At 48.4% G+C, this 54,230-nt stretch carries 47 protein-coding genes and 1 pseudogene; 23 read left to right on the top strand and 25 right to left on the bottom strand.

What is annotated here, in order from left to right; translation table 11 throughout:
- Nucleotides 1–85: 85 nt before the first annotated feature.
- From ACPLJI_RS04670 to ACPLJI_RS04660, 3 genes are read left to right on the top strand one after another with little or no spacing between them, the layout of a single operon-like run.
- Nucleotides 86–646, top strand: coding sequence for a DUF2953 domain-containing protein (locus tag ACPLJI_RS04670; RefSeq protein WP_424730666.1), 561 nt, complete (start codon nucleotides 86–88; stop codon nucleotides 644–646).
- A 58-nt stretch (nucleotides 647–704) separates the two neighbouring features.
- On the top strand, nucleotides 705–923 hold the full coding sequence (locus ACPLJI_RS04665) for a hypothetical protein (RefSeq protein WP_424730667.1): 219 nt from the start codon (nucleotides 705–707) through the stop codon (nucleotides 921–923).
- Nucleotides 913–1,710: a CPBP family intramembrane glutamic endopeptidase gene (locus tag ACPLJI_RS04660; protein ID WP_424730668.1), complete on the top strand. Its 798-nt coding sequence runs from the start codon at nucleotides 913–915 to the stop codon at nucleotides 1,708–1,710. Before ACPLJI_RS04665 ends, ACPLJI_RS04660 begins: the two co-directional genes overlap by 11 nt.
- 26 nt (nucleotides 1,711–1,736) lie before the next feature.
- On the opposite strand, the gene ACPLJI_RS04655 is transcribed toward ACPLJI_RS04660, so the two are convergent.
- The 4 genes from ACPLJI_RS04655 to ACPLJI_RS04640 all read right to left on the bottom strand — a co-directional run bounded on the left by ACPLJI_RS04655 (nucleotide 1,737) and on the right by ACPLJI_RS04640 (nucleotide 6,459).
- Entirely contained in the window at nucleotides 1,737–2,597 is an 861-nt protein-coding gene (locus ACPLJI_RS04655) for a sulfurtransferase (RefSeq protein ID WP_424730669.1), read from the bottom strand.
- Nucleotides 2,598–2,788: 191 nt separating this feature from the next.
- Nucleotides 2,789–3,175, bottom strand: a complete 387-nt coding sequence (locus tag ACPLJI_RS04650; RefSeq protein ID WP_424730670.1) for a hypothetical protein — start codon at nucleotides 3,173–3,175, stop codon at nucleotides 2,789–2,791.
- A 13-nt stretch (nucleotides 3,176–3,188) separates the two neighbouring features.
- Nucleotides 3,189–4,118, bottom strand: coding sequence for a magnesium transporter (locus ACPLJI_RS04645; RefSeq protein ID WP_424730671.1), 930 nt, complete (start codon nucleotides 4,116–4,118; stop codon nucleotides 3,189–3,191).
- A 91-nt stretch (nucleotides 4,119–4,209) separates the two neighbouring features.
- Nucleotides 4,210–6,459 (bottom strand): PAS domain-containing sensor histidine kinase, encoded by a 2,250-nt coding sequence (locus ACPLJI_RS04640; protein WP_424730672.1) that lies wholly within the window; start codon nucleotides 6,457–6,459, stop codon nucleotides 4,210–4,212.
- A gap of 51 nt (nucleotides 6,460–6,510) precedes the next feature.
- Between ACPLJI_RS04640 and ACPLJI_RS04635 the strand changes: the two genes are divergently transcribed.
- Nucleotides 6,511–6,990, top strand: a complete 480-nt coding sequence (locus ACPLJI_RS04635) for a methylated-DNA--[protein]-cysteine S-methyltransferase (protein ID WP_424730673.1) — start codon at nucleotides 6,511–6,513, stop codon at nucleotides 6,988–6,990.
- An 84-nt stretch (nucleotides 6,991–7,074) separates the two neighbouring features.
- Here ACPLJI_RS04635 and ACPLJI_RS04630 read toward each other — a convergent pair whose 3' ends face one another.
- Nucleotides 7,075–7,365: a zinc ribbon domain-containing protein gene (locus ACPLJI_RS04630; RefSeq protein WP_424730674.1), complete on the bottom strand. Its 291-nt coding sequence runs from the start codon at nucleotides 7,363–7,365 to the stop codon at nucleotides 7,075–7,077.
- 734 nt (nucleotides 7,366–8,099) lie between these two features.
- Between ACPLJI_RS04630 and ACPLJI_RS04625 the strand changes: the two genes are divergently transcribed.
- On the top strand, nucleotides 8,100–10,175 hold the full coding sequence (locus ACPLJI_RS04625) for a pseudomurein-binding repeat-containing protein (RefSeq protein WP_424730675.1): 2,076 nt from the start codon (nucleotides 8,100–8,102) through the stop codon (nucleotides 10,173–10,175).
- Between the two features lie 874 nt (nucleotides 10,176–11,049).
- Complete coding sequence (locus ACPLJI_RS04620) at nucleotides 11,050–11,373, top strand: hypothetical protein (RefSeq protein WP_424741150.1); 324 nt, start codon at nucleotides 11,050–11,052, stop codon at nucleotides 11,371–11,373.
- A gap of 48 nt (nucleotides 11,374–11,421) precedes the next feature.
- On the opposite strand, the gene ACPLJI_RS04615 is transcribed toward ACPLJI_RS04620, so the two are convergent.
- The gene (locus tag ACPLJI_RS04615; protein ID WP_424730507.1) at nucleotides 11,422–11,646 is read right to left on the bottom strand and encodes a type II toxin-antitoxin system HicB family antitoxin; all 225 of its coding nucleotides are present in this window, start codon (nucleotides 11,644–11,646) and stop codon (nucleotides 11,422–11,424) included.
- 141 nt (nucleotides 11,647–11,787) lie between these two features.
- On the opposite strand from ACPLJI_RS04615, the gene ACPLJI_RS04610 reads away from it, so the two are divergent.
- Nucleotides 11,788–12,234: a MarR family transcriptional regulator gene (locus ACPLJI_RS04610; RefSeq protein ID WP_424730506.1), complete on the top strand. Its 447-nt coding sequence runs from the start codon at nucleotides 11,788–11,790 to the stop codon at nucleotides 12,232–12,234.
- Nucleotides 12,227–13,579, top strand: coding sequence for an MATE family efflux transporter (locus ACPLJI_RS04605; protein WP_424730505.1), 1,353 nt, complete (start codon nucleotides 12,227–12,229; stop codon nucleotides 13,577–13,579). Before ACPLJI_RS04610 ends, ACPLJI_RS04605 begins: the two co-directional genes overlap by 8 nt.
- A gap of 90 nt (nucleotides 13,580–13,669) precedes the next feature.
- Here the strand turns inward: ACPLJI_RS04605 and ACPLJI_RS04600 are convergent, their stop codons facing one another.
- Nucleotides 13,670–14,191 carry a hypothetical protein gene (locus tag ACPLJI_RS04600; RefSeq protein ID WP_424730504.1) on the bottom strand — a complete coding sequence of 174 codons (522 nt, stop codon included), beginning with the start codon at nucleotides 14,189–14,191 and terminating at the stop codon, nucleotides 13,670–13,672.
- A gap of 163 nt (nucleotides 14,192–14,354) precedes the next feature.
- Here ACPLJI_RS04600 and arsB point away from each other — a divergent pair.
- The 3 genes and pseudogenes from arsB (at nucleotide 14,355) to ACPLJI_RS04585 (ending at nucleotide 16,105) form a co-directional block, all read left to right on the top strand.
- Nucleotides 14,355–15,372 (top strand): annotated as a pseudogene (arsB, locus tag ACPLJI_RS04595) (ACR3 family arsenite efflux transporter).
- A gap of 37 nt (nucleotides 15,373–15,409) precedes the next feature.
- A complete protein-coding gene (locus ACPLJI_RS04590; protein ID WP_424730503.1) occupies nucleotides 15,410–15,919 on the top strand; it encodes a glycosyltransferase family 2 protein in 510 nt (169 codons plus the stop codon).
- Nucleotides 15,920–15,928: 9 nt separating this feature from the next.
- Complete coding sequence (locus ACPLJI_RS04585) at nucleotides 15,929–16,105, top strand: hypothetical protein (RefSeq protein ID WP_158498084.1); 177 nt, start codon at nucleotides 15,929–15,931, stop codon at nucleotides 16,103–16,105.
- A gap of 29 nt (nucleotides 16,106–16,134) precedes the next feature.
- Here the strand turns inward: ACPLJI_RS04585 and ACPLJI_RS04580 are convergent, their stop codons facing one another.
- A complete protein-coding gene (locus ACPLJI_RS04580; protein WP_424730502.1) occupies nucleotides 16,135–16,854 on the bottom strand; it encodes a D-glucuronyl C5-epimerase family protein in 720 nt (239 codons plus the stop codon).
- Between the two features lie 235 nt (nucleotides 16,855–17,089).
- Nucleotides 17,090–17,323 (bottom strand): hypothetical protein, encoded by a 234-nt coding sequence (locus tag ACPLJI_RS04575; protein WP_424730501.1) that lies wholly within the window; start codon nucleotides 17,321–17,323, stop codon nucleotides 17,090–17,092.
- 142 nt (nucleotides 17,324–17,465) lie between these two features.
- Here ACPLJI_RS04575 and ACPLJI_RS04570 point away from each other — a divergent pair, with 142 nt between their 5' ends.
- From ACPLJI_RS04570 to ACPLJI_RS04535, 8 genes are all read left to right on the top strand, one after another.
- Nucleotides 17,466–18,155: a glycosyltransferase family 2 protein gene (locus ACPLJI_RS04570; RefSeq protein ID WP_424730500.1), complete on the top strand. Its 690-nt coding sequence runs from the start codon at nucleotides 17,466–17,468 to the stop codon at nucleotides 18,153–18,155.
- Nucleotides 18,152–18,475, top strand: a complete 324-nt coding sequence (locus tag ACPLJI_RS04565) for a hypothetical protein (RefSeq protein WP_424730499.1) — start codon at nucleotides 18,152–18,154, stop codon at nucleotides 18,473–18,475. Before ACPLJI_RS04570 ends, ACPLJI_RS04565 begins: the two co-directional genes overlap by 4 nt.
- A 37-nt stretch (nucleotides 18,476–18,512) precedes the next feature.
- Nucleotides 18,513–19,643, top strand: a complete 1,131-nt coding sequence (locus ACPLJI_RS04560) for a glycosyltransferase family 4 protein (RefSeq protein WP_424730498.1) — start codon at nucleotides 18,513–18,515, stop codon at nucleotides 19,641–19,643.
- 2 nt (nucleotides 19,644–19,645) lie between these two features.
- A complete protein-coding gene (locus tag ACPLJI_RS04555; RefSeq protein WP_424730497.1) occupies nucleotides 19,646–20,791 on the top strand; it encodes a glycosyltransferase family 4 protein in 1,146 nt (381 codons plus the stop codon).
- The gene (locus ACPLJI_RS04550; protein WP_424730496.1) at nucleotides 20,788–21,231 is read left to right on the top strand and encodes a hypothetical protein; all 444 of its coding nucleotides are present in this window, start codon (nucleotides 20,788–20,790) and stop codon (nucleotides 21,229–21,231) included. The genes ACPLJI_RS04555 and ACPLJI_RS04550 overlap by 4 nt, the downstream gene beginning before the upstream one ends.
- Nucleotides 21,231–22,427 (top strand): glycosyltransferase family 4 protein, encoded by a 1,197-nt coding sequence (locus ACPLJI_RS04545; RefSeq protein WP_424741149.1) that lies wholly within the window; start codon nucleotides 21,231–21,233, stop codon nucleotides 22,425–22,427. Before ACPLJI_RS04550 ends, ACPLJI_RS04545 begins: the two co-directional genes overlap by 1 nt.
- 23 nt (nucleotides 22,428–22,450) lie before the next feature.
- Nucleotides 22,451–24,544 (top strand): DUF2206 domain-containing protein, encoded by a 2,094-nt coding sequence (locus tag ACPLJI_RS04540; RefSeq protein ID WP_424730690.1) that lies wholly within the window; start codon nucleotides 22,451–22,453, stop codon nucleotides 24,542–24,544.
- Between the two features lie 66 nt (nucleotides 24,545–24,610).
- Nucleotides 24,611–25,780, top strand: a complete 1,170-nt coding sequence (locus tag ACPLJI_RS04535) for a polysaccharide pyruvyl transferase family protein (protein WP_424730689.1) — start codon at nucleotides 24,611–24,613, stop codon at nucleotides 25,778–25,780.
- On the opposite strand, the gene ACPLJI_RS04530 is transcribed toward ACPLJI_RS04535, so the two are convergent.
- The 8 genes from ACPLJI_RS04530 to ACPLJI_RS04495 all read right to left on the bottom strand — a co-directional run bounded on the left by ACPLJI_RS04530 (nucleotide 25,763) and on the right by ACPLJI_RS04495 (nucleotide 35,009).
- A complete protein-coding gene (locus tag ACPLJI_RS04530) occupies nucleotides 25,763–26,983 on the bottom strand; it encodes a Coenzyme F420 hydrogenase/dehydrogenase, beta subunit C-terminal domain (RefSeq protein WP_424730688.1) in 1,221 nt (406 codons plus the stop codon). The two genes, ACPLJI_RS04535 and ACPLJI_RS04530, sit on opposite strands and share 18 nt — an antisense overlap.
- Complete coding sequence (locus ACPLJI_RS04525; protein ID WP_424730687.1) at nucleotides 26,980–28,413, bottom strand: flippase; 1,434 nt, start codon at nucleotides 28,411–28,413, stop codon at nucleotides 26,980–26,982. Before ACPLJI_RS04525 ends, ACPLJI_RS04530 begins: the two co-directional genes overlap by 4 nt.
- A gap of 127 nt (nucleotides 28,414–28,540) precedes the next feature.
- Nucleotides 28,541–28,771, bottom strand: a complete 231-nt coding sequence (locus tag ACPLJI_RS04520) for a hypothetical protein (protein ID WP_424730686.1) — start codon at nucleotides 28,769–28,771, stop codon at nucleotides 28,541–28,543.
- The gene (locus tag ACPLJI_RS04515) at nucleotides 28,772–29,761 is read right to left on the bottom strand and encodes a glycosyltransferase family 2 protein (RefSeq protein WP_424730685.1); all 990 of its coding nucleotides are present in this window, start codon (nucleotides 29,759–29,761) and stop codon (nucleotides 28,772–28,774) included.
- A gap of 48 nt (nucleotides 29,762–29,809) precedes the next feature.
- On the bottom strand, nucleotides 29,810–30,952 hold the full coding sequence (gene glf / locus ACPLJI_RS04510) for a UDP-galactopyranose mutase (protein WP_424730684.1): 1,143 nt from the start codon (nucleotides 30,950–30,952) through the stop codon (nucleotides 29,810–29,812).
- Between the two features lie 10 nt (nucleotides 30,953–30,962).
- On the bottom strand, nucleotides 30,963–31,829 hold the full coding sequence (locus ACPLJI_RS04505; protein WP_424730683.1) for a glycyl-radical enzyme activating protein: 867 nt from the start codon (nucleotides 31,827–31,829) through the stop codon (nucleotides 30,963–30,965).
- The gene (locus ACPLJI_RS04500) at nucleotides 31,822–33,750 is read right to left on the bottom strand and encodes a glycyl radical enzyme domain-containing protein (RefSeq protein ID WP_424730682.1); all 1,929 of its coding nucleotides are present in this window, start codon (nucleotides 33,748–33,750) and stop codon (nucleotides 31,822–31,824) included. Before ACPLJI_RS04500 ends, ACPLJI_RS04505 begins: the two co-directional genes overlap by 8 nt.
- On the bottom strand, nucleotides 33,747–35,009 hold the full coding sequence (locus ACPLJI_RS04495; RefSeq protein ID WP_424730681.1) for an oligosaccharide flippase family protein: 1,263 nt from the start codon (nucleotides 35,007–35,009) through the stop codon (nucleotides 33,747–33,749). The genes ACPLJI_RS04500 and ACPLJI_RS04495 overlap by 4 nt, the downstream gene beginning before the upstream one ends.
- Before the next feature lie 245 nt (nucleotides 35,010–35,254).
- Between ACPLJI_RS04495 and ACPLJI_RS04490 the strand changes: the two genes are divergently transcribed.
- From ACPLJI_RS04490 to ACPLJI_RS04480, 3 genes are all read left to right on the top strand, one after another.
- The gene (locus ACPLJI_RS04490) at nucleotides 35,255–35,845 is read left to right on the top strand and encodes a hypothetical protein (protein ID WP_424730680.1); all 591 of its coding nucleotides are present in this window, start codon (nucleotides 35,255–35,257) and stop codon (nucleotides 35,843–35,845) included.
- A gap of 5 nt (nucleotides 35,846–35,850) precedes the next feature.
- The gene (locus ACPLJI_RS04485) at nucleotides 35,851–36,441 is read left to right on the top strand and encodes a metal-dependent hydrolase (protein ID WP_424730679.1); all 591 of its coding nucleotides are present in this window, start codon (nucleotides 35,851–35,853) and stop codon (nucleotides 36,439–36,441) included.
- A gap of 129 nt (nucleotides 36,442–36,570) precedes the next feature.
- The gene (locus ACPLJI_RS04480; RefSeq protein WP_424730678.1) at nucleotides 36,571–41,232 is read left to right on the top strand and encodes a cobaltochelatase subunit CobN; all 4,662 of its coding nucleotides are present in this window, start codon (nucleotides 36,571–36,573) and stop codon (nucleotides 41,230–41,232) included.
- Between the two features lie 146 nt (nucleotides 41,233–41,378).
- Here ACPLJI_RS04480 and ACPLJI_RS04475 read toward each other — a convergent pair whose 3' ends face one another.
- From ACPLJI_RS04475 to ACPLJI_RS04460, 4 genes are all read right to left on the bottom strand, one after another.
- Complete coding sequence (locus tag ACPLJI_RS04475; protein ID WP_424730677.1) at nucleotides 41,379–41,720, bottom strand: cupin domain-containing protein; 342 nt, start codon at nucleotides 41,718–41,720, stop codon at nucleotides 41,379–41,381.
- A gap of 61 nt (nucleotides 41,721–41,781) precedes the next feature.
- Complete coding sequence (locus ACPLJI_RS04470; protein WP_048176492.1) at nucleotides 41,782–42,399, bottom strand: hypothetical protein; 618 nt, start codon at nucleotides 42,397–42,399, stop codon at nucleotides 41,782–41,784.
- Between the two features lie 20 nt (nucleotides 42,400–42,419).
- Nucleotides 42,420–43,298 (bottom strand): alpha/beta hydrolase family protein, encoded by an 879-nt coding sequence (locus ACPLJI_RS04465; RefSeq protein ID WP_424730676.1) that lies wholly within the window; start codon nucleotides 43,296–43,298, stop codon nucleotides 42,420–42,422.
- Between the two features lie 140 nt (nucleotides 43,299–43,438).
- A complete protein-coding gene (locus ACPLJI_RS04460) occupies nucleotides 43,439–43,576 on the bottom strand; it encodes a hypothetical protein (RefSeq protein WP_374892194.1) in 138 nt (45 codons plus the stop codon).
- A gap of 299 nt (nucleotides 43,577–43,875) precedes the next feature.
- Between ACPLJI_RS04460 and ACPLJI_RS04455 the strand changes: the two genes are divergently transcribed.
- On the top strand, nucleotides 43,876–45,567 hold the full coding sequence (locus ACPLJI_RS04455; protein ID WP_424730494.1) for a sensor histidine kinase: 1,692 nt from the start codon (nucleotides 43,876–43,878) through the stop codon (nucleotides 45,565–45,567).
- Between the two features lie 128 nt (nucleotides 45,568–45,695).
- Here ACPLJI_RS04455 and ACPLJI_RS04450 read toward each other — a convergent pair whose 3' ends face one another.
- The 4 genes from ACPLJI_RS04450 to ACPLJI_RS04435 form a co-directional block, all read right to left on the bottom strand.
- Entirely contained in the window at nucleotides 45,696–47,807 is a 2,112-nt protein-coding gene (locus ACPLJI_RS04450) for a pseudomurein-binding repeat-containing protein (protein WP_424730492.1), read from the bottom strand.
- A 376-nt stretch (nucleotides 47,808–48,183) separates the two neighbouring features.
- Nucleotides 48,184–49,833 carry a cation:proton antiporter gene (locus ACPLJI_RS04445; RefSeq protein WP_424730493.1) on the bottom strand — a complete coding sequence of 550 codons (1,650 nt, stop codon included), beginning with the start codon at nucleotides 49,831–49,833 and terminating at the stop codon, nucleotides 48,184–48,186.
- Nucleotides 49,834–50,046: 213 nt separating this feature from the next.
- Complete coding sequence (locus tag ACPLJI_RS04440) at nucleotides 50,047–51,648, bottom strand: pseudomurein-binding repeat-containing protein (protein ID WP_424741148.1); 1,602 nt, start codon at nucleotides 51,646–51,648, stop codon at nucleotides 50,047–50,049.
- A gap of 371 nt (nucleotides 51,649–52,019) precedes the next feature.
- Nucleotides 52,020–54,128, bottom strand: a complete 2,109-nt coding sequence (locus tag ACPLJI_RS04435; protein WP_424731411.1) for a histidine kinase dimerization/phosphoacceptor domain -containing protein — start codon at nucleotides 54,126–54,128, stop codon at nucleotides 52,020–52,022.
- Nucleotides 54,129–54,230 lie beyond the last annotated feature (102 nt).

The following is a 54,230-nucleotide window of genomic DNA, read 5'->3' as shown; positions in this document are numbered from 1 at the left end:
AAAGTGAGAGTAAGGAATGAGATAGCCCATGAAGATTCTCCTCATTAGGGGAACCTGAAAGTGAGAGTAAGGAATGAGATAGCCCATGAAGATTCTCCTAATAATTATCTCATTTTCACTTGCAGCCATTCTGCTGGCCCTTATATCAGAGTATACTGTTATCCTGAGGGTTGTCAGGGATGGGGGGATAACTGACTTCAGAATAGGGGTCACTCTCTGGAGGGTTAGAATTTTAACCAGAAGCTTTAAAGGAGGAATGAAGAAGGGAGATGGGGGTGCAGTGGGGTCTGCAGCCATAAAAAGGATTTTCAGAAGGGCATGGATGGCAAGGGGACACATAATGGACCTTTTAAGGACCATAATATCATCCATAACCATAAGGAGGCTCGGTGTAAGAGTTTCAGCTGGCACCGGTGATGCCTCTGACACCGCAATCATTACAGGTTACCTCTGGACCCTTTCAGCACTTACCTCCCCCTTAAGGAACATTGAAATAAATGCAGTCCCGGATTTCATCGGTGGAGATATAAATGGAAAAATCGAACTTGAAATGACCATCAGGCCCCTGAAGCCTGTTCTGGTGTTTACCATGCTTCTTCTGAGGAAGCCCTTCAGGGACCTTGTTATGGGATTCAGGGAATTATGATGATGGCATGGGGATTGCTTCGTGTGTTTCCGGGAATTTTCATGAGGTGGTGGAGTTCATGAAGATTGTTGATTGCACATATTCGGCTGATGCATTGAATGTGGATGGAAGGTCTATAGTGCCTGTTTTCAGGTTAACCTTCGCTGTAACCGGAAAAACTATAAATGCCGTATCAGCGGAACCTATAATGTGTATTGTTATGGAGGATGATCTGAGATACCCTCTTGTGTTGATGGATGACCTTTTAAGTTCGGGAGGAGATTGCAGTGAAGAGTGAGCGCATATCAGACTTTTTAATGCTGGCTTTTCTGTTTTCATGGATACTCTGGATACCGGTTGCAATGATCTCAAATGGTTTCACATTCCCTGAACCCATTCAGTCTTTTCTGAGAAGCCCCTACAATCCTGCAGCCTTCGGACCAACCCTTGCTGCTATTATACTGACCTACAGGTACGGGGGAAGGGATGAGCTTGTCGCATTCCTGAGGAGGGGAATTAAACGTGATTTCCCGAGGATCTGGTGGGCTATAATCCTCCTCCTGTTCCCGGTCATCACGGCTCTTTCGCTTTACCTGGGTGTCCTCTGGGGTGATCCACAGCCCTTCCTCTACTGGACATCCAATCCCCTGCTTGTTCCCCTGGTGTTCCTCTACATATTCTTCCTTGGAGGTCCCCTGCAGGAGGAATTCGGCTGGAGGGGGTATGCCCTTCCACGACTCCAGGAGAGGTACTCACCCATCTACGCAGCCATAATAATTGGGATCATCTGGGGTCTCTGGCACATACCCCTGTTCTTTATACAGGGCAGTATACAGTCACAGGTACCGTTCTGGAGCTTCCTGATCCTTATAATATCTGCCTCAGTGATATACACCTGGGTTTACAACTCAACAGGGAGCATACTGGCTGCCATGGTAATCCACACGACAGGTAACCTCTCCTACTTCCTCTTCCCTGTCCAGTCAACGATCGCAGGGGGGGTGTTCCTCATGATACTCAATGTGGCTGCAGCACTGGCGGTGCTCCTCTTCGCAGGGTCAGAGCTTAAAACAGAATTCAGTTAAAATCAGAAAAAAAGGAATTTGAGGGTTCAGTATGGGTTAGGACCTGTTACCGTTGGGTTGTCCTCTATCTGGGTCCACTCGGTGAATGAGCCCTCATATATTCTCACATCAGGGTATCCGAGGTACCACCTGAACAGCAGGAACTCGTTGGTGGCCTCCCTTCCTGTTCCACAGCTGCAGATGATTTTCTTGTCTGGTGTTGCCCCCACAGACTCCACGAGTTCCCTTATCTCCTCCTCTGGCTTCAAAAGTGTCTTGTTATCATCGTCCATAAGGCTCGCCCATGGAAGGTTAACCGCCCCCGGGATGTGACCGGGTTTTATCCAGGGGCCCTGACCCTCATAGACCTCAGGTGGTCTTGCATCAAGTACCAGGACGTCATCATCATCCTTCATACTCCTTAACTCAGGGTACTCTATGTAGAAGTCCTCCTGCTCTTTAACAGCGAAATCTGATTCCTCGACCTCCGGGAATACCTTTGTCACCTCTCCCCCGGCGTTCTTCCATTCTGCAAGTCCCCCGTTCAGTACAAGGACATCTTCATGTCCGAACCTTGCAAGGCTGTAGGCAACCATGGTCTGCTCAAGTCCGTCACCCCATCCCTTGAATCCGCCGGTGCCTGTGTATACAACGGTTTCTCTGTTTTCAACACCGGCCTGCCTGAATATGGATTCTGCAGCGTCTCCCGGGATGTACATTGCAGGTGCAATACCCCTGGGCTCCCTGAATAGGCCCTCGTTGAGGTACACTGCCCCTGCTATGTGCTCAAGTATGTAGTCGTGGATGTTGGGCTGGCAGTCGATTACTGCAACATCCTCCAGGTTCTCCATGAGCCACCCGGGTGTCACCCACCTTATGCGGCCATCTCCACCACCATATGGTTCCATATGAATCACTCCTAACATCTGGTGTATACTATTATGTTGCATGGTGGATATACAACTTTTCATTGAAATTATGAAAAAATTGATGAAAATACATGGTAGTGGTGGATGATTTCCAATCCATTGAGGTTTATGGGAGATTGATGTAGATGCCGGGTAGTGGTGGATGATTTCCAAATCCTGTGGCTGGTTTTTCAGTCCCCGAACCTCTTCCTGTAGTAGATGAGACCTTCAGGTTCCCTACCCATCAACCTCCCGGTTAATCCCTGATCTAGAAACTCATCCACAACGCCCTCAAGAACCTCAAGCCTTTCCCGGGCATCGTCAAGAAGTCCCTTGGTTATCTCTATCCTGTGCTTGAGGCGGTTGTTCTCATCCTCAAGTTCCTGAAGGTTCCTGAGCTTAAGGTCAAGCTTCATGACATGGAGCCTGTTAACCTCCTCCTGCAGCTCTGACTTCTCGGACCTCAGCTCATCAACGCGCCCCCTGCACTCGGCGAGCTTCAGTTCAAGTTCCCTTATTCTTTTATCCTTCTCCTTTATCTCAAACTCCAGTTCTTCAATTCTCTCGTCATGATCCATGAAAGTCCTCCTATTACAGGAGTGATGATGCAACACTGAGGTATATCAGTGTTGTTGTGAAGTCACTGAGGATGGTGGCCAGGGGTCCGGTTGCAACCGCCGGGTCGAATCCGAGCCTGCGGAATATCAGGGGGGATGCGGTGGATATGAGGACAGCTGCAAGGACACTGAAAAACATTGATATGAAGACGATCAATCCCAGCGACGTGTTCATCCTTGCAAGACCCGCCATCAAACCAGCGAAGGCAGATGAAAGGGCCCCTATCCCGGCTGCCACCATGAATTCCCTTCTAATATAGAGGAGGGGCTTCATTGATGGGTCCACTGCAATCTTACGTATTATAAGGGCCTCTGACTGGGTTCCGACGGCGTCACTCATGTATACCATTACTGGTATGAAGGATGCCAGTGCTATGAACTCTGATAGGAGGTCCTCAAAGCTCCCTATGAGGGCTGCTGTGATGGTACCACCAATGACCCCCACCACGAGCCAGGGTACCCTTGACCTCACCATGTCCAGTGCCCCCGGGTCCTGGTCGATGACCCTGTGGAATACTCCCCCGAAGTGTAGTATGTCCCGGTCGGCCTCAATCTTCAGTATCCTTATGATCTCATCGTGGGTCACCGCGCCCATGAATCTGCCCTCCTGGTCAACCACGGGTATGGCCTTAATTCCATGTGAAAGTGCCATGTAGGGTATATCAAACGGGTCATCTTCGGGGGTTATGGATACAATATTCCTCTGCATGATGTCACCGACCTTTCCATTGGTGGAGAGGAGTTCCCTTATGGAAACTACACCCAGGAGTTTACTATCCTCAAGGACGTAGATGTAGTCTATGCTGTCATATTCCGCAACATCTTCCCTTATATTTCTGAGGACATCCTCAGTGCGCATATCCTGGGTGGCTGCCGGGATTCTATCTGTTATTCGAAATTTCATGATACCAATCAGCATTTTTATCTGTCTGGGTCGGATTTCAGGGTGTTCCCTGCATGTTTCTTTCTGGGCTGGCAGTTTCCTGAAGATGCACTCAGTATCTGTCTCTGTATCCGAGCTCCCTGAACCTGAGGGTGACGGTTAAACCCTCTTCTGTTTCAATGTTAATGTGGGCATCAAGCTGATCTGCAAGGGCACTTACAAGGTACCATCCCATGTTACCTGATCCCTCAAGCACGTCCGGTGACTCAACGCCCCTTCCATCATCTGATACCACAAGTTCAAATCTTCCATCGAGGCCCCTTAACCTGACCTCTATGTTCTCTGCACCGGAGTGTTCCAGTGAATTGGTGACGAGTTCATTGACTATGAGTCCAATAGAGAGACTTGTCTCCAGGTTGAATTCAAGGTCCTCTATATCTGTCCTGATCCTGGTGGTATCCTTCTCCACCTGCCCCTGGCTTATCTTTGAGATAAGGTTAATGAGGTAGTCCCTTATCCTTATGGTTGTGAGGTCTGTTGAGCGGTACAGGTGCTCGTGGACAAGGGCAATGGACCTTATACGGTCACGGCTCTCCCTGAGGACCTTTGAGAGTTCATCTGATTCAATTTTGCGCTCCTGTATGCTGAGGAGGCTTGATATTATCTGGAGGTTGTTCTTGACCCTGTGGTGTATCTCCCGGAGCAGCAGCTCCTTCTCCCTGAGGGACCTGATTATATCTGTCTGGTCCTCCACTATGAGGATGACTTCATCCCCAACACGTGTAAGCTTGAGGTTTGCATATATGATCTCACCATCGGATTTGAGGAGGCGCCGGGTTCCCTCAACCTCCTTCTCTGAATCATCGGGATGTATGAATTCGCTGAGGTTTCTCCCCTCAAGATCCTCCTTAGGGTAGCCAAGAACGGATTCTGCCCGGTTGTTGCAGTCCCTTATGGTGAGGTCCTCTTCCAGTGAGATTATTGGGCTTGGTGCCAGTTCGAATATCTCCCTGTATCTCTTCTCACTCAGCTTAAGGGCTTTCCTGGTTTTCTGCATCTCTGTAACATCCTCACCTGAGATTATGCTCCCTGTGAACTCACCATTTTCCCTGAGGAACCTGACATGCCATGCTACGGTCTTCTGATTACCATCACAGGTTATTATATTTCCTCTTAGATGGTATCCATCCGCACCGGATCTGATCTTGTTATTGTAGAGTTCCTCGCGCCACTTACGGTCCTCAGGGGGTACAAAGCATATGAACCAGTTTTTACCCTCAACTTCTCCACGTTCACATTCAAGGATTTCAAGGCCCCTTCTGTTTATCAGTTTCACACGGTTCCTGGTATCCAGTACCATTATGAGGGAGCCTGCCACCTCAAGGTAATTCTCAGTTCGTCTCCTCTCCTCTTCAACCTCATTTAGAAGGGTGAGGTTTTCCTTCATGGAGAGATGCTGCCTCAATGTAAATAGAATTATTGTGACCCCAAGGGATAATAGAAGTTCAAGTGAATTTTTAACACCGGTCTCAATAAGGCTGTAGGCTGTTAAAATGTAGGAGAGGATCATGAATTCATATGGTATATATGTAACAACTGAAATCCTTCTTGTGAGGTATATGGGAATGGACCAGTTCTCACTGAAGAATTCATTCACTGCAATGATGAGAATGATGTAACTGAATGGCCACAGGAGGTCCTGAAAGGTACCCTCAGCATAGGTTCCTGTTATGGTCTGATAGGTGAATGAAATGTCCGCTGCGATTAGCAGGGCTATGCTTGCAAGGAAGATGTAGAGGGTTCTTGACCTGAAGCGTCCCAGCTTGTTTATTATCAGGTCCATTATCATGAAGATTATAAGGAGGTCCCCCAGTACGTAAAGTACCGATACAGTTACTTCTGTTAGATTTCCACCAGCAAGTACTGTTGGCTTCAGAATAAAAACCCAGACTGCAGATGTAAATGTCACGAGAATTATTAGCAGGTCGAGGACTGACTTTAGATCAGAGTATCTTCTGGCGGGGATTGTGAATATGCCTGCTGCAAATAGTGGATAGTAGAGGAGGTAGAATATATCTGCCACTGAGGGGTAGGGATTCAGTGAGAGTATGCTTTGAAGTATGAACCATGTAAGGTCACCAAGGAATGAAAAGAACTGGCCAGCGGATAAAAGTATCAGGGTGAGGTAGAGGTGGGGGTAGACCTTTCTTGAGTATATGCTGGCGTATAAGAGAGCCAGAAATGCTGCAAGGTTTGTTATTACAGTTATAAGGGATACCATGTCATTTTTGAAGGCTGAAAACTGTGATATAACCGAAAGAATGATCATGGCTATGATGAATATCCTGAGGTTTCTGTCCATGGAACACCCCCACTATTAATATACATTAATAACAGCAGAACATTTAAGTGTATGTATATTCTGAGGCATCCACTGGCATGTGTTTCTATTTTATGTGGAGATGGAGGGGTTCAGAGGATCTTCTTTGCCTCTGATGGGGATAATCTTCAGGGTACCGCCGGTGGCCCGGAGTGTGAATTCATTGGGGAACTCACAGGTTCCCTATGGAGATTCCTCGATGGTGAAGAGGTGCGCTTTGATCTCCAGGTACTTGACTGGAGGGTATGCACAGAATACCAGAGGAGGGTTCTACTGATTGTATCTGATATCCCCAGGGGATCCACGCTCTCATATGCTGAGGTTGCGGAGGCTGCGGGTGGTGGTGCAAGGAGTGCGGCCAGGGCACTGGCAGGTAATCCATTTCCACTTATCATCCCATGCCATCGGGTTATAAGAAGCGATGGGAGCCCAGGGGGTTACCAGGGGGGTACTGATCTTAAGAGGAGGCTCCTTGAAATGGAGGGTGCCCAGTTTAATAGTAAAATCATTTGAAGTGCCCTGGAAAAGGAATATGATCATTACAAAGAGAACATCAAAAGGGCTATGATAAGGGACTGCCGTGCCTTCTTTGGTTTTTCACCGTACCATACAAGGAAATCCTATTAAACCTGCAAGGGGTGAGAATAGAAGTATAAGTATGAATTCAAGTGCTGTGAGTCCCTCCATGTTCCTGTAGGGAATGGTGCCGTAACCTTCCGGGACGTCACCCTCAAGTTTCATGCCACATCTTCTGCAGTAGATGGCATTATCAGCATTTTCGGTACCGCATCGGACGCAGATTTCCCTGTTGAGGCGTCTTCCGCACCCTGAACAGAAGTTACTGTCCTTTGGGTTCTCTGCCCCACAGTTTCTACATATGATTTTCATATCCCCTCTGATATTATCCAGTTTTTCCTGTTTGATATGGGGTCGGGGTTCTCTTCCAGGCATCCCGATCACTTAACACATTCTATCTTAATGTATCAACTTGATGGTAAAAACTTTTAGAGATCCTTATATTCGTTATAGATGCATATTACGAAGTCAATCTCCTGGCCGGCCGGTACCTCATATCTGGGGTTATTCAGAATTTATCAGCTGAAACCTGATGGACACTGAAAACCAGAAAAATGGGAAAAACCCCTGAAACTTCAAGGTAAAGGGGATGAGATCAGCACCGCATACCTCCTTCCACTGCAAGGGGGTAGGGGAACCCCCCGGGGTTCTGAAATAGGCGTTATACTCAGGGAACACCTGAAGAGGTACGATGAACTCAGCTTTCACCTGGAACTCATGGATGACCTTCTATCCGGACTCCGAACAGACGGGATGGATCTTTTTATAATGAATCAGGCACCAATTTCTATGAATTACAGCACAGTCATGGAGTAATAGTCCTGAAGGACAGTGATGAGAAGAGGATGGGGTTCGGGGGACGTATCATGTCAGGGCACCTTGATAGAAGCTGGGGGATCAGTTAACCTGCTCTTTAAATTATTTAATCATATTATGTTACGTATTTCCATAATTTAAAACTATCAGCCGTTTTTGAAAAACTTTTAAATACATTAAACCAGATCTATACATGCACATTTAATGTGCAGATAACAGGAGATAGGCAAATGGTAAAATATCTGTATATAATAGCTGCCATTGCAGCGCTCCTCATTTTATCAGGAACCGCCTCTGCAGCTGACATCTATGTCAACGCCACAGGCGGGTCTGATGATAATGATGGGCTCTCATGGGAGGCTGCCAAGGCCACAGTTGGAAACGCGACCCTGTCCTCGGCCTCGGGGGACCGGATCTGGCTTGCGGATGGTGAATACCGTGGTGAGGGTAACAGGAACATCCTGATAGACAGGAACCTCACCATCACTGGCCAGTCAACCACCGGTACGGTGATAGACTGCGAGGCCATAGGGAGGGCATTCAATGTGTCCTCTGGAGCGGTTCTGGTCCTCAGGAACCTCACACTGAAGAATGGCAGTGCACCTGAGGGTGGGGTAGTGCTGAACCACGGCGATCTCCAGGTGGAAAACTGCCTCCTCATGCACAGCACCGCCACCAGGGGCGGCGCCATCTACAGTGAAGGTACGGTGAAACTGATTGAAAGCTACCTCCTCGAGAATAACGCAGAGGATGGTGGTGCAGTATACAGTGGGGGAGTGCTTGAGGTTAAAGAATCAACCTTTGATGAGAATGAGGCTTCAGGGTGCGGGGGATCCATATACAGCGCCCGAAATTCATCCCTTAACATCAGGGACTCATCATTTGCCCTTGGCCATGCAGAAAATGGTGGCGGGATTTACACCGGTGGAGATACGTTCATATGCAATTCTACCATTGCATTGAACACCGCGAACATCCATGGTGGCGGTTTATGTGTGTGGGCAGCAGACGGCACGGAAGTCATGGTTACCGTGACCAGATCCGTTTTCATCTACAACATCGCAGGCTATGGTGGGGGCATCTCAGGATTAAGAAACTCTGACGATTCATTCGTGAATCTTGAGGTATCAGACTCCCTTTTCAGGTCAAACAGTGCGAATTACGGTGCCGGTATCCATGCAGCTACTCTTAACACCACAGTATCCGGGTGCACCCTTGAGGAGAACGTGGCATCAGAACATGGTGGTGGGATCAGGAACAATTATGGGAATCTGACAGTCAGGAACACTACATTCACAGGTAACAGGGCGGGGAACGCAGGGGGAGGTATAAGCAATTTCTTGGCAGCCCTTGCGAATATCACAGAATCCACATTCACAGGTAACCTTGCAGAGACCTGGAATAGAGGATCAGCGGTCCTAAGCTACTTCACCCTCACAGTGATAAGCTTCTGCCGTATCCTGGATAACCCTGGAGCCGACGTGTTCTGTGAGGACGGCCCGGGAGTTGATGCCAGATTCAACTGGTGGGGGTCTAACACACCGGACTTCAGTGAACTCACATCAGGTGATGTTACAGCAAACCCATGGATTGTCCTCACTTTAACTGCGAATCCAGCAACCGTTATGGTGGGGGGCACATCCCTCATAAGGGCAGATCTACTCCATGACAGTGAAGGTACACTGCATGCAACCCCTGTACCATACAGGGGGCTTGTAGACTTTGCAACAACCTATGGTACAATCAGTGATGCTGTGATGAGTGGTGGGTTTGCATCCTCAACTCTCAGGAACCTCAATGCACCGGGGGTTGCAGCTGTGTCCGCTGCTCTGGATAACCAGATTGTTAACACCACGGTAACGGTTAGGCCCGCCCCACCGGCAGAGGGTATAACCATCAACCAGCTTGTCGCTGCAGCCGTGAACGTCAGGAACCACTACCTGCGCTACCGTAAACTGCCATCATCTGTTACAATTGCATCAAAGAGGTACTCCATGGCCCAGTTCCTAGATTTACTTGCACGCGCCACGATCCAGATCAGCTCAGGAAATCAGAATCCATTAAAACCACGGGCCGTGGGTTATGCTGGAAGCACCGGCACATGGAGGTCAGGTAAACTCTCAAGGTCAGCCTACGTGTCAGTGGCTGTCAGTATCAGGGACTTCATAAACAGGTATGGAAGGGCCCCCAGGTATGCGTCAACAGCACGTGGCAGGGTGAGCTTTACGCGCCTTGTATACATCTACAGCAGGATACTGGCATTCTACGGTGCAAAAGGCAGGCTTCCTGTGTATATAACAATTTAAAACTTTTTATTTTTTTCTTTCTTCAAGGATAATCTCTTCATTTATTCTCAGGGATATCAAGAGTTTTTTTCCTGATCTTTTCAGCGAATTCGTGAGAATATCTGGGGTTAACATTCTTTTGGACCACTGTATTCTTGAATCCACCAATTGGCTTTATTTCCCTGAAGGTTTCACAGTCATCTGGCTCCAGGAAGGTTCTCAAGCAGGTCACCATCTAAGCAGGGGGCACCTGGTTTCAGGTTAAATATGGAGTACATCTCAGCAGAAAATTCAGGTCTCTTATACATCCCTTGCAGGCCAAGTCCCGAGGACTCCTCGAAGGTTTCAGGAGGTTATCATCAGGGTTCAGGTTTTTCCTCAGTTATTCATCTCTGTGAGTATGATTGCCTTTCTGATCATGATATTCGCCTCACGGGTATATCGCCGGGTTTGAAGTCATCGAACTCCTTAACAGTCTCCAATGCCATGTCACGTAGTGACCCACTGTGGCGGTATACAATCCCGTCCCTGAGCACCCGGGCACTCACATAGGGTGGGGGCTGCTGAAATATCTGGACATGGAATATTTCATCCGCTCACAGGGGCCCCTCAGCTGAAATCCGCTGCCCCAGCAGGGGGTTCCATCATAGTACACTGGGGGGTCCATATCAGACCCCCCTCTCATGAGGCTGAGCCATTTATTATCATGAACTGACCCTCCTGGCATCCTCCAAGCCCCTGATCACACTGAGGAACCCTTCAATCTGGTACCTTATAGACTCTTCCATATAAGTTTCTCTAACTGCACAGTAAGTATCTCCTTGGTTCTCAGGGTTTTTTTGATCACAGTAAGTGATAATAATGGTAAGGTTTTAAGATACTGATGGTGTTCAATTTGCCTGGATCCCTCTATGAAGAAGCAGCACTGAGGAGAGGTGAGATAAGGGGCTACCTCAGGTCAAGACTGGAGGAACTCCCTGACGCCAGTGAGTACTGGTTCAGCCATGATGGTGAGGATGATTCGCTCGCAACTGCAGCATGTGATGGGGCATCAGGTTTCAGGGAATTCTCGGGGCTGAGACTGGTGGCCGTAAGTAGCGCCACGGTATCTGATTCTGATGATGTGGTTGAGGGAAGCTTCCTGAATCTACTTGAGGCCAGCAGACCTGTTGAGGTGGAGGACTTCAGTCTTCGTGTTTTTCATGGTTCTGAGAAATAGACATTCATGTGAATCAGAGTCTAATGATGTGTGATTAGCTTCCTATGATCATATGTTCCTCTTTTTCAGGTACAGTGTACTGCTTATAAGGTCCTGATACATTTCAAGAACATCCTCGTCGCTAAGGAAGAGTTCAGGAGCCTCCCTGATGTTTTCAAGCGCAACTTCTTTGCTGATGCCCTGACTGACTATGTTGAAGGGCTCACATATCGCCACGAACAGGTTTCCTTCTTTTTCAATCTTTACTGGGAGCTCAACTTTAACTGAGGTCATCCGGTCTCACCTTCAGTTCACAGATAGCCATTTTCTGATATGAATCAATGGTCTTTATGTTGCAGATGCAACAGTTGCAATGACAACATTTATATGGTGTCATCCAGATAACTTCAGCATCAGAACATTGAGGATGAAGTGATGATCGACAGTGACATACCATTCAAGGGGCTCCTCTCAATCATACTCAGGAGCCACCGTGTATTCGTGGCAAGGGAGTTATCCCACCTTAAACTCACAGACGCCCAGGTCGCCTGCCTCTTCAGGATCCACAGGCAACCAGGGATTACACAGGATGAACTCTCATGGTTCTTCCAGGTGGACAAGGGCACCATAGCCAGGATCATAAGGCGCCTGGAGGAGCGCGGACTCATCATAAAAAAACAGGACCCCCAAAACAGGAGAAGATACAGGTTGAACCTCACGGATCAGGGCGAGGAACTGATACCCCTCATAGGGGAGGTTGAGGATAGGTGGACAGACCTCCTATTTGAGAACCTCACCCAGGAAGAGCAGGATGAACTTATGAGGATGTGCAGGAGACTCGCAGAGGGTGCAATGAAAATAAGGGGTGTTGAGGATGACTGAGGGTGTTAAGATAATGAGGGGGGACCCCAGGAGGGCCCTCCTGAAACTCTCAGGGCCAATGATAATCGCGATGCTGCTCACATCCATCTACAACCTGGTGGATGCCATATGGGTGGCTGGCCTGGGCGGTGAGGCCCTCGCAGCCATAGGATTCGTAACACCCCTCTACATGATACTGGTGGGGCTATCCAATGGCCTCGGGGCCGGGGCCGCATCATCGGTCTCAAGGTACCTGGGGGCCGGTGACACGGAGGGCGTGAACAACAGCGCAACCCACACGGTCATAATAACAGCTGCGGTTTCAGTTATCATCACACTGGTCCTTGAACTGCTCCTCGGCGACATACTCGTCTCCCTGGGGGCAGGGGAGGCCCTGAAGCCGGCATTCCAGTACGGTAGCGTGGTCTTTGCAGGTACAATCTTCACCCTATTCACAGGGGCAGCCTACGGGATACTCCGATCCGAGGGTGACGCTAAAAGGCCAATGTATGCCATGGGCCTCTCAGCGGTCCTCAACATGGTACTTGACCCCCTCCTCATATACACTGCAGGATGGGGTATAGCCGGGGCGGCCTGGGCCACCGTGATATCACAGCTTGCGGTTTCACTCGTTGTACTGTACTGGTTCCTTGGGGGCGGGACCTACACCTCCCTCGGGATGAAACACTTCAGACCCGACAGGACTGTTGCCCTCTCAATACTCTCAGTTACCATACCTGCAAGTGCAGAGTTCTTTGTCATGTCCCTGGTAACCGCGGTACTCAACGGGATACTCACAGCAGTCGGCGGTACCAGTGCAGTTGCAGTGTACTCTGCCGGGTGGAGGATAGTCATGCTGGCCATAGTGCCGGTGATATCCGTGGCAACCGCCCTTGTGAGTGTATCCGGGGTTGCATATGGTTCAAGGAACTTCAGAAACCTTGAGGTGGTCCACGGTTACTCCATAAGATTGGGGCTCATGATAGCGGCTGCAACCGCCATCCTGACCTTCATACTCGCCCCCTGGATCTCATGGGTCTTCTCATACTCCCAGGCATCCGCGGACCTGGCACCCAGGATAACGGAGTTCCTGAGGGTCATCTGCCTCTTCTACCTCTTCCTCCCACCGGGTATAATGTCAGGGTCCATCTTCCAGGGTGCCGGGAGGGGACTCACATCCCTCACACTCTCGGCTATAAGGCAGGTCCTCCTTGTGGCGGTATTCGCCTACCTCCTTGGTGTGATCCTGGGATTCGGTGAGGTTGGTGTCTGGTGGGGTGTGGTTGCAGGTGACATCGGGGGAAGCCTCATAGCCTACATCTGGGCGAGACTCTTCATAGGGAGACTCAGGAGGTACGGGGACTGATTTTTTCCTGAATTGGGGTGCTGAATGTTCTCCCTCAAGGAGATGGAAGAAAAAAAGTTTATTGATTAATTGATGTGCATACTTCCAGATTCAGTCTATGCTGCGCCCCCTATTTAACCTTCTTCTTATGTAAACCGCCAGGAGGCCCCCCACGAATGCTGCTAGCACCAGTGAGATGAGCATGAGTATCACTGATATGAGCTGCAGGTAGTCGGCTGGCGCGTATGTGGGTTCAGATGCCAGTCCCATGGGCTTGGCTGTACCTGTCATGTCCCCGCCGGTGTCAGGGAACACCTGTGAGATGGCTGAGAGGGCCATCATGCCACCTGTGGTTGTTGCCATGAGCCCCACCATACCGATGGTCAGGTAGATGAGTACCAGGAACCCTGAGTTCACCAGGGATTCACTGTAGGTTTCAGCCCCCAGACCCGCAACGAAGGATTCCACAAAGAGGAAGACAAATGCCACAATGAATACGAAGAATATGGGGTCCATGGACCCACCCATGAGGACACCGCCAAGGATTACCGCGGTGAGTGTCCCTGCAATTGCACCCACAAGTATACCGAATACCGAGCTTAAAACATTCAGCTTACTGTTCAGCCACTTCAATAGTGGTTCACCATTTGTATTCACATTGAGTCTCAAATTTACCACCATAAATACTTCATAATTACATTCATGTTTTTAATTCATAAAAACCTTTCCGGTTAAGGGAAAACTACTAATAATAAATCAACATATCTGAATTTACTGATATGTAACCGATGATATCATGGAAAGTGAAGAGATGGGAATATTCGAAAGGTACCTCACAGTCTGGGTGATCCTCTGCATAATCACAGGGGTTAGGATCGGACAGTTCATACCAGCCTTCCCGGCCCTCCTCAACAGGTTACAGTACGCCCAGGTATCCCCCCGGTGGCGGTGCTGATATGGCTCATGATATACCCCATGATGCTCAGGATAGACTTCTAGCATAATACGCGCCACCAGGGAAATCAGGGGACTCACTGTTACCTGCGGGACCAACTGGCTCATAAAGCCATTCACCATGTACATCGTGGCATCATTCTTCCTCTAGGGTTTTCTCAAATCTTATACCACCTGAACTCGGGAGGGAGTACCTTGCAGGGACGGTACTCCTCGGGGCAGCACCATGCACAGCCATTGTATTCGTCTGGAGCAGCCTCACAAGGGGTGAACCTGCCTACACACTGGTGCAGGTGGCGGTGAACGACATAATACTCCTCTTCGCCTACGCCCCCACACTGGCCTTCCTCCCGGGTATAGGTAACATCCAGGCACCCTACGACACCCTCATACTCTCGGTGGTCCTCTTCGTGGTGGTACCACTCCTTGCAGGCTACCTCACAAGGAGGAGGCTCATCACCTCAAGGGGGCCAGAGCACTTCCAGAGGTTCCTGGGGAAATTCGAGAACATAACCATCATAGGACTCCTCCTCACCCTCATCATAATATTCTCATTAGGGGGGTCCTAATCGAGAACCCCCTCCACATCGGCCTGATTGCGGTGCCCCTCATAATACACTGATCTTCACGGTGGCCTACCTATGGGCCCGCATCTGGAGGCTGAGGCATGCATGGCTGCACCGGCGGCCCTCATAGGTGCAAGCAACTTCTTTGAACTTGCAGTTGCGGTGGCAATATCACTCTTCGGTTTACAGTCAGGGGCGGCCCTCGCCACCGTGGTTGGAGTCCTGGTGGAGGTCCCGGTTATGCTCACACTTGTGAGGATAGCCAATGCAACACGGGACAGGGTCCCGGCCTGAAAAGACATTTATTTTTGGGAAACCATATTTCTAGCGGATGATATCAGTAATATGTGTCTACAATGATAGAGAAACCCTCAGGAGGTTCCTCCTCAGGGACCTCCGCGAAGGGGACGATTATGAACTCATACTCCTTGATAACACCACCCATAGATTCAGTTCCGCGGCAGGGGCCCTCAACCATGGTGCGGAGATGGCCACAGGCGACACCCTCATATTCGCCCACCAGGATGTGCACGTAAAACCGGAAGCCATCAGACGGATGGCCTCATATTCATCTTCGCTGGAGGACGCGGGTGTGGTGGGTGCTGCTGGAGTGGCCGGTCCCTTCAGGTTGTTCTCCACCATGAAACAGGGCGACCCACCGGTGGATGTTGGGAGGAGAATTGAGGCTCCGGTGAGGGTTCAGACCGTTGATGAGTGCCTCTTCGCCCTACCATCAGAGGTCTGGAGTAGACATCCCTTTGATGAGGAGACCTGCAGCCACTGGCACCTCTATGCGGTTGAAAGGTGCCTCGCCCTTAAGAAGAGGGGTTACAGTATCTAAGCGGTCCCTGTGGAGGCCTACCACAGGTCACCGGGTTACTCAATGTCCCCTGAATACTACACCACAATGGGGGCCATAATGAAAAAACACAGGGTCCCGGTGGTTTGGACCTCCCTGGGGTTCTCCACACCATACCTGCCTCTGGGACTCCAGAGGAGGCTGAAGGAGTTCCTCATGAGGTTATAGGTGGTTTTTTCTTCTGGATCAGATCAGGCCTATATCCTCTCTGGTCCGAGTCCCTTCCTTTTGAGGTAACTGTTCCACCTCAGGGCAATGCTGCGGTAGTAGGTATCCACTGTCGCCTTCCAGACCCTGTTTGCAAGCTGTACTTGGAGTCTGTGGTAGCTTTCACTTGCTAGCCAGGCGGGCCTGTAGTACCTGCCGCTCACGGCATAATATGTCCATCGCCCACTGTCAAACTTCCAGTTCATCTTCCTGAAGGTTGAAATGCCAGTTCTGAAGAGGCTCAGCGCCCTCAGGTTCCTGGTGTACCTGTAGGCATTGTGGAGTCCAAGTGCGCATATGAGGTGGGCGTTGAGGATGTAGTGTTCCCTGAGGAAGTTGTAGTGGAGGTAGAAGTTACGGTATTTTGTCGGTTTCACAAGGCCTGTGGGGGCATGAAAACTGTTTATGAGGGAATTTGAGATGTCAAGGTACTCCTGCTTACCTGTGAGGTTGTATGCCCTGGCGTAGAGACCTGCAAGGTTTCCCTGGGCGAAGCTGTCAAGCCAGCCAGTACCTGAGCCATGGTAGTCAAAGTACATGGGGAATACTGCGTAGCGCATACCCCTGTATGTCATGAAGCTCACCGTGAGTTTCTGCTCATCCAGCACTTCAAGGAAGTCAGAAGTGTTCCCGCAGCCACCTGCAAGGTTGGATGTTGTTACAGGGTAAATGTGCCATTCCCTGTTCTTATAGTAGACAAAGGGTGCCATCCCCTGTTCTTATAGTAGACAAAGGGCAGGTTGCTTCTGAACTCAGGGACAGGCATGTTCCTGAACTGGCAGGCCATGCTGCTGAATACAATCACTGTCGTATCTGATGGTGAAAGTTTTCTGGAGTAGTAGGCGTTATTGGCCTTTATGGTCTTGATCTCGATGATCTTCTCATCACTCCTCAGGGCCCGCTTACCTTTGATTCCTGAGAAGATTTTAACGGCGTAACCCGCGTCTATGTATGCCTGATAGTACCTTCTATCACCTGTTGAGGTGTATAGGGGTGGTTCCTTATCCTTGTGTTATTTTTAACGGCCTCCTTCAGGAGTTCTTGGTAATTGTCCAGGTAGTATGACCGGTTCAGGTGGTCAGGTGTCCCGTTGCAGTCTGTGATGCTGTCCACTGCATGGGACGGACTGCATGCAAGTATGAAAATCAAGCCAGGGATCACTGGAAAAAACCTTTTCATGAATATCACCCTTAAAGGATGTTTTATTGTCTTTGAATATAAATCAATTGGATTACACATAACTGAAGCCCCCAAAAACCTTTTATAATGGAACTTACCACATTATAAAAAAATTATTCACACTTTTAATTATGGTGTTGTCATGTTGATATCAGTAGTAATACCGGCCCTCAATGAGGAGGGGGTTGTCGGCAGGACAGTGAAATCCGTTCCTGTGGATGAAATTGAAAGCAGAGGATACGATGTGGAGGTGCTTGTTGTTGATAACGCTTCCACTGATAACACGGCACTTGAAGCTGCATCTGCAGGTGCAAGGGTTGTCAGGGAGGAAAAGCGGGGATACGGCAACGCATATCTTCGTGGTTTCAGGGAGGCCAGAGGAGACATACTGGTTATGGGGGACGCTGACCTCACATACCCCTTTGAGATGATACCTGACTTCATCGCTGAGATAGAGAAGGGTTATGACTTCGTCATCGGGGACCGTATGAATGGTATGATGGAGGATGGTGCCATGCCCGCCCTCCACAGGTACATAGGGAACCCCGCCCTCTCAAGGATGCTTAACATACTCTTCAGAAACAATGTCAGGGACACCCACTGTGGCATGAGAGCCTTCACCAGGGAGGCCCTTGAGAGGCTCAACCTTCAGGCACCTGGAATGGAGTTTGCAATTGAGATGGTAATAGAGGCCTCTGAGAAGGGTCTCAGGATCAGCCAGATCCCCATACCCTACAGGCAGAGGGGTGGTGAGGCCAAGCTCCACTCCTTCAAGGATGGCTGGAGACATATAGAGTACATGATCCGCAGGAAGATGGGGATTATTGAATGATTAAAGATGGTGCGATCTCAAGACTCAACAGGATCCATAATCATATACTGAGATTCATAGCATGTCTTCTATATCATCCAGTAAGGGATTTCTGCACGGATCACTGGGTATTCACAGGGAGGCTGTTGATCAACTCATTGAGTGGTTTGAGTTACCCAATTGAGCTGAAGGCCGAGATGTTCTCAAGGATTTCAGGTTCAAACATGAAAATAGTCGCGGTCCCAATCTCCTACAGGAGGAGGTCTGATGAACCCAAGCTTTCATCACTGAGTGACGGTTTCAAAATCTTCAGGACACTTGTGGTTGAAAGGTTGAGGTAAGAATATCGTCTTAAATTAAAAGTTCTATGGAGATTCTATGAGAGTATTGATTGTTTCCCACTGTTTTTATCCCTTCATCGGCGGTCTGGAGGAAGTGGCTTTTCAACAAGCCAAAGGTCTTGTTGAAAGAGGTCATGATGTATGGGTTGTTACAAGCGATATTGGTAATAATGAAAAATTAAAGAAAAAAGAAAAAATTGATGGGATAATGGTTTATAGAGTGTCTGCTAGCAGCTTTTTATATAAAAATTTTGATATTCCGCAGCCGATATTCAACATCTTTGAATTAAGAAGCATTTTGAAGGACCTTTGTCAATATGTTGATCTGGTTCATGTTCATGATAGATATTATCTTTCATCCATTTTAGCCACTAAAGTTGCAAAAAAATTTAACAAGCCTATTATCTTAACTGTACATACAGGTTGTATAAAATACGAAAGTCCTTTATATAATATTTTATTTAATTTTAATGAAAAATTGTCATCATACGTTGTTAAAAATTCGCTTAAAATACTATCACTTGGCTCTGAAATAAGAGAATATATCCTTGAAAAGTTTGAAAGAGAATCATTGTCATTTTCGAATGCTGTTGATACAACGTTTTTCACGCCTTCTTCGGGTAACTCAAAGGCCAGAAATTTTAAGGTTCTATTTGTAGGAAGATTTACATATAAGAAGGGCGTGGATTATATTGTGTCTTTAGCAAAGAAATTAAATAAATGTACTTTTATTTGTATTGGGGACGGACCTAGGTTCAATGAAATAAAAAATTTAATTGCCAAGGAGAATATCCAAAATATAATACTGAAAGGCTCGATATCAGACAAGAACGTTCTGAAAGATCATTATAAAGATTCTGATGTTTTTATATTTCCATCAAGAGGGGGTGAGGCATCGTCACCTTTAGTGATGCTTGAGGCTCTGGCTTCAGGTTTGCCCATAATAGTAAAGAACAGTGGGGGTCATGCTGGGATGATAAGAAATGGAGTAACGGGATTTGTCGTTGAAAATGTTGATGAAATGATTGAAAAAATAGATATCCTTAGTAAAAACGAGGATTTACTTAGGAAAATGTCATTAAATGCTAGAGAAGACTCAAAAAGGTTCAGCTGGTCAAAAAATGTTGATAGATTGATATCCGTTTATAATTCAGTTATTGAGGGATGAAGATGAGGGTTCTAATAATAACACCATATTTTCCTCCAAAGAGTGGGGGAGTCGAACACTACACATATAATATCTCAAAAGGTCTTGTTGAGAGGGGGCATAAAGTTACAGTGATTACAACAGACAAAGAGGATTATGAAGAGTCCCTTCATGGCATAAGGGTTTTTAGATTGAAAAATAGAGCTTCAATATCAAATACACCACTAAATTTAAGAATTTTTAGGGAAGTTTCAGATAAGATCTTGGATGAAAAAATTCATCTCGTTAATGCACACATGCCTGTGCCTTTTTTGGCAGATATGGCTGCCATTGCAGCTAAGAGAAATGATACGCCATTTGTCCTCACATATCATAATGACGTGGTAAAGGATTCAGGTTTGCTGAAACTGGCTTCCCGAGCTTACAACAACTCTCTAATGAAATTGACACTCAAGCTTTCTGCAAGAATAATAACCCCTTCGCCATATGTTTACAAGGAGTCAACTATTCTCAGAGGATATTATGACTTGATAGAATTGATTCCGCCAGCTGTTGATCCAGAAACATATAAACCTGGCAATAGTAACCTGAGAGAAAAATATGGGATACCTGAAGATTCTAAAATTGTGCTTTTCGTGGGTGCAATGAACAGGGGCCATAGACATAAAGGCGTTGACGTCCTCCTCAGAGCATTTAGCAAGATCGAGGATGAAGATAACTACCTTGTACTTGCTGGAAGCGGAGACATGATACCTGAATACAGAAAACTTGCAGAATCTCTAAGTATAGCTGATAAAGCAGTATTCATGGGTTTTGTGTCTGAGAATCAGCTCATAGATCTATACAGAACATCAGATATTCTTGTACTTCCCACGCTGACGATTGCTGAAGGTTTTGGAATGGTCCTAATTGAGGCAAATGCTTGTGGCACGCCCGTTATAGGTTCAAAGGTTGGTGGGATAAAATATGTTATAAGGGATGGTGAAACAGGGATCCTTGTACCCCCTGGAGATCCAGTGGCACTGGCCGATGCAATAACCCGCATCCTCGAGGATGAGGAGCTTGCTGCAAGGATGGGATCAAATGGCAGGAGAATGGTCATGGAAAATTACACATGGGATAAATCAGCAAGGATGACAGAGAGGGTCTTTGAAGAGGTAATCTCATGAGGATAGGTTTAATCGGTGAATTTGACGTTGAACCTGATAAGGCGATGAGAAAAACGGCTTTCTATTTATATGAACATCTCTCCAGGGAAAATGAGGTCCTGAAACTTAATCCATGGGATATCCTTTCCCTCAAGTTCCGGGGAGATCTCAGGCCATCAGCTGTGCATCATGTGAGTGGTTCATCCCTTATCAGTGTCATAATACTGAAACTTCTGAACCTGTTTGCGGGGTCAGGATCAGTTATTTCAATGATGAAATCAGCTTTTTCAGTGACCTCACTGAGATTTATTAAATTTTTCAGGAAGGACGTTATTGTCCATGCACCTCTTAGAGAGGTAAGATTCAGAAATTTGGATTTCAACACAATTTCCCGGCCGGCTATTGTATTTGATGCGGATAGACTCAATCCTGCTATTACAAGAGAGTTGGGGGATGAATGATGAAGATAGTCTTCATTTCAAGCCTTTATCCTCCAGAAATAATGGGTGGCGCTGAAATTGTCGTCAAAAATATTGCCACTGAACTGATAAAAAGAGGCCATGAGGTTATTATCATAACTACTGGCAGGGAAACAAAAATCGAGGATTTGGGGAATATAAAAATTTACAGGCTAAAGCTAAATCTATACTTCTTACTGGAATTCACTTCACAGCACATATCAAAAAGGTTGCTCTGGCAGGTAGTAGACCTCCTTAATGTTGAAGCATATAGGAAAATAAGAAGGATACTTGAAGCCGAGTCCCCGGATATCGTGCATATGCATAACTTCAAGGGTCTCTCTCCACTATCATTCAAGGCGGTGAAGGACTCGGGAATACCACTGGTTTTCACGGCACATGATTATTCACCAATCTGTTTGAGGAGCAACCTTCTTAATGGAAAAAGTGAAATATGCCATGGTAGAAACATAGCTTGCAGTTCATATAATAAGATACAGAAAACCATAATCTCGGATAAGGCGGATGCTGTAACAGCACCCTCAAAATTCGTGCTGGACAAACTCGAATCTGAGGGTCTCTTCAGGGATGCAGAGAAGATTGTGCTTCCCAATCCCATAGAGGGAGAACGGAAGCCATGTGAAAAAACTTATGATGTCATCGATATCCTGTTTGTGGGTTCCCTATCAAAACATAAGGGACCTGACATCCTTATAAAAAGCTTCAGAAAAGTTGAAGGTGACAATTTAAGACTTCACATCGCCGGGAAGGGGCCAATGGAGGATGAAATCAGAAAACTTGCTAAAGGTGATGATAGAATAATATTCCACGGCTTTCTTACAGGTGATGAACTGGAGAGTCTTTACAGGATGGCTAATCTGACGATTTTACCGTCTATATGGTATGAAGCTTTTGGCATGGTAATTCTTGAAAGCTTCATTAACTCAACACCTGTAATTGCAAGTAGAATTGGAGGCATTCCTGAACTTGTGAAGGATGGTTACAACGGGTTCCTTTTTGAACCGGGGAATTCTCATGAGCTCTGCATTTTAATTAAGAAAATTCTGAATGATCCATCTATTCTCAGTGAACTTGAAACCGGAGCATATGAATCCACTTCATTATATGATATTGACATGATAATTGATCAGCTCCTGGACATCTACAGAGTTTATATGGAATGGTCTTCAAGCCATTAACAAGGAAAAGTAAAGGGATTTAGATGAGGCGCGACGTCACATATATTATCTTACTGCTTTTATTAACAGATCTGGCTGTTCTGGTTAATATCCCAATACTGAGGCAGTCCCTTCCCTTCATATTTTTTTCCATCATCCCAGGATACCTTGTTTTGAGGATCATGAAACTTGACCTTGGATTGCTTGAGGAGTCTTTACTCTCGGTCGGCATGAGCCTCGCATTACTGATCTTCACGGGCCTGATGGTTAATATGACATACCCCCTCATAAAAAGACCTGTATCGCTTTTGTCACTCATCGTCGCTCTGAATTTACTTCTTGGGATTCTCCTTGCAGCTTATTATAGGAAGGGTACTCTACCAGTAACCCCCAATATAAAATTTGATGATACTCTCATTTCACCGGCACTTTTCTCATTCACACTCCCCGTTTTAACGGTGATCGGTTCCTATCTCATGAATACATATTCGATTAACAAGGTTCTTCTTGGGATTCTACTTGCAATACCTGTTTACATGGTGATTCTGACTATACTGAGGGATAAACTGCATCATTCCACATATTCCATTGTACTATTCAATCTTGGTCTCTCTCTCCTCATCATGAATGGATTGCCATCAAATTACCTCATAGGAAGAGATATACATAGAGAATTTTTCCTCTTCCGGAGTGTTCTGCTCAATGGGCACTGGAGCCCCTCTGGTTCGATTAACAATGCATACAACGCCTGTCTCAGTGTTACAATACTCCCCGCTATCTATAAAATAATACTGAATGTTCCTGCTGTGTACATATTCAAATTTTACTATGGATTCATTGGAGCTGTGATGCCACCTGCAGTTTATCTTATAAGTGAGAGAATACTGAAGGATAGGACAATGGCCTTCTATGCGGGACTTCTTTTCATATTCCAGTTTTCATTCATCTACATTCTTGGATGGTGCAGGCAGCTGATAGCCCTGGTTTTCTTCTCCCTTGCCATCATGGTTTTAACATCCAGTCTAAGGGAGATTGATAAGAAGATTCTGTTTATAATTTTCATGATCGGAACGATTTTCTCACATTACACCACAGCTTATGTCTTTGCTATACTTGCCTTCTTCATCCCACCCATTGTATGGGTTATTGGGAGGTTTTCCATTGGGAAGCCTGAGAGGAGTTACTTCTTTGGTTTATCAGTTGCAGTCCTGTTCTTCGCGGTTATCTTTGCATGGTATGCGCAGTCAACCGGGGCCCCATTCCATGACGCGGTTGGATTCTTTAGGGATACATTTTCAAGCATGGCGGATTTCTTCTCTGCTGACATGAGAAACAATGCGGAGCAGTCAGTTGTTGGAATCGGTATAGCTAACATTCCCAACTTTTTAAGTGTAGCTGTGCATGACACTGTCTTCTTAATTATCGGCGTGGGCTTTTTAAGCATAGTTTTCAGAAGAGGTGAGATGAGTAGGGAATACCTAGCCGCTGCAATTATCTCACTGTCAATGCTTTCATCATTCATAATTCTTCCATTTGTATCCAAAGGCTATGGTGGCATAAGGCTTTTCACACAGTTACTTGTGATTCTCGCACCATTTTTTGTCATTGGCATAAAAGGCGTGCTTGGATTAACCGGAAAGGCCCGTTTTAGGATTCCAATAACTGTGTTTATTCTCATACTTCTATTCTCCTCTGTGACGTACCTAAACTATCATATTGGAGGTATACCATACTCCTATGCCTATGACAGTGAAGGTGAAAGGCGCTATGAGTCATTTATCTACATCAGTGAGGTTACCGGTGCAAAGTGGCTTTCGGTTCATGGTAAGAATGTTACTATCAATACCGATGCATTCGGTTATTCAAGGATATTAGATGGATGCTATCCTACGCCAAAACTGAACATAGATTACTTCAAGGACTTCAAGGATGGAAGGTTTAGGGAGGGATACATTTACCTTAGATATGTCAACGTAAATAAGGGCATAGTATTTATTGACTATCCCCTTAAACCTCCAAAAAAGGTAAATAGAATTATTATAAATGACAATGTAAAACCTATATCTAATTATGAAAATATGTTTGAGAACAGGACATTAGTTTATGATAACGGAGGGTCAGAGATATTTTTCACATGATCATCTGTTCAATTTATAGAAATCGGTGAAAAAATGGTAAAATTTCTGATTTTAGGTGCTAATCGAATGAATAAAGGAAACGAGGCCTTATTGAAATCTACTATGAGCACTATAAAATATTTTGTAGGAGATTCCACATTTTTCCTGTTGGGTGTAACTGATGATAAAATTAAAGTTGAGGGGGTGTATTACCCTATTATAACTAATCCATATTTTCCAATGTCCTTAAAAAAACCTTTAAAGGTTTTTGAATCTTTGTTTACAATTTTAAAGATTATTTTGTTTAAGAATTTCAATATAACTAGATTTAACAACGAATTTTTAGAATATATTAATTCTATGGATATTATCATTAATAGTGGTGGTGATCATCTCTCAGGTGAATACGGAAGAGCAAGTATCATAACTTTGATCAATATTTTATATGCCCTTTTTTTAGATAAACCAGTTGTCTTATACTCTGAAAGCTTAGGTTATCATAAGAGCCCTCTGGTAAAATACATGTTAAATTACGTACTTGAAAGATCTTCATTGATATTAGTAAGGGAGTTCAAATCTTATGAATATCTTAATGAGAATTTAAAATCAAAAAATTATTATTTAACTGCAGATTCGGCATTTTTGTTAGATTCACGTCCTCCAAAGAACTTTCAAAAAGAGAAATTTAACCAACCATTGATAGGATTTAATGTAAGTCCATTAATCTCAAATTTTGCTAAAGATCTTGATATTGAGAAAATATCGATAAAATCAGTTGAGTTTTTCCTTAAACATTTTGATGGCACTATATTACTTATACCTCACGTTTATGGGGATGATTCTGATCTTAAGGTTTTATCTAAAATTTATGGACATTTTGATTCAGATAGGATTTTGTTAATAAGTGATGAATACGGGCCAGAAGAACTTAAATTCATAATAGGGTGCTGTGATCTTTTCATAGGGGCAAGGATGCATGCCACAATTGCATCAACATCCATGTTTGTACCGACAGTTGGGATAGCATACAGCCACAAGATGCATGGTATCATAGGTGAAATGATCGGTCTAGAAGATTATGTTATAGATCTGGATGATCTCAGCTCTGAAATCCTAATCGAGAAGACATTAAAGGCATGGGAGAATAGGGAGGAGATAAAGAAACACCTTAACAAGGTTATCCCTGAAGTTAAAAGGAGAGCACTGAAAAATGGGGAGCTTGTTAAGAAACTATGTGAATCACTCGGAATATCCTAAAAAATCTTTCCTAGCTTTTAAGGATACAATTACTGAATAAAGAAATTCGTATCTTCTTTTCAGGCTAAATGGAATTTTGAGACGATGGGGATCAAATCTAAAAATGATTCTATCAACAGAATCTACTTCTGGAAAGTTACCATAGTATATGCTATTATTTAATTTATAAACTTTCTTTTTCATGTAAATGTTATATATCTGTGACAACAACACTTTTTGAGGTTCTATGGGTTCTATTTCGCATATTCCAAAGATCTTATGAAGGATTTCAGGATTTTTCCTCTGTATTACAAGTGTCCTTCCCCTCTTCTCATCTTCAAATTCACTGAGCCATGGATCAGCGAATGAGATGTCTGATAGCTCAGCCATATGATCACAGCACATCCTGCAACGCCCTGGCATGAATAATTGCCCAAAACCTGAACCCCAGTATTCAGGTAGTAGTAGTATATCGCCTGATACTGTCTCAACCCTCAAACTGCCAGGCCAGCCATTCCCCCTGTAGCGTATATCTTGCACATCCTCCAGTTTAACACCCACCCTCTCGAGGAGGAACCGTGTCGCCTTAAAGGTGGGTGTGTGGTTGCAGACAATCCCCAGATGATAAACTATTCTCTCACGTAATTTTTTGTTGAACTTCTGGGCCTTTCTTATCCCGTGGATATGGCACGGCAGACCCACAACAGCATACCGTCCTGGGATATCAATTATCTCCCTGAGGGCAACATTCGCCGGTACCGGGCAGTACTTGGATCCCCTTGACTCTATGATCTCCTCGGGTGTCCTTGCGATGAATGGCTCCGGTTCAAGGGGTCTCTCAGGGTTCATACGGGTCACTAGGGCGCCGTTGATGAGGCCCTCCTCAAGCAGGTAGAGGAGAATCTGGGTTATCATACCACCAGATGAGGAATCATACCTGATCTTATCATCCCTTGAATGGCCTACATAGCAGGACTCATAGTTACCGAGGAGAGGATCGTCAGGTTCCCTGCCGAAAACCCTCATGTTGAGGTCAGCAAGGTCCACCTCGATGCCGGGGCAGGCCCGGAGGCATAATCCACACCCATCACACTCCCCTGTGATGACAGGTTCATAAACACCCCTGTCATGATTTATCTCCATTCTTATGACTCCCGGCGGGCAGATGGCCATGCAGGTCCCGCATCCTGTGCATAGTTTCCCAACTTCAGAAGCATTCCTCATGAATCCATCCCCACAAGTTTCCTGAATAGCATCTTGTCATCCTCATTGAAGGTCCCTAATAGTATTAGGACGGCAGTGTATATGGCTGATGCCACACATATTATGATGGCAAGGTTCATGGCCCTGATTGCGTAGACCACAAGGGCCATTATTACAGCTGCAGCCGCAGGCTTTATGAATGAGCCGTGCATCTTAAGCTCCCTGTAATGGCGGCCTATGTAGAAGAGGAAGAGCAGATAGAGCAGAAACTCCGATGCAACAGTGGCAACACTCGCTCCGATGTAACTGTAGATGGGTATCAGGATGATGTTGAGTATTATATTAAAGACTGCGCTCAGACCGACAGCCAGCATCCTGTAGCCCTGCCTGTCGATTGAACTTAAAAGGGTACCGGTTATTGTACTCACAAGCCTGATGGGTATGAAGATGGCGAGGATCTGAAAGGGGAGTGCAGCTGCAGCATAGCCACCCCCATAGAAGAGGGCTATGAATCTATCTGCAAGGACAAAACACCCTGCAGCAATGGGCAGGCCAATGATGACAAGGTACCTCGAGGAGACAACCGTGAAGTCATGGAGGAACTCCCGGTTACCCCTGAAGTACCTTGACATAACAGGATAAATGGCAGCTGATACCATACCCGCGGCTATTGAACTGAGGCTAAGAAGGGGGTTGTAGGCTGCATTGTAGATACCAACAGCCACATCACCCTTCATAAGCCCCAGGATCACACTGTCTATCTTGAAGAAGAATACAGCGAAGAGTGAATTAAGTCCAAAGGGCAGTCCCATAACAAGCAGGTCCTTTTGAAAGCCAGGTTCTATCCTGAAGGATGGTCTTATGAATTTTCTGAAGCTCAGGAGGGCTGAGAAAGTAATGTCAATAAAACCTGCAATAAGGTAGACCAGCGCCACCTCAATAACCCCGTAACCCATTAAGAGGACAGCAAGGCCCAGTCCAACTATAAACAGTCGCTCCACAGTCTGGAAGAGGGTGACGTACTCCATACGCTCCCATGCCTGAAAGAGTGAGAGGTATGTCCCTGAGATGGTGAGAAGGATATTGTAAGCCCCGAATAAGTATACTATGAACTTCATATCACCCTCCAGTCCCATGATCCATGAGATGGACACTATGACGCCCATGGTGAGGAATGAGAGAGGTACCTTCAGGAGGACAGCGTTATTCACGTATCTATCTGACTGATCCCTTTCACGTGCAATCTCCCTTACAAGGAGCTGGTTGACTCCCAGATCCGTGAATGTTGCAAGGAGGGTTGTGAGGGATAATGCAAAGTTGTATTTACCGAAATCCGCCTCTCCGAGGAACCTTGCAAGGTATATCATGAGAATAAAAGCCATGAATGCGGTTATGACCTGGCCAAGCCCTGTAACTCCAATGTTCTTAACAATCCCCTGAACCTGGTTCATGCAATCACTCTGACTAATAATGGGATGGTCCTGCCTACACACTGTATGACGATGTGGTTCTGGCACATATCCACTTCACATAACAAACCTTTACTATCTCTGTAAAGTTTACCTATAAAACTATCTCCTACGGGGAGGATGTGTGGATGGTTACATCCCGGCGCAGTGAGGCATGCGGATCAATGATGACATTCCTTAAATAGTGAATGCCCTTGGTTAGTCCAGTTAAAGACTTAAGGACTCTGATATCAGCAATGATTACCCTGCTGACACCTTCACGCAGTGCAGCTTCAATAACCCTCCTGAGGAGGTGGAACCTGTTACCATAGGTCACTGTGACCACAAAGACATTATCCATTCAATCACCATAGAGGATCTTACGGGGTTTTTCATTGTCAAATCTCCCCCTGAGGCCATCAGAATAAGCGCTCAATATAAATCTGATCCTCCTGAAGGGTTTCTCACGGATACCTGTAATTATCTGAGCTGCAATCGATAGGAGGATTGCTCTGACAATGAAAATGAATAAACGTGCCCTGCCCATTTCCTTCCTGCGGAGCCATATGGAATTTCTGACACCGTAATACCGGAGCCACAGTTTATCGTAGGGTACCACAGGGATCTCCCTGCCGAAAAGACCCTTCGTGATGTTATCCCTCTCCGCGGCTTCCTTGTGCAGAATCAGACTCCCGGGTACCAGGATGATCTTACCGGTACTCCTCAACCTCAGACAGTACTCCACATCATCGTAATGCAGGAAGAATTCCTTCCTTGGAAATCCTATCTCCCGGACCGAATCAGAGTTTATCAGGATCCCCACAAAGGATGCATGATCAATTTCAAGGGTCTCCTCCCTTAAATCATCATCTGTCACAGGCCTCACAACCCTCGCGAAGCTGTCGAAGTCAAAAAAGCCCCTGTGTATGTACTGGGGACTGCCATCCGGGGAGACCTTGAGGTTGGCAAGGGCCGCAGTATCATCATCCGCATATCTGAGCAGGCCCTGAAGACTGTCAGGGAGTGGTTCAGCATCATCATCCATGAGCCATATCCAGTCGTATCCATCATGGAAGGCTCTCTTCACGCCCTCATGGAATCCACCAGCCCCACCCGTGTTAAGGGGCAGTCTGACATACCTGATAATGATTTCACTCCCATCAATGGGGTTCTCAATCACTGCACCGTCCCTATAACCCTTACTCCTGAGGAGTTCCAGTGTCCCATCTGTTGAGGCGTTGTCTATGATGTAGATTGCATCTAAGGGCCCTGTCTGCCTCCTCAGGGCTTCAAGACACTCCACGAGTAAATCCTTACGGTTGTATGTGACGACAACGGCACAGACCCTCAAGGCATCATCTCCTCACACTTAACTCCTTTGCATGTGAAGACAGACCACTCAAAGTATCATCTCCTCAAAGACCTGGAGGGCCCGCAGGACGATATCATCCATGTCATAGTAGCGGTACTCTGCAAGCCTCCCGACCAGTATAAGGTTCTCAAATTCTCTGGCAAGTTCAAGGTATCTTTCATACTTCGCCCGGGTCTCATCTGTGAATACAGGATAGCAGGCCTCATTCTCCCCGTCTATGTGTATGCAGGGGTACTCCCTCAGCAGTGTCGTCCTCCTGGAATCTGTGGGGTGGAGGTGTTTGAACTCGGTGATCCTGGTGAAGTCATAGTCGTTGGGGTAGTTAACGGTGGCAACCTCCTGGAACCACTCCGTGTCAGCGGATTCGAACTGGAGGTCCAGGGACCTGTAGGGGAGCTCACCATACCTGTAGCCGAAGAGCTCATCGATCTTACCCGTGAATATGACCTTCCCCCTGAACTCGGAGCCCATGAAGTGGATCCGCCCATCCCTCAGCTCAAGGACCTCATGGTGGCTGGTGTTGAGCATAAGCTTGATGCAGGGGTGGTCCAGCATCCTCTCAACCATGGCTGTGTAGCCGTCCCGTGGCACGACCTGGTACCTGTCAGTGAAGTAGCGGTCATCCCGTGAGAGGACAACTGGCACCCTCCCTGTGACCTCGGGGTCCATCTCCTCTGGTTTCAAGCCCCACTGCTTCATGGTGTAGTTGAGGAAGACCTTTCTGTAGACGTAGTCTGCAAGGAACTCTATGTCGAGGTCCCCTGACTCCCTGAGTTCCAGTATGGGGACCCTGGCACCGAAGCCGTACCTCCCGACCAGTTTCTCCTCGAGCCTCTCAGCCACTGACGGGGGGAGGAGCATCCTCAGCGAATTGAGGTTGAATGGTAGCGGGACCTTTGCCCCGTCTATGAATCCCAGGACACGGTGCTGGTACTCCCTCCAGCCTGTGAACCCTGAAAGATAATGGAAGACCTCCTCACTGTCGGTGTGGAGGATGTGCGGTCCGTACCGGTGCACCAGTATCCCGTTATCGTCCATCTCATCGTAGCAGTTACCACCAACATGTCTTCTTCTCTCAACAACCAGCACCCTCTCTCCGAGCCGGCTGGCTATCCTCTCTGCCATGACGGAACCTGCAAGACCGGCGCCGACAATGATGTACTTGAACATGATAATGCACCTAAATTTTCAGGTAATTCATTCCTATTGATTCCTTCTCAAGTAGCCACTTCAATTTTTTTATCTCAGCATCATCAGGGGCTGAGAAATCAGGCATCTGGAGGTTCAGACTCCGGTACTTCTCAAGTCCCAGCCTGTGTATCCCGAGGACCTCAATGTGATCCACCATCTTCTCCCTGAGGAATCTGATGAGGGCCCGGATGTTCTCCCTGTTGAATGTGTAGGGCTTCACCACCGGGAACCTTACTGTAAAGTTGCCCTCAGAGATCCTTTCAAAGTTCCTCCTGAAAACCTCAGGGTCGCCGCCGGTGACCTCCCGGCACCCTGCATCATCCAGTATCTTCACATCAACCAGGAAGAGGTCCACATCACCCTTTAACTTCTCAACCGCTTCGCCGGGGGCGAAGAGTGATGTTTCAACTGCTGCGGGGACTTCACCTATCCTGCGGGTGACACTGAGTATGCCATCGGCCTGGAGGAGGGGCTCACCCCCTGAGAAGGTGACACCGCCGCCGGTGGAGCTGTAGTAGTCAAGGTCCCTGAGTATGACCTCTGCAACGTCATCTGCTCCTGTGAACTCACCGTAGACACCCATTGCAGCTGAGGGGCAGCTTCTGGCGCACTCATGGTGTTCAGGGAACCTGAATATGTCCCGGGGCTTATCAAGGAAGCTGCATCTCTTCACACATTCAAGGCAGCCGATGCATTTCTCCTCTTTGAAGTAGACCTCGGGTTCTCCCCTTATGTTTTCGGGGTTGCAGCACCAGGGGCACCGGAGGGTGCAGCCCTTGAGGAAAACGGTGGTCCTTATACCCGGACCATCATGGACGCTGAACCTCTGGATGCCGGTTATCAGGAGTTCATCCACTGTAACCACCATGCTTTGAGTATTCAAGGACCCTCCTGACTATTAACTCCCTGTACTCCTCTGGAAGGTCCCTGAAGTAGGTGCTGAATCCCCAGACCCTCACTATGAGGTCAGGGTAGAGTTCAGGGTTGTCCCTTGCCCTCAGGAGTACTTCAGGATCCAGGACATTGACCTGGAGCTGCATAACACCCCTACGGAGACCTGTCCTTATGAGTGCCATGAATTCATTCCCTGCACGGTCAAGGAATGGCCTGTCGACCATTATATCAACAACACCCCCATTGAAGGCCTTCATGTAGTCCAGGGCTGCTGCAAAGTTGAGGACCTCGGTGTAGGACATGCCGTCAGTGAATTTAAGGGGGGAGATGTGGACGCCGAGGGGTTCACCTGCGTGTCTCCCATCAAAGGATGCCCCGGTGGATTCCCCCAGTGTTATGTAGCCCGGGGAACTTAAACCGAACTTGTATCTCCCCCCGAGTTTATCCTGCAGCATCTGGATGATGGTGTTTGTCAGTTCCACCACCTCATCCTCGTCCATACCATACCCTGGAGAAATTAACTCGAGGCCCACCCTGAGTGCCTCGGAGGACCTGAAATCATCCATGATCACCTCTTCAACCTCGGTGATATCCATCGTCTTCTCATCATAGCAGAACCTCCTGATGTTGAGGAGGGAGTTTACCAGGTTCCCCATCCCCACGGTCAGCACCCCGTTGATGGAGTAGCCTGCACCATCACAGATATCCCGGGAGTTCCTGATACAGTCAGGGAAGAGGAGTGAAAGGAGGGGTGATGGTTCATTCCTGACCGACTCCACATTCTCTATAACTTCATCGATGTACCTGTGCAGCTCCTGCCGGTACCTCTCAAGCAGTTCATTGAATTCACCCCTGAACCCGTGGAGGGCATCCTCCAGGGGCTCCAGGAGGTTCAGATTTGCCAGGTTGTTCTGGTCAGAGGACCTACCCGGGATGAGTGGCTCCCAGCAGGCAGATGTCGCGTACTCCAGGGCGTCTGATCTGCTGTAGTACTGACTGAGGGCGTCCACGATGACATCGTCATTGGAGAAGAGGGGATAGCCGAGGCCCTCCCTGAGGCACCGGTAGCTGAGCTCCCATACATCATCCGGTGTTCTGCTGTTAACCCTGAGCACAACCTTGGGGTCGGGTATTCTGAGTTCCAGCATGACCTCCAGGAATATCCGTGTGAGGTCGTTGTATTCCCCTCCGAGGACAATCACCTGTCCGGTGTCCCCGGGGAGGACGTTGCTCTTGAACTCATAGCAGGAGGAGACGCTCAGGATGAAGTCCCTTATGAGTTCACGGGACTCCTCAGGGTCCTCATGGTACTCCTTAAGGATGCTGTCAAGCCTCCCAAGGCCGATGAGGGGGTGCCCGTACATCCAGATGAGGGAATTCATGAACAGTATTGACTGCAGTGCCTCCTCCAGGGTTTCTGCCGGCTTCAGGGGCACCCTTCTGAGTTTATCTGCGATTTCAGGTGAGTGCTCAGCGCACCTCTCAAGGTAGAGCTTAACAGCCCCCAGGGCCCTTCTGAGGATATCCGGGTAACCACCCGGCTCATCTTCTATCATCTCATCAATACCCTCAAGGCCCCTCTCAACCAGGAGTCCGTAGTCAGGTGTGAGGTTTCCAAGGCGCCTGTAACCCTCTGTCTCCAGGACATGGATCCCGGTGTCTATGCTGTAGAAGAACCTGTCACCGGGATTGAAATGTATGCGGGAGTCCCTGCAGACCTTCTCAAGCTGATGGAGCCTCCTTTCAAGGATGTCCTTTTTGCCGGAGCTGATTATCCTGGTTTTAATACAATCCAGGCCCTGCTTCCGGTATAGGGTGTGATAGGCCCTTAAATAGGGGAAGAACGGTGTTCTCCTTGCGATCTTCAGCACGGTATTCTTCATAGCACTCCCATCCTTCTGAGTATGATATACTCAATGATTCCGATAATGATTTCGGTGGTGACAACGGCAACCGCGGCACCCCCTGAGCCCAGGAGCATGACGAGTCCCAGAAGGAGACCGATGTGCACCACACCTGCAAATATGACGATCCTCATGAACTTCTCCTTGTAGCCGAAGGATACCAGTCCCTGGACACCCAGGATGTTGTTGACACCGACTGCAAAGATTATGAAGACCAGTATCTGGAGGAGGGGGATGCTCTCACCATAGGAGGGACCCGCAAGTATCCCCACGATGAGGGGTGCAAGGAAGACGAGGCCAAGAGACAGCCCGAAGGTCAGGACCCCAATGAAGATCAGCATCTTCCTGAGCTCATACTTCGCCCTTTCATGGTCATCCTTCTGGATCCTTGAGAAGTAGGGGTAGATGGCCTGACTTATGGGTGATACGATCCCCTGGAGGGCCCTGGTTATATCCTCTGCCACGGCATAGTATCCAAGGGTTGCGCTGCTCACAAGGAGTCCCAGTATGAAACGGTTGGATGTGGTGTAGAGGCTTATGGCCAGGGTTGAAATGAAGAGGTGCCACCCCTCAAGGAGCTGCTCCCTTATATCAGCAGGGGATGGAATCATGAATTTAACACCGAATTCCCTCATGACTATCCTCTGACTGTATAAACCGACGGCTATGAATCCCGCCGAGTTTATGAGGGGTACGTAGAGGTAATCCCCGGGTCCCCGCACAGCAAGGAATATGAGTGCGGTGTAGATGAGGGAGTTCACTATCCTCAGGATGCTTATGTACCTCATCCTCTCAACTCCCTGGAAGAACCAGACCGGGAAGAGGAGGTTGCCCACAACGAGGCCGTAGGTGAAGATGTAGAGGAGGTAGTCTGATCTGAATCTGTCAATCAGGAAGACCGTGACGAGCATGGCCATGAATGTCACTGCCAGGAGGATGGTCTTTGTTGCCATAACCGAGCTGTAGATCCGGGACACCCTTTCAGTGTCATCACGGTGTATTGAGATCTCCCTGGTGGCTGAGAAGTTGAAGCCATAGTCTGTCAGTATCTGGAAGTAGGTTATGAAGGCAACCGTGAAGGCGACCTTACCGAAGTTGGCAGGACCCAGGACCCTGGTGAGGTAGGGGAATGTGATGAGGGGGAGGAGGTACTGCACAAGCTGTATACTTGTGAGTGAGATTATGTTATCCAGGACACGTCGATGCTCGCTGTTTGATAATGGTGATGGTATCTTCATTCAATCATCCTTTCTCTGATCCATGGGGGATATATCAGGGACCTCCAGCATTGGTCAGGGCTTCCTTTATGAAGGTTAAATCAACTGCACATGATATCCATGCTCATACCAGCCACAGTCTGCTGATTTTATCCCTTCCAGACCATCTTATCCTATTCCTCCCTTAAACCTACAGCAGTAAAAATCTGTCGCACCCCACATCATCATACGAAAATTTTAAATAATATTATTTATTACTTTATTCCATGGATTTAATAAAAATCGTGTCCTGTCTTGAGGATGGCAACATCATCCACTGCGGCGGGAACATCAGGGACACCTACCATGAACTCAGTGAAAGGGCAGAGGAACTCAACCTCCAGGCCGCCATGGTCTACCTGGTATCACCCATGCCCCTCAAGGCAGGCCTCCTGGAGATAATGAGGGCCCATGAACCCGGTGCACAGGAGAAGCTTACCATCACAGAGATAATGACAGCCATAGCATCCATCGAGAGGGAGACCTGGGTCTTCATGGACCACTTCGAGGACCTCACAGGGAAGGCGGCGGGCAAGTACCTCTGGCTACACACCAACGGGAGGGTGAATTACATGGCGGGCCTCACCGGGACCTTCAGGGGTGAGGTCCAGTCCTTCTACTCAACCTTCAGGAAGCTCAACCCATCAAGGTGCCTGGATGGGGACTCCATCGACGTCTCTGTCACGGTGATGGCCCTCATATCAGTATTTGCCTCGCTCTGCTACCTGAGGGTGGGTCTGGAGTACGGTCTCCTTGCAACGAGCGCAATCTGGTTTGCCCTCATAGTCTTCAGGACAATCAACTACATTGTAAGGTGAAATAGGTGAAGTTAAGGACTCATGTAACAGCTGCAGTCGTTCTCTTCCTCCTGATCAACTTCCTGTACCCTGTAACGTCAATCATCAGAGGGGCCCTCCTCGCCGGGGCTGCGGGTACAGTCCCTGACCTCCTGGATTACCTCACAGGGAGGCACAGGGGCATCGGACACACACTCCTTATTTTACCACCCCTTCTACTCTATTCACTGAAGAGTCCGGAGAACGGGATCCCGCTCCTTGCTGGAATCACATCCCACATCCTTCTGGACCTCTTCACGGTCCATGGATGCCCCCTGCTCTACCCCCTCAAGGACACACCCTACCACTGCCTCCAGAGGAAGAAGAGGATAAAGACAGGGACGGCCGGTGAGTGGGCCCTCCTATCATTCCTCATAGCCGTCACGGTGGTCACGTCCCTGGTCTCGGTGGGTGCGCCCGATGATGCACTCCACCCCCAGGTCCGCAACAGCACCAGGGAGGGGCAGTGCAGGACCATGACCGTGGACATCCAGGTTGATGCGGACAGGGACGTCAACGTGACATCCTACCACACCAATGGCTCAGAGAGCATCTTCGTGGACTTCAAGGATGATTGAAAACTACCACCTTTTAATACATTTATTAGGACAGTAAATAATCAAAAGCTTTTTATCATGGAATAAGTAATACTATTTTTGCAATATAATCATGGAGGTGATTGGATAGAAGGCAGCAGAGTAATACTTATGGCAGTGTTCCTGGTCTTTGTCCTGCCGGGAACGGTGAGTGCAGAGAACACAACAGACAACGGGACAGTGGATGTTCTTGTGATACACTCCATTGAGGGTACCAGGGTCGTTAATGATGCAGCCCACCGGGTCCTCGAGGAGTACCCTGACAGGAACATCACAGTGAGGGTCAGAAGCTCACCCCAGATAGTTAACTCCACACCGGAGGAGATAGAGGCCCTCTTCAACTCATCTGACGTTATAATATGCAACTACTTGGGGACAGAGGACTATACAAAGATACTGAGGGTCCTGACAGATAAACCAGAGATCCTGAATGGCAAATTTTTCGCACTCTTTGACGGTGCAAGCGGAATAGACCTTGTGAGAATGAGCAGGATAAATGATACGCAGGTTTTCAGTGGCGTCCCTGACACCGTGGTGACTGCGGTGAGCAGGGCCCTGAGGGTCCTCGAGCCACTCCCATTCCTCGAAGGTTACGTAAACCAGTACCCCCAGATAGCCATCTGGGCCCAGGGCGAAGGATACTACTGCTACAGGAACGTGGAGAGCTACAGGAACCAGATACTGTGGGCTGCCGATACATGGGCGCGTACAAGGAACATCACACTGAACGTGACCTATGGTCCTCCAAGGGCTGTTTCAAGGGAACTGCTCTACCGTGACGGAAAACTCTACGATAACCTCACGGATTACCTCAGGGAGTACCCCATCGATCCATCAAGACCAACGGTCGGCCTGATAGAGGCAGAAAGTAACATGCTCGGAGGTGGCGCAGCACACATAGATATGCTCATAGACAGACTGAAGGACACCTTCAACATACTCTCAGTGGTTGCAAGGTACGGTGATAACGCCTACTCTGCAATGGTGAGGTTCTTCACCACGGCACCAAATATTGCTGCATTCGAGGCAAACAGGACCCTCTACACATCACGTGTGGAGGCCATTGTATCATTCAGCACCTACCTCCTCGGGGGGACATCATCAGAGAAGGTTAACAGCCTCCTCAAGTTCCTGAACGTCCCGGTACTTAGGGGGGTCGTGGTGAACACAAGGACCGTTGATGACTGGCTCGTCTCCAGTGATGGTGTCACACCATGGAGCAGGGATGACATAATGGGACAGGCAGGCTTCCCGGAGACCCAGGGCCTCATAGAACCCATAATCATCGCCGCAGCAGAATTCCAGGCAGATAGCATCACAGGGGCATACACATACTCCTACTCACCATTACCTGACAGAATAGAGAAACTGGCGCAGAGACTCATAAACTGGGTCAACCTGAGAATAAAACCAGAATCAGAGAAGAAGATAGCCATAATCTACTACAACTATCCTCCAGGAAAATCAGAGATCGGCGCAAGCTACCTCAACGTACCAGAGAGCATATATGAAATCCTTCTGAACCTCAGGGCCAGCGGCTACAGCGCAGGTAACATCTCAGGCGCAGCTGAACTCATAGGCCTCATGGTTGAGAGGGGGATAAACATTGCAAACTGGGCCCCAGGGGAACTCGAGAGACTGGCAGATACCCCGGGTGTCATACTCTGGGATGCAGAGGAATATCAGGCATGGTTCCAGACCCTCAACCCCATCGCAAGGAGATACGTCACAGAGGGACCCACGGCATACATTGAGGAGCTGGTGGAGCTGGCCCTCAGCAGGGGTACCAGTGCAGGCACACTGATGAAGACAGTGGACACATGGTACGCTGAGATGAAGGACAACATAAAATCATCTGAGAAACAGGTGGAGGGACTTCAGCTCCTTGAGGTCATGTACACCGCACTCAGGGGAGTAATAAATGGCAACTCCAGCATGTGGAGCACATTCAGGGCGGCCAGGGAGTCATTCATGTTACTTGCCATACCCGGACTCTGCGGGTGGGGTGAGGCCCCGGGCAACGTCATGACGGTTACAAGGAACGGCCGGAAGTACATCGTCATACCCGGATTCATCCTTGGAAACGTCTTCATAGGGCCCCAGCCCCAGCGTGGATGGGAGGCCAACCCCGAAATGCTGTACACTGTTGGCATACTGCCTCCACACCACCAGTACCTCGCATACTATGCATGGATAAACAGGGTCTTCAATGCCAGTGCAATGATACACATGGGTACAATGGGAAGCTACGAGTGGTTGCCAGGGAAGGAGGTGATGCTATCAGAATATGACTTCCCGGACATTGTCGTCGATACAACACCATCCATATACATATACCGCGTTGATAACGCTGCCGATGGACTTGCAGCAAAGAGGAGGGGCCTTGCAGTTATAATAGACCACCTGACACCTGCAATGAAATCAACGACCCTGTACGGCGAACTCCTCCAGCTCAAAAACCTCATAACAATCTACAAGAATGCAGCGGATGATCCGCTCAGGAACCAGTACCTTGCAGAGATAAGAACAGCGGCACTCAAAGCAAAGCTCGGGGATGAGCTGGGCCTCAACATTGAAAACGCGACAGCCGATGCACTCATACCCGCAATATCATCATACCTCCTGAAGATTGAGGGCACCCTCATACCCTACGGTTTACACACCTTTGGAAGGGAATGGAGCCATGAAGCCATTACCTACATGGTGGCCTCAATGATCTCAACTGCTGACACATCCATCTACCGATTACTGGCAGCAGATTATGGATGGATCTACGAGGAAATCACAGTTGACCAGCGAATGATACTGGAGAACAGGACACTTGAAATGATCCAGGCCCTCTTAAACGGCTCGAAACCAGAGAACATCACGTCCTCACCGGACATCATTGCAGTGCTCCGGAGCGCAGCAGAGTACATTGAACTCATCAGGAACAGCACCAGGATGGAGATGTCATCCCTCCTCAACGCACTCGCAGGGGGCTATGTGGACCCGGGACTCGGTAAGGAGCCCCTGATGAACCCATCAGCACTGCCCACAGGGAGGAACTTCTACACAATAGATCCAAGCATAGTGCCCACATCAGCGGCCTACAGTCTGGGAGCAGAGATAGTGAGGAAGGTCCTCGCCACCTACACCGAGCCTCCAGAGAAGCTTGCAGTGGTCATCTGGGGAGTGGACACAGCAAGGGACGACGGAGCCATGGTAGGATTCGTCCTGAACCTCCTGGGTGTGAAGCCGATATGGAGCAGCTCAGGACAGGTGACGGGTGTGACACTGATACCGCTGAGTGAACTCGGAAGACCAAGAATAGACGCCGTGGTCACGGTGAGCGGACTCTTCAGGGACGTCTATGGACAGGCAGCCATAACAATGGACAGGGCCTTCCGCCTGGCTCTTGCGGCATCCTACCGCACAGTACTCACAGAGCACCCCGAGGTTTCAGAGGCCCTTGAGGCAGCCGTCAAACCCCTCAAAGCTGTTAAACTCTTCCAGGAGGGAAATGACCCCATCCAGATGAATAGGGTGGCAGGGCACTGGCTTGAACTTGTCCTCAAATACATGAACGCCGGTATGAACGCATCCACAGCAGGTAACCTTGCAATATACAGGATATTCGCTCCACCCCTGGGATCATATGGTACAGGGGTCAAGGAGGCAGGTGAGATGTCCTGGACCTACAATAACACGGATGAACTCGCAGATCTTTTCATGAGCCGTATGGGCACATCATATTCCGAGACAGGATGGGGTGTCAAGAACGTCGACCTCTTCGCGGACCTCCTGAAAGGTGTATCAGCGGTCTACCAGGGAAGAAGCACATACCTTGTTGGTGTGGCAGAGAACGATGACATGGCAGACTACCTTGGAGGATTATCACTGGCCATAAAGAAACTCACAGGAACTGCGCCATCAGTCAACATCATAACAACAGCAGGAGGAAACCCCCAGTTAATGTCACTGCAGGAGGCGCTGGCCCTTGATATGAGGACAAGGTACCTCAACCCTGAGTACGTGAGGTCACTCATCTCTGAGGGCTACGCAGGGGCCAACAGATTATCATCTGCTGTGAGGTCCCTCTGGTTGTGGCAGAGCACAGCCCCTGGAAGTGTTCCATCATGGACCTGGGATGAACTCATGGACACCTACGTCAGGGATGTTAATGGACTGGGTATTAGAGACTGGCTTTCAGGCAGGAACTCCTATGCAATGATATCCATTACAGGTACAATGCTCACAGCCGCCCATGAAGGCTACTGGAAGCCTGATGAGGGAACACTCAGGCTGCTGGCATCCACATGGGCATCACTAACAGCAGAAAACGGTGTCGCATGCTGTGACTGCAGCTGCGGTAACATTGCAATGATGCAGTGGGCCATGCAGTATGTGAATCCTGATCTTCTCTCAAGGGTCAAGGAGAAGCTGTATGCTGCCACAAAGAGCGCAGCCTTCACACCATCATCTGATGCTGGATCCACACCGACAGTACCCTCAAATCCAGGAAATCCACAGTCCCCAGGCACATCCTCTGATGATATGGGATCACAGCAGCAGCGTGGATCACATAGTTCAGCTGTTTCAACATTAACACCCGGAATGGAGGCAGCTACATACTCTAAACCTGGTGAAACATCAGCTAAGGCCTATGAGGTCAGCAGAGCCTCAGATTCAGTGAACTTAAGGACTGGAATACCGGTCTATGCAATAGTGGGTATCGTGGCGATAGTGGCTCTTTTAGGGCTTGGATACTTCTTTGGCCCTGGAAGAAAATGAATCCCACCCCCACATATTTTTTTAAGTGATGTTCATTTATTGATGTCAGGTTCACATGAAGCAGATTACTGGCTTCTGTTGGTAAGTTTATTCGGGATCTGTGCATTGGATGATCCGGTTTACGCTTGTTACTCAGGACTTCCTCATCATCTCTCTACCATGGAGAAATAATGCACAAGGAATGAGAGCAATTTCCCTATGTTCTCAATGTACTGCACAGATGTGTATACAGCATCACCCACCTTCACCACCCTTGCCTCATCATCAATCTGCATGATGGCCTCACCCTCAAGGATGTAGTGGACCTCCACGGATCCCCTCTGGCGGTGGGGCGGTGATGCCTCACCTTCTCTCAGCAGGGCATGGGCGAGGCTGAAGTTCATCCCCACAGGGTCATTCTTCGGATGGAGGATCCCAGAGAGCAGGGTAGCATCCAGGACCCTCTCATATTCGCGGCCATCAGGGTTCTTAACATTCAGATAAACCATCACCAGTCAGCACATGTAGTCCTTCTTAACCAACATTCAGATAAACCATCATCAGTGGGAATCACATGTAGAAGTCCTTCTTAACCCGCCTGGCCTCTTCTGGCTTTCCCTGGGGGTGGTAAATGTAATCTGCACTGAGGACTATGCGGCCATTCCCTTCTCTCAGGGTGAAGTTCCCGCCGAAGAAGGTCTCAACACCGTTTATCCTGAAGTCACCGGTGAAGTTTCTTCCATCATTCATGAAACTCCCACCTCCAGTCCAGGCGGCACAGGTCATGCTGTAGTGTCCCCGGAGGGGTGTGCTGAACATTGCAGACTTCAGGTCACCACTCAGGAGTGATAGAACTGTATCCCAGGTGACGTCGATGTGGTCTATGTGGCCCGTTCCACTCAACCCGCTCTCATTGTAGCATATCCTGGTACCGTTGACCTCATGGGTGTCAAGGTTCTCTGCACCGGGGAGCACTATCTGGAACCTGAAGTCCCTCCCCCTACCATTTATTGAGTAGTAGCCGCCCAGGGAACCCTCACCCGGCTTATTTGCCGGGATTGATGTGTATGATGTGTAACTGTAGGGTATCTGTGCGAATATTGCATCATCGAAGACCTCAACCGCAAGTACCGTGACGATTATGAGTCCAGCTATAACACCTGCAACTATCAGAATCCTCCTATCCATGGGAAACCTCCATCCTGTCATCAGTATTTAACAATCTCCATCCTCCTGACGGTTCTTCCATCACCCCAGCTGCCCATGCCAAGGAGCCTCCCGGTATCGGCGTCCGCGAGTGTTTTATTTTCACGTGCAAGTTCCATCATCATATCCAGTACCTTCCAGTAGCCACTGTAGTCCAGGTTGTCAACCAGTAACCCGAATTCATCTGAAACTGCAAGTGGTGAGATGTGGTCAGCCACCAGGTTGCGGTCTGAGCGCACAAGGAGGAACAGCTTTCTGTCCCCGGGTATCTGGGGTGTGGACCTCATTATCCTGTAGGAGTCCGCCGTCCCTGTTATATTATCCCTGTCCCCGGCCATAACCACAAGCAGTGTGTCTGGGGGGACACCGCTGAGGTTCTCGAATTTCCTGCCCCCCTCAGAGTCCCCTGTCTGCACCGCCAGGATACCATCAGGGTCCGGTATATCCTTCCGGGATGCCAGGTTGAGGGCTATTATGCCCCCGGCTGAGTGGCCTGCAAGGAAGAGTTCACCGTTCCATTCACCCCCCACTCTCCTGAGGGCCTCCCCAACCGCATCCGCGGCATTATCGGTGAAGGCATCTGATGCTGTATCCAGAAGGTTCTGGTAGCGCGGGTAGATTACGATGTTCCCCTCCCTCACAAGGTGTCTTATCCAGGCCATGTAGAAGAGGGGCTCTGTGGCGGCCCAGCCATGGATGAATACCACGACAGGGTAACTCCCTGGTTCTGATGGTTTGAAGATCCAGTACCTCTGGCTTCCCTCACCGTGGCTCTCGGTTATCATCCCGTAACCCGGTTCATCAGTGACCCCGCTGCTGAGGGCTGTGCTTGAGGGGATCATCAGGATCATAGAGAGGAGGATAGCGGCCCATATTTTCATGGATTTTCACCGGTTGACCTTCTGTTACTCATTGGTTAAATAACTGCATGGGTTCCCTTCACAGGTTCTCCTGTCCATGACAGTTTTTCACGGACCGGATCTCAAGCCGCATCTGACTTTTCAGTCCCCTTCATCAGACCTCAGAGGATCCTTTCACCGTCCAGGCACACCCTTGCACCGCATGATGGGCATACAAGATAGTAAAACCGTTCCCGGTGGCTCCCATGAAGTTCGGATGATACATTGGCCCTGCAGAGAGGGCAGAGGAAACGTTTCATATATCAACCCCCAACCACATAAAGTGCTGGAAAACTCATTGAATATAACTTTCTGAGTGAATGTTAATAAATGCCCGTCTCAATCAGTAATTCACTTAGAAGCAGAACAGTGAATGTTAATAAATGCCCGTCTCAATCAGTAATTCACTTAGAAGCAGAACAGTGAATGTTAATAAATGCCCGTCTCAATCAGTAATTCACTTCGAACCAGAACCTTTTCACTGATACTCAACCCAGTTAATAACTCATTTCGAAGATTTTATTAATAATGAGGGATATAACGTTCCATGGGATTGAAGATGGAGTGGTCTGATTCTGTTCTTTTTGCAAGGAGGATCTCAGTTTCTGCCTCAGCAACCGTAATTGTGATATCATCACTTATACTTGCAGGCTGGGCAGCCGGTAACCAGCATCTCATGGGCAGTGTCCTGGGATCCCCACCCACACAGCCGGTGACCGCGATCCTCTTCATACCCCTGGCAGCTTCCCTCATAGCCCTCGCAAGGGCTTTCAGGGGTCCTGCGATACTTACAGGGACATTTCTCCTGGTATTCTACCTCCTGACAATTTCCACTTACATCCAGGGTGCTGAATACGGGTATAACTCGAGGCTCATAACATCCGTTCTCTTCCTGATATACGCCGCTGTCCTGTTTCTCTTCTCAACATCAAGGTTCAGCGTGGCCCAGATAATCACCTTCCCGGCTGGTGTGATCTCCTACTGCGTCCTGGTGGGCTACGTGGCGGGTATCGGTGTCTATGGAGAGTACTTCCTCATGGCACTCTACACTGCGGTGCTCCACATACTCATAGCCGTATCCATACTCTCCCTCTTTCCCGAGAGGGGGGTTATGGCGCCCCTCCACGCATCATTTGTTGGTGGCCACATAGTCAGGCTCATACTTCCAGTGATGATAGCCAGTATAACCTTCCTGGGCCTTCTGACGCTTAAGATGAGGTATCACATGTTCCCGGGTTTCGGTGAGGTCTTCCTCATGGGCATGACAGTATCCATCATAATAGTCTCCGTCATAATCGTCGCGGCGGAACTCAACAGGATTGATCTTAAAAGGAAAACCTACAGGAGGGACCTCAGGAGGACCCAGCGATTCTTCAGGGACGTCCTTGAGAACCTGGCAGAGGCCGTTGCAGTGTTCGACGCTGAGGGGAACATCTTATACCAGAACACAGCAATGAAGAGGCTGGGAGTTGTGGATTTTCCTGAGTACAGCGGCGAAAGGAGGCCGGTGATAATTGACAGGACGGACCTCAAGGGCAGGCACTACACCGGCTGGATGGTCCCGAGGTTTCAGGGTGATGAATATGCCGGGTTCATAGTCTCACTAACAGACATAACAGACCTCATACTGGCCAAGAGGTCCCTTGAGGATACACTCATGGAGAGGGACGCCCTTCTTGCTGAGGTCCATCACAGGGTCAAGAATAACCTCCAGATCATAATAAGCCTCCTTAACATCCAGGCCATGAATGCAGATGATGATACCCGCAGGATCCTGATGGATACCCAGAGCAGGGTGAGGGCAATGGCAATCATCCACGAGACCCTCTATGACAGCGGGGACTTTTCAGGTGTTCTGATGGATTCATTCATAACCAGGCTAATGGAGAGACTGATAACGGTGCACTCAGCCCACGGGGTGCACTTCAGGGTGGATGCTGATGTCCGCCTGAACCTTGAAACAGCCATACCCCTGGCACTCTTCATCAACGAGGCCCTCACAAACTCCATAAGACATGCCTTCCCTGAGGGAGAGGGCATGATTGATGTTCGCATCACCTCCAATGACCATCTTCACCTGACAGTTGCAGATGATGGTGTCGGTATCGAAAACCCACCCTCCGGTACCGTGGGCATCTCACTAATGCGTGCACTGGCAGATCAGCTCGATGGAGAATTTGAGCTGATCTCTGATAATGGTACTGTGGTGTCCCTGCATTTCAGGGAACTTGAATATAAAAGCAGGTTCTAGGTCTTGGTTTTATTCAGGGGCAGTTTCTGCTGCTGGTGGGTGGATTGTTAGGGTTGCTCTTACTCAAAGCATGTCCCACTTTTTACTGTAGGATGCCCTTCACATAATAAAAAAATAAAAAAATGGATTTAGAATGGTAAACTTTCGTAGTAGCCCTTTATGGTTGCACTCTTCCAGTTTTTTATGACTCCAAGGGAGTTCATGCTGCTTGATGCATCGGCATTTACCCATGAACCATTGAGGTAGAACTGGGCCCATACATGTCCATAGACGTTGCCTGAGATGAATGTACAGGTGGCATGCACATACCTTGCCTTTATCCCGGCTGCCCTTGAGAGAGCAACAAGGAGGTGCGTCATGTCCACACAGTTACCTGTCCTGTTTTTAAGCGTCCCCAGAGCCCCGTACCTGGTGTTGTAGTAGAAGCTGTAGTTCACATTGTCACGCACCCAGTTGAAAATCGCTGTTGCCTTTGATAGCGCTGATGTGAGACCCCTTGTTATGCTTGCTGCGAGGGACTGTATTTCAGGGGCGCTGACCTGGCAGTTGGCTGTTGATGAAAGGTAACCTCCTGAGAATACTGAACTCTCCACTGTAACATAATTTGGAAGTCTGCCGTTAGCCTCTTTGAATGCAGCGATCTTTGAGAGGATATAGGTCAGGACGTTGAAGCTCAGGCTCCCTGCACTGGACGGTACACTGGTTGGTGGGCGGCCATTCACTGACATATAGCTTATAACCTGGGATGCTATTCTCAGGTACTCGTCCTTCTGGATTGTCCCTGATGCTGATAGTGTTGTGTTTGATCCCTCACTGAATGACCCGGTTTTCAGGTCACCTCCCGTGAGCAACTCTGCCAGCAGGTAGAGGAATTCTGCAGGTGTAACCTGTCTTTCCCCCACGGTGACATAGGAGGGGAGCCTGTAGTTTGACTCCACAAATGCCTTGAACCTGCTGGCGGCGTCCATTATGAGCTCTGCAGTTATTGAATTGGCAGCAGATGGCTTTGTTGTTGCGGATGGTATTCCAGCTATAAAGTCAGTGTCAATCAAGCCGTACCTGAAGAGTGCGTACCCATCTGCCCCTCCACTGAGGGCGGCGTTTATATCCCCAATCAGTTCATCTTCAGGGATGGGTGTCACACTGGAGTCTGATCGGTATGTCTGAAGTCCTGTCCAGACCTCTGCGTTGAGACTCTTAGCCTTAATGTAAGATGTTACATTCTGTATCCATGCACTGTCTTCCCTGTAGTTGCCCTTGTAGGCCATTGGTATGAGGACGTCCAGGTATTCGGCTAGCTGAGTGTAGTTCTGTCCGTAGTAGTGGGCATTCGATGACTTCTCTGGCATCAGTGCTGCTGATAGAAGTAGTCCAGGATTAACTGCCCTGACGGCTTCACTTATCCTTTTGACGATTTCTGTTATGGTATTTGTTGCATTGGGGACCTGGTATGCGTTTCCAGGGTACCTGATGTAGTCCAGGTGAACCCCACCCACACCCGATATGTTCGTGTAGGAGAGTATCCTCTGGGTTAGATTCTCAAGGAACCTTTCTGCGTAGGTGGTGTTGTATCCATAAACAGTCTCTGTGGTTGTAACTGTCTTTGTCACCGTACGGTACTTGATGGTGTAGCGTGTCTCCTTCACGTATTTGTAGTAGGTCTTTTTGACGTACCGGTACTTCCAGGTGTACCTCAATTTTCCATTTTTCCTGTACCATGACTTGTACCACTGTTTCACGTACCTGGTGTAGGCCTTCTTCACGGTAACGGTGTAGTAGTACCTGTATGGCTCCTTCACAGTCACCTTACTTGTTTTTGTAACGTTGTAGGCGTATCTACCGGTGGGGTCAACCCATTTTCCGCTGGAATCCTTGAGGCAGATCACCCAGGCGCTCACCCGTATTCCCTGCTCTGATGCATTGCCAAGGAACGAGGTGAGGTTCCTGCTGAACCTTGCGTCATTGAAGGCCAGCTGCTCAAGGAATATATCGGTTATACCCTTCTCTCTGAGTTCTGTGAGGTTGACCCTTCCCATATCGTAGGCCTTAACCCAGATGGCCCCGTGGGGAGGTTCAGATGTTTCCTCTGTCTTGGCGGATATCCGTTCACCTTCATCATCTGATGTCTGGTTTTCACTTTCAGTTAATGTCTGGTTATCGCTGATTTCTGTCCCACTGCTTGTCCCGTTATCTGATATCTCAATGGCAACTGCTGCATTTGAGCCCAGAAATAGCACCATAACTAGGGCTATCAGTAGATTCAGTTTTCCCGAAATTTTACCGCCTCCACTGGGGGTTTTGGAAACCCCACATACACTCTTAAAAAGTGCATTGTATATAAATATTGTGGTTTAAAATAAGAAAAAAGACAATATTAGAGCCTTTTAAATCAAAATAGACACTATGGGGCCTTTTTTTACTGGCCATGCACGGGTATGGTATGAGCATGACGTCATTAACTGAATGACAGATATGAGGGTCCCTATTCAGCTTTAGAGCTTTAAAGAGGGTTTATTTTCAGGTTCATGAATCCATTATCCGCATGGAAACGTCAGCATATCCCACATGAAGCCACCGTGGCGCCCCCAGCGGGTCCATGGATTGATCTGGACACCTTCAAATGGGGGCTCGCCCCTCAAGTTCACAGACACCACTGTAACAGCTGAATATCTCCACGGATATCCTCTCTGTTGCTTCACGTTTCTCTGAGACAACAACATCTGCCCCTGCAGTGTATAAATTCTCTGTATTCTCAAATCCCCTTATACGGGCAATTATCTTCATTCTCTCATTCAGTGCCCTGGCCTCATGGATTGCATGGACCGTTGAACGGTAGTCTGCAATGGCCACCACCATAACCGCGGCTTCCGGAACATTGAAGTGTCTGAGAACACCCACATGGGTGCCGTCCCCATAGTATACATTGAGGCCCTCATCCCGGGCCCTCCTAACGGTTTCAGGGTTAACATCAAGGCCTATGTAGGGTATGCCGTGTTCCTCGGAGATCTCTGCAAGCCTCCTCCCGGTTATGCCCATACCAACTATTATCAGGTGGTCCTCAAGGTTAACCTCAGGTTTGAGGTACCTCCTCCCGTTCTTTATCCGCGGATGGATATCCGCCTGGATGATCCTCTCTGAGATCCTGGGTGAAAGTGATATGAGGAATGGTGTGAGGGCCATGGTTATGAGTGAAACCGACAGGAAGGCCTGGAATGTGAAGCGGTCCATCAGACCGTACCTGAGACCTGACTCAGAGAGTATGAATGAGAACTCACCTATCTGTGCCAGCACAACCCCTGTTAGCACCACGACCCTTGCTGAGAAGCCCATGATGAAGCCCACGAAGCTGTTGAGGGCCAGCTTTATCATCATAACACCAATGAGTGCAAGGATGATGAGGGGCAGATGCCGCATAAAGAACCCGACGTCAAGGAGCATCCCCAGGGATACAAAGAAGAAACTCAGAAAGACCTCCTGGAATGGTAGTATGGACCCCTGGGCCCTGTGGGCATAGTCTGTATTTGCAACGATGAGACCTGCAAGGAAGGCCCCCAGTGCCGGGGATAGCCCCGCACTTCCGGTGAGCCAGGTTACAGATGCACATACAAGTATCACTGTGAGGAGGAATATCTCCCTGCTCCTTGTATCTGCTACAACATCAAAGAGCCTCGGGACGATCCACCTGGCAGAGAGGAGGGTCCCGATGAGCACAGCGCCACCTGTAAGCAGGGTGTGAAGCGGTGTCGAACCACCGGCCCCTGCAAGGAATGGTATGGTGAGTATCATGGGCACCGCAGCAACATCCTGAAATATGAGGATGGCAAGGGAGGCCTGGCCGTGGGGTGTTTCTGTCTCATGGAGGTCCTGGAGGACCTTCAGCACAACCGCGGTACTGCTCAGTGCGATCAGGAAACCCATGAAGACAGCCTTTCCAGGGTTCAATCCAAGTATCAGTGTGAAGAATGCCACGATCAGGACTGTGAGTCCTATCTGCAGTGTACCCCCAATGAGGGCAGTCTTTCTGAAATCACCGAATCTCTCAGGGGACATTTCAAGTCCAATTGTGAACAGGAGGAGTATGACACCGAGTTCCGCAAGGCTCTCTATGCTGCTTGAGGATATGAGGCCAAGGCCCGATGGACCCGCTATTACCCCCGTCACAAAGAAGCCCAGTATGGTTGGGAGTTTAGCCCGGTTAAATACAATGAGGACAATCAGCGCAAGGCTGAATATGATAACTATCTCCCTGATGAGTGGAACCTCCATTATAACACCCTCTTTCATGACTATCCATTCTCTTATTTTTGTATAATAGTGCATTTAACCTATGGGTCCTGATTGAAAGAGAAAGGGGATTGTTCTTATGGTATATCTATGGGGTCCTGATTGAAAGAGAAAGGGGGTTCTGTTCTTTGGTATATCTTAGTTTAATGGGTGCATCTCAATGCTTTAAAAAAAGAAATAAGGGTTTTTCACCCTTTAAAATGGTAAACTCGCGTATATGCCCTTTATCACTGCACTGGAAGTGTTCCAGTTGTTCACAATTCCAAGGCTGTTTCTTGAGCTCGTTGCATCTGCAGCATACCATGTATCGCCAACAAGGAGCTGGGCCCACACATGACCGTAGGTGTTACCTGATGTGAAGTTACAGGTCCCATGAACGTACCTTGCAGGTATCCCTGAAGCCCTTGCAAGTGCCACAAGGAGGTGTGAATGGTCCACACAGTTGGCTGTCCTGTTCTGAAGTGTACCCAGGGCACCGTACCTTGTGTTGTAGTAGAAGCTGTAGTTCACATTGTCACGCACCCAGCAGAAGATGGCCGATGCCCTTGAAAATGTTGATGTGAGTCCACTGGTAATGCTCGCTGCAAGGGACCTTATATTCTCGTTATCCACAGGACAGTTGGCCGATGATGAAAGGTACTTCCCCGTACTCTCGCCGATGTAGGGGTCGTTCTCTGGCCGGTTTTTCAGTGAGGACGCCAGCTTTGTCACGGTCACAGTATTTGGAAGTCTCCTGTTGCTGCTGTAGAAGCTCAGAATCCTTGAAACTGAGTATACAAGGCTCTCATACGAGATTCTACCTTTACCTGAACCTGCATAGTTTGGGGCTCTCTGGTTCCTTTCAATGAACCCCTGAACCACGGATGCAATCCTCAGGTACTCATCCCTTTTTATGGTACCTGTCGCATCCCCTGCAGGGTTTGCTGCCTCACCGGCGTTAACCGGTGTTATAGGGGTGTTCTTCCCCAGATTTATCTGGTTGAGGCATTTAACCATTAGATGCAGGAACTGGGCTATACCAAGCCTCTGGTTTGACACCTGCACATACCCGGGTAGGCTCTGATTCTGGTCAATGTACATCTTCAGTGATCTGGCCGCGGAAAGTATCTGTTCCCTTGTGAACCCTGAGTTGCCACTGGCAGCATCGCTGCTGCCGGAATTGTTACTGGCAGGGGTGGATGACTTTACAGAATTCAGTGTGTCAAGTCTGATGTAATTTGGAAGGCGTTGATTTGTCACTTTAAAATTAATTGCCCTTGCAAATAGCCACACAAGTGATTGGAATCCTATCCTCTGGTCCCTGAAGCTGATGTATCCAGGCGCGCCTCCACTCTGGAGCACTCTGCCTGCAACTTCAAGGTAGTCCTTCAGGTAAATTGAGCCTTTGAGCACGGTTCCGGATGTTGCTGACGGTACCTGTACCTGGTTCACTGTGGGTGTCCTGTTGAGGACGTACTGTGCTTCAAGCTGCAGTAGCTGTGCCGTGTTCACCTTAATGCTTCCAACCTCAACTGTGAGGGGTAGGCGTTTATTCCTTGCTATGAAACTGTTGACACAGACTGCGGCGTCCTCAACATCGGCCCTTGAAACTGATGGGCCCGCTGCAGAGTCCAGAGTTCTCTCATCCCCTGAACTTGCATTAACCGCTGCAACTGTGGAGTCTGACTCCATCACTGTACTGAAGGTCTGTACTGTCATGTTATCAGGAAGCAGTGCTTCTTCACCTTGTGTGTTCTGGGCATAGATCTCTCCGGTATTGAGTAACACCATGCATACAAATAGCAGCATGCACAGCATTTGCATACCACGGGATATACTATCGCCTCCAGAATGCAGGACGGAATCCTGCAACCATATTTCTGTCCCTGATTTTATTTATAAATTGTGATCCTTTCGCGTATGATCAGCTGTGATTTCAGGGTTTTAGCGGTTATCATGAATTTGATCCCTCTATTTTATAACATTCCTTTTGGAGTCTGGGAGGCGTCTGCGTCTGCAGGTGATCCATGAATTTTTGATCCCTCTATTTTCAGGCTAAGCAGGTTAAGCCTATACTCTGCTTTCAGGTTATAAGTTAAGAAAAGCTTGAATGATATAGATCGGGACCCCCTCAGGCTCATGTAGTAAGAAAAACCGTCAATGTATCCTGAGGATCCCTTTCCTGAACATTAGAATCTCTTCCGGTACTGTATCTCTGAGAACCTCACCCTGAACTCGGTTCCACTGTCTGAACTGTAATCCAGCTCACCATTAAGCTGATCAGTCAGATTCCTCACGAGGAGTATTCCAAGGCTCTTGAGATCATCCAGATTGAAGTCATCAGGGAGGCCCACACCGTTATCGGCAACCGTGAGGAGGAATCCTTCGCCTTCACGGCTCAGTGAAACACGCACCTCACCTTCACCATCAGGGAATGCATACTTTAAGGCGTTTGTCACAAGCTCATTCACGATTAGGCCCAGGGGCATTATGGTGTCAACGTTGAGGTTGATGTCATCAATCTCAAATATTAGATCCACACTCTGCTCCGGTTTCATGTAGGAGAACATAATGTTCCTTACAAGACCCTCAATGTAACTCCTCACATCGATATCTATGAGGTTTCCTGAACGGTAGAGCTTTTCATGTATCATTGACATGCTCATGATACGCCCCTGGCTGTCCCTCAGCACACCCCTGATTTCAGGGTCATCAATGTAACTGCTCTGAAGGTTCAGGAGACTTGATATCACCTGAAGGTTGTTCTTGACCCTGTGGTGTATCTCCCGGAGGAGCAGCTCCTTCTCCTCAATGGACTCAATGAGCCTCCTCTCATAGAATATCCTCTTCAGTGTTGAGGCGGCCTCACCACCCAGGGTCTCAAGAAACCTCAGCTCATACTCATCAGGTTCATGGCCGTTCATGATGGCAAGGAAACCCAGGTTTCTATCATCGTGCCTCAGTGGAACAGCTATCATATCATCCCTCACAGCCACACCATCCTCAAGGTCCGCCAGGATACCCTCAGGGTCATCAACCCTGAAACCATCACCCATGGGCCATGAGACCCCATCCCTCAGGAGGTAGATAGAACCCTTTGAGAGGCCAAGGTGCTCGTTTACAAGGCTCATGATATTCCTGAAGAGTTCCTCGGGGCTGTTACTGTGGTTTATCCTGACTATAGCCTCGTTGAGTGTCCTGAACTCATGCAGGCGCATCCTGGTAAGTTTCTCGGATTTCTCTGTTTCCTCTATCCGGTCCCTCAACCTGATGGTGTGGCGGAGGTCCTGGGCCACCAGGGAATAACCAACGGTATCTGCGCCCTCCCTTATGAGTGAGATGAACAGTTTCACAGGGAGCCGATCACCATCCCGCCTCATGTAATTGATGGATAATGGCCTGTGATGGTAGTCTCCACTGGAGGATGAGGCCCTCTCATTTATGTCCCTGAATTCTCCCCCAATGGTCTCATGGTGTTCGGGTGCAACGATCTCCCTCCAGTCCACTGCAGAGTCCATCCCCAGTTCCTTCTTCGCCCGGTGGTTGAGGCAGATCACCCTTCCATCAGCATCCAGGAGGATGACCAGGTCTGTGACCTTATCTATTATGCTCTCCCCTGCAAGGGATGGGCTCATGGTAACCGGCCGGTAATTGATTATTGCGTGGCATATACCAGCGGATCCCATCACCCCCACAATCTGGCCCAGGGCATTGGTGGTCTGTGGACTGGTGGAGGTGATGAATGAGCTCAGGATCCAACCTGCAATGATGCTGAAGGATGATGAGAGGAATATAAGAGTTGACATCTGCCTCTCACGTTGGGAGGGCGCCCTCCTTGCATGGTTCCATATCATGGAGACGGCGACGGTGAAGTAACCGGCCATGTACATTTCAGGGAATATTCGGATGCTCCCTGCCCATGATAGGGGGCCATGGATGTTCAAGGGTTTGATGAGGGATCCCATGAGGAGGAGGTAAATTAATATAAGGGGCGGGATTACTGTAAGCACCGTGAACTTATGGATCCTTTCCTCATCCGCAGAGAGCACAAGGGCAAAGTTCAGGAAAAGGGCGGGCATGAGGATCCAGGCAATACCTGAGAGCATGTAAAGAATGGTTGCATGCATGATGGATTTGGTGGCGTAGATGAGGGCGGATGTGATGGACCATATTGCCATTGTAATGGCTATGAGAAGAAAGATCCACTCAAGATTACTCCTTCTTTCAGTGAGGGGATAGATTCCCACGGTAAGGTACAATACCGATGTCAGTACAGATAGGGTTATGTAGATGTTCATCCTCCCACATCACTCAAGGTATACATAAAATGAGGTGGTATACTGGTATATCATGGTTACTTAACAATAGCTTTACGCTTTTCAGTTAGGTATGCTGGTATA

Origin of the sequence: Methanothermobacter sp. (genome assembly GCF_049720995.1) — an archaeon.
GTDB lineage: Archaea > Methanobacteriota > Methanobacteria > Methanobacteriales > Methanothermobacteraceae > Methanothermobacter.
Note: the sequence above shows the minus strand (reverse complement) of the source record. Positions and strands in the feature narration are given on the sequence as shown.

Excerpts from the sequence above, each read along its gene's own strand:
- ACPLJI_RS04530 (WP_424730688.1), bottom strand. The coding sequence starts at position 26,983 with ATGAGGAATGCTTCTGAAGTTGGGAAACTATGCACAGGATGCGGGACC.
- ACPLJI_RS04460 (WP_374892194.1), bottom strand. The coding sequence starts at position 43,576 with ATGAAACGTTTCCTCTGCCCTCTCTGCAGGGCCAATGTATCATCCGAA.
- ACPLJI_RS04465 (WP_424730676.1), bottom strand. The coding sequence starts at position 43,298 with ATGAAAATATGGGCCGCTATCCTCCTCTCTATGATCCTGATGATCCCC.
- ACPLJI_RS04520 (WP_424730686.1), bottom strand. The coding sequence starts at position 28,771 with ATGGATAATGTCTTTGTGGTCACAGTGACCTATGGTAACAGGTTCCAC.
- ACPLJI_RS04550 (WP_424730496.1), top strand. The coding sequence starts at position 20,788 with ATGAGGATAGGTTTAATCGGTGAATTTGACGTTGAACCTGATAAGGCG.
- ACPLJI_RS04670 (WP_424730666.1), top strand. The coding sequence starts at position 86 with ATGAAGATTCTCCTAATAATTATCTCATTTTCACTTGCAGCCATTCTG.
- ACPLJI_RS04665 (WP_424730667.1), top strand. The coding sequence starts at position 705 with ATGAAGATTGTTGATTGCACATATTCGGCTGATGCATTGAATGTGGAT.
- ACPLJI_RS04480 (WP_424730678.1), top strand. The coding sequence starts at position 36,571 with ATGGCAGTGTTCCTGGTCTTTGTCCTGCCGGGAACGGTGAGTGCAGAG.
- ACPLJI_RS04615 (WP_424730507.1), bottom strand. The coding sequence starts at position 11,646 with ATGACCTCAGTTAAAGTTGAGCTCCCAGTAAAGATTGAAAAAGAAGGA.
- ACPLJI_RS04455 (WP_424730494.1), top strand. The coding sequence starts at position 43,876 with ATGGAGTGGTCTGATTCTGTTCTTTTTGCAAGGAGGATCTCAGTTTCT.
- ACPLJI_RS04475 (WP_424730677.1), bottom strand. The coding sequence starts at position 41,720 with ATGGTTTATCTGAATGTTAAGAACCCTGATGGCCGCGAATATGAGAGG.
- ACPLJI_RS04605 (WP_424730505.1), top strand. The coding sequence starts at position 12,227 with ATGACTGAGGGTGTTAAGATAATGAGGGGGGACCCCAGGAGGGCCCTC.
- ACPLJI_RS04590 (WP_424730503.1), top strand. The coding sequence starts at position 15,410 with ATGATATCAGTAATATGTGTCTACAATGATAGAGAAACCCTCAGGAGG.
- glf (WP_424730684.1), bottom strand. The coding sequence starts at position 30,952 with ATGTTCAAGTACATCATTGTCGGCGCCGGTCTTGCAGGTTCCGTCATG.
- ACPLJI_RS04470 (WP_048176492.1), bottom strand. The coding sequence starts at position 42,399 with ATGGATAGGAGGATTCTGATAGTTGCAGGTGTTATAGCTGGACTCATA.
- ACPLJI_RS04565 (WP_424730499.1), top strand. The coding sequence starts at position 18,152 with ATGATTAAAGATGGTGCGATCTCAAGACTCAACAGGATCCATAATCAT.
- ACPLJI_RS04450 (WP_424730492.1), bottom strand. The coding sequence starts at position 47,807 with ATGGTGCTATTTCTGGGCTCAAATGCAGCAGTTGCCATTGAGATATCA.
- ACPLJI_RS04630 (WP_424730674.1), bottom strand. The coding sequence starts at position 7,365 with ATGAAAATCATATGTAGAAACTGTGGGGCAGAGAACCCAAAGGACAGT.
- ACPLJI_RS04545 (WP_424741149.1), top strand. The coding sequence starts at position 21,231 with ATGAAGATAGTCTTCATTTCAAGCCTTTATCCTCCAGAAATAATGGGT.
- ACPLJI_RS04635 (WP_424730673.1), top strand. The coding sequence starts at position 6,511 with ATGTATATTCTGAGGCATCCACTGGCATGTGTTTCTATTTTATGTGGA.
- ACPLJI_RS04640 (WP_424730672.1), bottom strand. The coding sequence starts at position 6,459 with ATGGACAGAAACCTCAGGATATTCATCATAGCCATGATCATTCTTTCG.
- ACPLJI_RS04540 (WP_424730690.1), top strand. The coding sequence starts at position 22,451 with ATGAGGCGCGACGTCACATATATTATCTTACTGCTTTTATTAACAGAT.
- ACPLJI_RS04500 (WP_424730682.1), bottom strand. The coding sequence starts at position 33,750 with ATGAAGAATACCGTGCTGAAGATCGCAAGGAGAACACCGTTCTTCCCC.
- ACPLJI_RS04495 (WP_424730681.1), bottom strand. The coding sequence starts at position 35,009 with ATGAAGATACCATCACCATTATCAAACAGCGAGCATCGACGTGTCCTG.
- ACPLJI_RS04435 (WP_424731411.1), bottom strand. The coding sequence starts at position 54,128 with ATGAACATCTACATAACCCTATCTGTACTGACATCGGTATTGTACCTT.
- ACPLJI_RS04490 (WP_424730680.1), top strand. The coding sequence starts at position 35,255 with ATGGATTTAATAAAAATCGTGTCCTGTCTTGAGGATGGCAACATCATC.
- ACPLJI_RS04575 (WP_424730501.1), bottom strand. The coding sequence starts at position 17,323 with ATGAAAAGGTTTTTTCCAGTGATCCCTGGCTTGATTTTCATACTTGCA.
- ACPLJI_RS04560 (WP_424730498.1), top strand. The coding sequence starts at position 18,513 with ATGAGAGTATTGATTGTTTCCCACTGTTTTTATCCCTTCATCGGCGGT.
- ACPLJI_RS04570 (WP_424730500.1), top strand. The coding sequence starts at position 17,466 with ATGTTGATATCAGTAGTAATACCGGCCCTCAATGAGGAGGGGGTTGTC.
- ACPLJI_RS04580 (WP_424730502.1), bottom strand. The coding sequence starts at position 16,854 with ATGGCACCCTTTGTCTACTATAAGAACAGGGAATGGCACATTTACCCT.
- ACPLJI_RS04555 (WP_424730497.1), top strand. The coding sequence starts at position 19,646 with ATGAGGGTTCTAATAATAACACCATATTTTCCTCCAAAGAGTGGGGGA.
- ACPLJI_RS04610 (WP_424730506.1), top strand. The coding sequence starts at position 11,788 with ATGATCGACAGTGACATACCATTCAAGGGGCTCCTCTCAATCATACTC.
- ACPLJI_RS04440 (WP_424741148.1), bottom strand. The coding sequence starts at position 51,648 with ATGCTGTGCATGCTGCTATTTGTATGCATGGTGTTACTCAATACCGGA.
- ACPLJI_RS04645 (WP_424730671.1), bottom strand. The coding sequence starts at position 4,118 with ATGAAATTTCGAATAACAGATAGAATCCCGGCAGCCACCCAGGATATG.
- ACPLJI_RS04525 (WP_424730687.1), bottom strand. The coding sequence starts at position 28,413 with ATGAACCAGGTTCAGGGGATTGTTAAGAACATTGGAGTTACAGGGCTT.
- ACPLJI_RS04535 (WP_424730689.1), top strand. The coding sequence starts at position 24,611 with ATGAATAAAGGAAACGAGGCCTTATTGAAATCTACTATGAGCACTATA.
- ACPLJI_RS04625 (WP_424730675.1), top strand. The coding sequence starts at position 8,100 with ATGGTAAAATATCTGTATATAATAGCTGCCATTGCAGCGCTCCTCATT.
- ACPLJI_RS04445 (WP_424730493.1), bottom strand. The coding sequence starts at position 49,833 with ATGGAGGTTCCACTCATCAGGGAGATAGTTATCATATTCAGCCTTGCG.
- ACPLJI_RS04650 (WP_424730670.1), bottom strand. The coding sequence starts at position 3,175 with ATGGATCATGACGAGAGAATTGAAGAACTGGAGTTTGAGATAAAGGAG.
- ACPLJI_RS04655 (WP_424730669.1), bottom strand. The coding sequence starts at position 2,597 with ATGGAACCATATGGTGGTGGAGATGGCCGCATAAGGTGGGTGACACCC.